Origin of the sequence: Streptomyces albiflavescens (assembly GCF_014645835.1) — a bacterium.
Classification (GTDB): Bacteria; Actinomycetota; Actinomycetes; order Streptomycetales; family Streptomycetaceae; genus Streptomyces; species Streptomyces albiflavescens.
Genome location: NZ_BMMM01000007.1, coordinates 359,922 through 417,592 on the forward strand (window position 1 = coordinate 359,922; position 57,671 = coordinate 417,592).

General features: G+C 70.9%; 52 protein-coding genes (2 of these 52 cut by a window edge). 20 read left to right on the forward strand and 32 right to left on the reverse strand.

Features of this window, described 5'->3' with window-relative positions; translation table 11 throughout:
- Both IEY95_RS21420 and IEY95_RS21425 read left to right on the forward strand, forming a co-directional pair.
- On the forward strand, positions 1-398 hold the 3' portion of the coding sequence (locus IEY95_RS21420; protein WP_189187686.1) for an acyl-CoA dehydrogenase family protein. Its footprint begins 748 nt before the window's first position; the window shows 398 of its 1,146 coding nt (coding positions 749-1,146); the start codon falls outside the window, past its left edge; its stop codon occupies positions 396-398.
- Positions 398-1,708 (forward strand): acyl-CoA dehydrogenase family protein, encoded by a 1,311-nt coding sequence (locus IEY95_RS21425; RefSeq protein WP_189187687.1) that lies wholly within the window; start codon positions 398-400, stop codon positions 1,706-1,708. Before IEY95_RS21420 ends, IEY95_RS21425 begins: the two co-directional genes overlap by 1 nt.
- On the opposite strand, the gene qcrB is transcribed toward IEY95_RS21425, so the two are convergent.
- From qcrB to IEY95_RS21440, 3 genes are all read right to left on the reverse strand, one after another.
- On the reverse strand, positions 1,683-3,359 hold the full coding sequence (gene qcrB, locus IEY95_RS21430) for a cytochrome bc1 complex cytochrome b subunit (RefSeq protein WP_189187688.1): 1,677 nt from the start codon (positions 3,357-3,359) through the stop codon (positions 1,683-1,685). The two genes, IEY95_RS21425 and qcrB, sit on opposite strands and share 26 nt — an antisense overlap.
- A 70-nt stretch (positions 3,360-3,429) precedes the next feature.
- On the reverse strand, positions 3,430-3,990 hold the full coding sequence (locus IEY95_RS21435) for a HutD/Ves family protein (protein WP_189187689.1): 561 nt from the start codon (positions 3,988-3,990) through the stop codon (positions 3,430-3,432).
- Positions 3,987-4,706, reverse strand: coding sequence for a vWA domain-containing protein (locus IEY95_RS21440; protein ID WP_189187690.1), 720 nt, complete (start codon positions 4,704-4,706; stop codon positions 3,987-3,989). Before IEY95_RS21440 ends, IEY95_RS21435 begins: the two co-directional genes overlap by 4 nt.
- 165 nt (positions 4,707-4,871) lie before the next feature.
- Between IEY95_RS21440 and IEY95_RS21445 the strand changes: the two genes are divergently transcribed.
- Positions 4,872-5,792 (forward strand): rhomboid family intramembrane serine protease, encoded by a 921-nt coding sequence (locus tag IEY95_RS21445; RefSeq protein WP_189187691.1) that lies wholly within the window; start codon positions 4,872-4,874, stop codon positions 5,790-5,792.
- 481 nt (positions 5,793-6,273) lie between these two features.
- Positions 6,274-7,182: a chitosanase gene (locus IEY95_RS21450; protein ID WP_189187692.1), complete on the forward strand. Its 909-nt coding sequence runs from the start codon at positions 6,274-6,276 to the stop codon at positions 7,180-7,182.
- A 269-nt stretch (positions 7,183-7,451) separates the two neighbouring features.
- Here the strand turns inward: IEY95_RS21450 and IEY95_RS21455 are convergent, their stop codons facing one another.
- From IEY95_RS21455 to IEY95_RS21465, 3 genes are all read right to left on the reverse strand, one after another.
- Positions 7,452-8,912 (reverse strand): glutamate synthase subunit beta, encoded by a 1,461-nt coding sequence (locus tag IEY95_RS21455; protein WP_189187693.1) that lies wholly within the window; start codon positions 8,910-8,912, stop codon positions 7,452-7,454.
- A complete protein-coding gene (gltB, locus tag IEY95_RS21460) occupies positions 8,905-13,503 on the reverse strand; it encodes a glutamate synthase large subunit (protein WP_189187694.1) in 4,599 nt (1,532 codons plus the stop codon). Before gltB ends, IEY95_RS21455 begins: the two co-directional genes overlap by 8 nt.
- 368 nt (positions 13,504-13,871) lie before the next feature.
- On the reverse strand, positions 13,872-14,603 hold the full coding sequence (locus IEY95_RS21465; RefSeq protein ID WP_189187695.1) for a VIT1/CCC1 transporter family protein: 732 nt from the start codon (positions 14,601-14,603) through the stop codon (positions 13,872-13,874).
- A gap of 285 nt (positions 14,604-14,888) precedes the next feature.
- Here IEY95_RS21465 and IEY95_RS21470 point away from each other — a divergent pair, with 285 nt between their 5' ends.
- The 7 genes from IEY95_RS21470 (at position 14,889) to IEY95_RS21500 (ending at position 23,326) form a co-directional block, all read left to right on the forward strand.
- On the forward strand, positions 14,889-16,094 hold the full coding sequence (locus tag IEY95_RS21470; protein WP_229703201.1) for an ADP-ribosylglycohydrolase family protein: 1,206 nt from the start codon (positions 14,889-14,891) through the stop codon (positions 16,092-16,094).
- A gap of 245 nt (positions 16,095-16,339) precedes the next feature.
- Positions 16,340-17,800 (forward strand): ADP-ribosylglycohydrolase family protein, encoded by a 1,461-nt coding sequence (locus IEY95_RS21475; protein ID WP_229703203.1) that lies wholly within the window; start codon positions 16,340-16,342, stop codon positions 17,798-17,800.
- 7 nt (positions 17,801-17,807) lie between these two features.
- Positions 17,808-18,977 (forward strand): ADP-ribosylglycohydrolase family protein, encoded by a 1,170-nt coding sequence (locus tag IEY95_RS21480; protein ID WP_189187696.1) that lies wholly within the window; start codon positions 17,808-17,810, stop codon positions 18,975-18,977.
- Entirely contained in the window at positions 18,965-20,374 is a 1,410-nt protein-coding gene (locus tag IEY95_RS21485) for an ADP-ribosylglycohydrolase family protein (RefSeq protein WP_189187697.1), read from the forward strand. The genes IEY95_RS21480 and IEY95_RS21485 overlap by 13 nt, the downstream gene beginning before the upstream one ends.
- Positions 20,371-21,291, forward strand: a complete 921-nt coding sequence (rbsK, locus tag IEY95_RS21490; protein WP_189187698.1) for a ribokinase — start codon at positions 20,371-20,373, stop codon at positions 21,289-21,291. Before IEY95_RS21485 ends, rbsK begins: the two co-directional genes overlap by 4 nt.
- Positions 21,288-22,493 carry a CaiB/BaiF CoA transferase family protein gene (locus IEY95_RS21495; protein WP_189187699.1) on the forward strand — a complete coding sequence of 402 codons (1,206 nt, stop codon included), beginning with the start codon at positions 21,288-21,290 and terminating at the stop codon, positions 22,491-22,493. The genes rbsK and IEY95_RS21495 overlap by 4 nt, the downstream gene beginning before the upstream one ends.
- Positions 22,490-23,326, forward strand: a complete 837-nt coding sequence (locus IEY95_RS21500) for an HpcH/HpaI aldolase/citrate lyase family protein (RefSeq protein WP_189187700.1) — start codon at positions 22,490-22,492, stop codon at positions 23,324-23,326. Before IEY95_RS21495 ends, IEY95_RS21500 begins: the two co-directional genes overlap by 4 nt.
- Before the next feature lie 259 nt (positions 23,327-23,585).
- Here the strand turns inward: IEY95_RS21500 and lgt are convergent, their stop codons facing one another.
- The 11 genes from lgt to hisI form a co-directional block, all read right to left on the reverse strand.
- Positions 23,586-24,587, reverse strand: coding sequence for a prolipoprotein diacylglyceryl transferase (lgt, locus tag IEY95_RS21505; protein WP_189187701.1), 1,002 nt, complete (start codon positions 24,585-24,587; stop codon positions 23,586-23,588).
- Between the two features lie 120 nt (positions 24,588-24,707).
- Entirely contained in the window at positions 24,708-25,484 is a 777-nt protein-coding gene (locus IEY95_RS21510; RefSeq protein ID WP_189187702.1) for a DsbA family protein, read from the reverse strand.
- 125 nt (positions 25,485-25,609) lie between these two features.
- Positions 25,610-26,425: a tryptophan synthase subunit alpha gene (gene trpA / locus IEY95_RS21515; protein ID WP_189187703.1), complete on the reverse strand. Its 816-nt coding sequence runs from the start codon at positions 26,423-26,425 to the stop codon at positions 25,610-25,612.
- A complete protein-coding gene (gene trpB, locus IEY95_RS21520) occupies positions 26,422-27,714 on the reverse strand; it encodes a tryptophan synthase subunit beta (protein ID WP_189187704.1) in 1,293 nt (430 codons plus the stop codon). The genes trpA and trpB overlap by 4 nt, the downstream gene beginning before the upstream one ends.
- A gap of 227 nt (positions 27,715-27,941) precedes the next feature.
- Positions 27,942-28,169, reverse strand: coding sequence for a tryptophan biosynthesis modulator TrpM (gene trpM, locus IEY95_RS50405; RefSeq protein WP_373294507.1), 228 nt, complete (start codon positions 28,167-28,169; stop codon positions 27,942-27,944).
- A 97-nt stretch (positions 28,170-28,266) separates the two neighbouring features.
- Positions 28,267-29,076: an indole-3-glycerol phosphate synthase TrpC gene (trpC, locus tag IEY95_RS21525; RefSeq protein ID WP_189187705.1), complete on the reverse strand. Its 810-nt coding sequence runs from the start codon at positions 29,074-29,076 to the stop codon at positions 28,267-28,269.
- Between the two features lie 166 nt (positions 29,077-29,242).
- A complete protein-coding gene (locus IEY95_RS21530; RefSeq protein WP_189187706.1) occupies positions 29,243-29,689 on the reverse strand; it encodes a DUF2752 domain-containing protein in 447 nt (148 codons plus the stop codon).
- A 96-nt stretch (positions 29,690-29,785) separates the two neighbouring features.
- Positions 29,786-30,034, reverse strand: a complete 249-nt coding sequence (locus IEY95_RS21535; RefSeq protein WP_189187707.1) for an HGxxPAAW family protein — start codon at positions 30,032-30,034, stop codon at positions 29,786-29,788.
- 240 nt (positions 30,035-30,274) lie between these two features.
- Positions 30,275-30,928, reverse strand: a complete 654-nt coding sequence (locus IEY95_RS21540; RefSeq protein WP_189187708.1) for a TIGR02234 family membrane protein — start codon at positions 30,926-30,928, stop codon at positions 30,275-30,277.
- Positions 30,929-31,004: 76 nt separating this feature from the next.
- Positions 31,005-32,483, reverse strand: coding sequence for an anthranilate synthase component I (locus tag IEY95_RS21545; RefSeq protein WP_189187709.1), 1,479 nt, complete (start codon positions 32,481-32,483; stop codon positions 31,005-31,007).
- A gap of 11 nt (positions 32,484-32,494) precedes the next feature.
- Positions 32,495-32,917 carry a phosphoribosyl-AMP cyclohydrolase gene (gene hisI, locus IEY95_RS21550; protein ID WP_189187710.1) on the reverse strand — a complete coding sequence of 141 codons (423 nt, stop codon included), beginning with the start codon at positions 32,915-32,917 and terminating at the stop codon, positions 32,495-32,497.
- Between the two features lie 154 nt (positions 32,918-33,071).
- On the opposite strand from hisI, the gene IEY95_RS21555 reads away from it, so the two are divergent.
- Positions 33,072-33,707: a TIGR03085 family metal-binding protein gene (locus IEY95_RS21555; RefSeq protein ID WP_189187711.1), complete on the forward strand. Its 636-nt coding sequence runs from the start codon at positions 33,072-33,074 to the stop codon at positions 33,705-33,707.
- 3 nt (positions 33,708-33,710) lie between these two features.
- On the opposite strand, the gene IEY95_RS21560 is transcribed toward IEY95_RS21555, so the two are convergent.
- The 10 genes from IEY95_RS21560 to hisD all read right to left on the reverse strand — a co-directional run bounded on the left by IEY95_RS21560 (position 33,711) and on the right by hisD (position 41,597).
- Complete coding sequence (locus tag IEY95_RS21560) at positions 33,711-35,012, reverse strand: MFS transporter (protein ID WP_268240492.1); 1,302 nt, start codon at positions 35,010-35,012, stop codon at positions 33,711-33,713.
- Positions 35,013-35,038: 26 nt separating this feature from the next.
- On the reverse strand, positions 35,039-35,626 hold the full coding sequence (locus tag IEY95_RS21565; RefSeq protein WP_189187712.1) for an ArsR/SmtB family transcription factor: 588 nt from the start codon (positions 35,624-35,626) through the stop codon (positions 35,039-35,041).
- Between the two features lie 131 nt (positions 35,627-35,757).
- Positions 35,758-36,513, reverse strand: a complete 756-nt coding sequence (hisF, locus tag IEY95_RS21570; RefSeq protein WP_189187713.1) for an imidazole glycerol phosphate synthase subunit HisF — start codon at positions 36,511-36,513, stop codon at positions 35,758-35,760.
- Complete coding sequence (locus IEY95_RS21575) at positions 36,510-36,905, reverse strand: RidA family protein (protein ID WP_189187714.1); 396 nt, start codon at positions 36,903-36,905, stop codon at positions 36,510-36,512. Before IEY95_RS21575 ends, hisF begins: the two co-directional genes overlap by 4 nt.
- On the reverse strand, positions 36,902-37,630 hold the full coding sequence (gene priA / locus IEY95_RS21580; RefSeq protein ID WP_189187715.1) for a bifunctional 1-(5-phosphoribosyl)-5-((5-phosphoribosylamino)methylideneamino)imidazole-4-carboxamide isomerase/phosphoribosylanthranilate isomerase PriA: 729 nt from the start codon (positions 37,628-37,630) through the stop codon (positions 36,902-36,904). Before priA ends, IEY95_RS21575 begins: the two co-directional genes overlap by 4 nt.
- On the reverse strand, positions 37,630-38,277 hold the full coding sequence (hisH, locus tag IEY95_RS21585) for an imidazole glycerol phosphate synthase subunit HisH (RefSeq protein ID WP_189187716.1): 648 nt from the start codon (positions 38,275-38,277) through the stop codon (positions 37,630-37,632). Before hisH ends, priA begins: the two co-directional genes overlap by 1 nt.
- A complete protein-coding gene (locus IEY95_RS21590) occupies positions 38,268-38,432 on the reverse strand; it encodes a CG2302 family histidine operon protein (protein WP_189187717.1) in 165 nt (54 codons plus the stop codon). The genes hisH and IEY95_RS21590 overlap by 10 nt, the downstream gene beginning before the upstream one ends.
- Before the next feature lie 121 nt (positions 38,433-38,553).
- The gene (hisB, locus tag IEY95_RS21595) at positions 38,554-39,147 is read right to left on the reverse strand and encodes an imidazoleglycerol-phosphate dehydratase HisB (RefSeq protein WP_189187718.1); all 594 of its coding nucleotides are present in this window, start codon (positions 39,145-39,147) and stop codon (positions 38,554-38,556) included.
- A complete protein-coding gene (locus IEY95_RS21600; RefSeq protein ID WP_189187719.1) occupies positions 39,144-40,250 on the reverse strand; it encodes a histidinol-phosphate transaminase in 1,107 nt (368 codons plus the stop codon). Before IEY95_RS21600 ends, hisB begins: the two co-directional genes overlap by 4 nt.
- Before the next feature lie 6 nt (positions 40,251-40,256).
- Entirely contained in the window at positions 40,257-41,597 is a 1,341-nt protein-coding gene (gene hisD, locus IEY95_RS21605) for a histidinol dehydrogenase (RefSeq protein WP_189187720.1), read from the reverse strand.
- A 325-nt stretch (positions 41,598-41,922) separates the two neighbouring features.
- Between hisD and IEY95_RS21610 the strand changes: the two genes are divergently transcribed.
- The 4 genes from IEY95_RS21610 (at position 41,923) to ybaK (ending at position 46,039) form a co-directional block, all read left to right on the forward strand.
- Positions 41,923-43,503, forward strand: coding sequence for an oxidoreductase (locus tag IEY95_RS21610; protein WP_189187721.1), 1,581 nt, complete (start codon positions 41,923-41,925; stop codon positions 43,501-43,503).
- 246 nt (positions 43,504-43,749) lie between these two features.
- A complete protein-coding gene (locus IEY95_RS21615; RefSeq protein ID WP_189187722.1) occupies positions 43,750-44,769 on the forward strand; it encodes a hypothetical protein in 1,020 nt (339 codons plus the stop codon).
- Positions 44,770-44,780: 11 nt separating this feature from the next.
- Positions 44,781-45,521, forward strand: a complete 741-nt coding sequence (locus IEY95_RS21620) for an LON peptidase substrate-binding domain-containing protein (RefSeq protein WP_189187723.1) — start codon at positions 44,781-44,783, stop codon at positions 45,519-45,521.
- Positions 45,522-45,535: 14 nt separating this feature from the next.
- Complete coding sequence (ybaK, locus tag IEY95_RS21625; protein ID WP_189187724.1) at positions 45,536-46,039, forward strand: Cys-tRNA(Pro) deacylase; 504 nt, start codon at positions 45,536-45,538, stop codon at positions 46,037-46,039.
- A gap of 276 nt (positions 46,040-46,315) precedes the next feature.
- Here ybaK and IEY95_RS21630 read toward each other — a convergent pair whose 3' ends face one another.
- The 4 genes from IEY95_RS21630 to IEY95_RS21645 all read right to left on the reverse strand — a co-directional run bounded on the left by IEY95_RS21630 (position 46,316) and on the right by IEY95_RS21645 (position 50,480).
- On the reverse strand, positions 46,316-46,993 hold the full coding sequence (locus tag IEY95_RS21630) for an AAA family ATPase (protein ID WP_189187725.1): 678 nt from the start codon (positions 46,991-46,993) through the stop codon (positions 46,316-46,318).
- A gap of 34 nt (positions 46,994-47,027) precedes the next feature.
- Positions 47,028-47,849: an ABC transporter permease gene (locus IEY95_RS21635; protein WP_189187726.1), complete on the reverse strand. Its 822-nt coding sequence runs from the start codon at positions 47,847-47,849 to the stop codon at positions 47,028-47,030.
- A gap of 292 nt (positions 47,850-48,141) precedes the next feature.
- Positions 48,142-49,164, reverse strand: a complete 1,023-nt coding sequence (locus IEY95_RS21640) for an ABC transporter ATP-binding protein (protein WP_189187727.1) — start codon at positions 49,162-49,164, stop codon at positions 48,142-48,144.
- A 98-nt stretch (positions 49,165-49,262) separates the two neighbouring features.
- Complete coding sequence (locus IEY95_RS21645) at positions 49,263-50,480, reverse strand: NYN domain-containing protein (RefSeq protein ID WP_189187728.1); 1,218 nt, start codon at positions 50,478-50,480, stop codon at positions 49,263-49,265.
- Positions 50,481-50,711: 231 nt separating this feature from the next.
- Here IEY95_RS21645 and IEY95_RS21650 point away from each other — a divergent pair, with 231 nt between their 5' ends.
- Positions 50,712-50,891 (forward strand): hypothetical protein, encoded by a 180-nt coding sequence (locus IEY95_RS21650; RefSeq protein WP_189187729.1) that lies wholly within the window; start codon positions 50,712-50,714, stop codon positions 50,889-50,891.
- 111 nt (positions 50,892-51,002) lie between these two features.
- On the opposite strand, the gene dnaE is transcribed toward IEY95_RS21650, so the two are convergent.
- Positions 51,003-54,542, reverse strand: coding sequence for a DNA polymerase III subunit alpha (gene dnaE / locus IEY95_RS21655; protein WP_189187730.1), 3,540 nt, complete (start codon positions 54,540-54,542; stop codon positions 51,003-51,005).
- Between the two features lie 269 nt (positions 54,543-54,811).
- On the opposite strand from dnaE, the gene IEY95_RS21660 reads away from it, so the two are divergent.
- From IEY95_RS21660 to IEY95_RS21670, 3 genes are all read left to right on the forward strand, one after another.
- Positions 54,812-56,140 carry a DUF2252 domain-containing protein gene (locus tag IEY95_RS21660; RefSeq protein ID WP_189187731.1) on the forward strand — a complete coding sequence of 443 codons (1,329 nt, stop codon included), beginning with the start codon at positions 54,812-54,814 and terminating at the stop codon, positions 56,138-56,140.
- A gap of 91 nt (positions 56,141-56,231) precedes the next feature.
- Entirely contained in the window at positions 56,232-56,912 is a 681-nt protein-coding gene (locus IEY95_RS21665) for a hypothetical protein (protein ID WP_189187732.1), read from the forward strand.
- Between the two features lie 130 nt (positions 56,913-57,042).
- On the forward strand, positions 57,043-57,671 hold the 5' portion of the coding sequence (locus tag IEY95_RS21670; protein ID WP_189187733.1) for a thioredoxin domain-containing protein. It continues 220 nt past the right edge of the window; 629 of the gene's 849 nt are visible here — the first part of the coding sequence; its start codon is at positions 57,043-57,045; its stop codon lies beyond the right edge, outside the window.

The following is a 57,671-nucleotide window of genomic DNA, read 5'->3' on the forward strand; positions in this document are numbered from 1 at the left end:
GCTCACCGGGCCGATTCCTCGCCGCCGCCGACCGTCTGGTGTCCCTCTGGCGCACCCGGGCGGACCCCACGGACACGGCCCTGCGCGACCGGGTCGCCGACGCGGTGATCGGCGCCCGCGCCTACCAGCTCTTCACCTACGCCCATGCCTCCCGTTTCCTCGACGGCGAGAGCATCGGCCCGGAGTCCAGCATGAACAAGGTCTTCTGGTCCGAGTACGACATCGCGCTGCACGAGACCGCGCTCGATCTCCTCGGCCCGGCGGGCGAGTTGACGGACACCGACTGGTCCGAGGGGTACGTCTTCTCCCTCGCGGGTCCCATCTACGCCGGCACCAACGAGATCCAGCGCGACATCGTCGCCGAGCGGCTGCTCGGCCTCCCGAAGGGACGCCGCTGATGCGTTTCCTCCTCGACACCGAGCAGCGCGCCTTCGCCGCCTCCCTGGACGCGATGCTGACCTCCGCGGACACCCCCGCGGCCGTCCGCGCCTGGGCCGCGGGCGACCATGACCCGGGCCGCGCCCTGTGGGCCCGCCTCGCCGACGCGGGCGTCTTCGCGCTGGCGATACCCGAGGCGTACGAGGGTGTGGGCCCCCTTCCCGTGGAACTGGCCGTCGCATTCACCGAGTTGGGCCGACACGCGGTGCCGGGCCCCCTGGTGGAGACGGTGGCGGCTGCCGCGCTCCTGTCCGCGCTCGGCGCATCGGGACCCGCCAAGCGCCTCCTGCCGACGCTCGCGTCGGGCGAGGCGGTGGCCACCCTGGTTCTGCCGGGCGGGGCGCCGTATCTGCTGGACGGGGATACGGCGGAGGTGCACCTGGCGGTGCGGAGCACGGGTGAGACCGCCGATGTGCACCTGGCACAGGCGCCGGTCCGCACATCCGCTCCGCTCACGACACCGCCGGCAGCCGACGACACCGAGAGCAGCGGCTCGCCGGCCGCATCGCGCGGCACGACAGAGCAGGCACCGGTCGGCAGCAGCCAACAGGCCGGCAGCGCCGGCGACGCAACGGGCGCGCCCGCGCCCGCGCCCGGACACGAGGCCTCGCGGATCTCCGGGACGCCCGGGACCTCCACGATGTCCGGGACCTCCGGAGCCCCCGACACCCCCGCGCCTCCCACACTCCCGACGGCCCCCTCACCCCCCAGGCCCTCCCCTCGCCCCTCCCCCGACCCGGCCCCTCGCCCCTCGCTCGACCCGGCCCGGCGGCTCACTCGTCCCCACCCGGGCGGTGAGCTCCTCGCCACGGGGCCCCAGGTGGCTCGCGCTGCCGCCCAGGCCCTCGTGTGGGCCCGGCTCGCCACCGCGGCCCAAGCCCTGGGAGTCGGGCTCGCGCTGCTCGACCGGACGGTCGGCCATGTGAAGCAGCGGAGCCAATTCGGGGTACCCATCGGCTCGTTCCAGGCCGTGAAGCATCGGCTGGCGGACGCGAAGATCGCCCTGGAGTTCGCGCGGCCGCTCCTCTTCGGGGCCGCCCTGTCGATGGCACCGGCCGATGTGGCCGCCGCCAAGGTCACGGCCTGCGAGGCCGCGTACGCCACCGCCCGGAGCGCGCTCCAGCTGCACGGCGCGATCGGCTACACGGCCGAGTACGACCTCTCTCTCTGGCTCACCAAGGCCCGCGCCCTGCGCACCGCGTGGGGCAGCCCGGCCGAGTGCCGGGCAGCGGTGCTGGCCGGTCTCAGTGGTGGTGGTCCTCGCCCGTGAGCTCCTGGTACTCCTCGACCGTCGGCTTCGGGATCTGCGTACCGGGTCCGTACAGGGCCCGGGCCAGCCGGGCGCGCAGCCGACGGGAGGGGCCCACCCGACGGACCACGCCGTTGGCGTCGACGAGCGGACCCACCTCGTACGGCGACGCCTGCTCGTGCTGAGTGAGGGTGAAGCGCTGCGCCTGCGAGAGCGGTTCGTGGACCTCGACGTACTCGCCGTGCGGAAGCCGCTTGATGATGCCGGACTCGCGCCCGTGCAACACCTTGTCGCGGTCGCGGCGTTGCAGCCCCAGACAGATCCGTTTCGTCACGACGAAGGCGAGCGCGGGCCCGACGAAGACGGCGATCCGGACGAACCAGGTGATCGCGTTGATCGAGAGATGGAAGTGGGTGGCCCACAGGTCGTTGCCGCCCCCGACCAGCAGGACGGCGTACAGCGTCAGCCAGGCGACGCCGAGCCCGGTGCGGGTGGGCACGTTGCGCGGCCGGTCCAGGATGTGGTGCTCACGTCTGTCCCCGGTGACCCACGCCTCGATGAACGGGTAGACGGCGATGGCGGTCATGATGAGCGGGAAGAGGGAGAAGGGGATGAAGACGCCCAACTGCAGGGTGTGGCCCCAGGCGTTGATCTCCCATCCCGGCATCACCCGGATCAGGCCCTCGGAGAAGCCCAGATACCAGTCGGGCTGAGCTCCGGTGGTCACCAGGTCGGGACGGTAGGGCCCGAAGGCCCACACGGGGTTGATCGTCGCGATCGCGCCCATGATCGACAACACCCCGAAGACCAGGAAGAAGAACCCGCCCGCCTTGGCCATGTAGACCGGCATGAACGGCATGCCGACGACGGACTTCTGGTCCCGTCCGGCCCCGGGGTACTGCGTGTGCTTGTGGTAGAAGACCAGGATCAGATGGGCGACGACCAGGCCCAGCATGATTCCGGGCAGCAGGAGTACGTGGATCGGGAAGAAGCGCGGAATGATGTCGTGCCCCGGGAACTCCCCTCCGAAGAGGAAGAAGGAGAGATACGTTCCCACGATCGGGATCGACAGGATGGCGCCCTGCGCGAAGCGGACGCCGGTGCCAGAGAGCAGGTCGTCGGGGAGCGAGTAGCCGGTCAGCCCGGTGATCAGGCCGAGCATGAGCAGGGTCCAGCCGAACAGCCAGTTGACCTCGCGCGGCTTGCGGAACGCGCCGGTGAAGAACACCCGCATCATGTGCACGAGCATCCCGGCGAGGAAGACGAGCGCCGCCCAGTGGTGGATCTGCCGGATCAGCAGTCCGCCGCGCACATCGAAGCTGATGTCGAGCGTGGACTCGTACGCCCGCGTCATGATGATGCCGTTCAGCGGCTTGTACGAGCCGTGGTAGACGACCTCGACGCCGCTCGGCTCGAAGAACAGGGTGAGATAGACGCCGGTGAGGATCAGGATGAGGAAGCTGTAGAGGCAGACTTCGCCGAGCATGAACGACCAGTGGTCCGGAAAGACCTTGCGCATATTGGCCTTGGCCAGCCCGTAGATGCCCAGCCGCCCGTCGGCCCAGTCCGCGAGCCGCTCCCCTTTGCCCGCCTCGCCCCGCCGCCCGGTACTGGAGGTCCCGACCTGTGAAGTCCCGTCAGTCCGGCTGGTGTTGACGTCTCGCACACCCATACGCCGCTCCCCTCGGCCCCCAGGGTGGCATGGCGCTCGGCCGAAGCCAACGGGGCGTCACGAGCCGGGCTCAGCCCCGTGGCACGAGATCGACGACAGCGGTGCGCCCCGTCGCACGCAGTTCGGCGTCCTCGCCGGTCAGCAGCGCGGCGTCGTACCGCCCGAGGGTCAGTCCGGCCACCTCGGCGGTCCCGTCGAGCGCGACGACCAGCACGGCCGGCCCCGCCGGGACGGCGAGGGGTACCCGGGAACGCACGACCTTGACGGCCGGGGCGGCCTCGCCACCCCTGCGCCACATGACGTTGAGGTTCACGACCGGGCCCCCGAGCAGGCGGCAGTCGGTCGGCAGGTCACCGGGGAAGCCTTGAGGAACCCATCGCGTATCGACACGACGATGTTCGGCCCCGACGGTCAGGTCCATCCCCTCGCCCTCGACCATGGTGAGGATCCGGTCCACCTCGGCGAACGCCGAGAACGGCCCGTCGGCGCCCACGTCGGCGAGGCTCACCCGCCACACGAAGTCGCTCATGTCCGCGCCCTCGGGCCAGGCCGCGATCTCACGGGTCACCCCGCCGCCGTTCTTCCAGGGCACGGCGACCCGCTCGGCGGCGGGCAGCGGTCGTACCGTCACCGCACGATCCCCCGCGCCCGCGCCGCCGCCAGCCACTGCGGGAACTCCCCCACCAGCCGGTCGTACAGCTCCCCGTCGGACACCTTCCGCGGATCCGAACCGGCGTGGAAGAAGCCGGCGTTGTCGAGGACCCGCTTCTGCGGCACGGCCAACTCGTCCAGTTTGCGCAGGAATTCGAACTGTCTGCTGTCCGGATCCCCGAACCCTATGAACTGCCAGAACAGCGGAAGCTTCGCGGCCTTGCACAAGTACCGTTCTGCGGCGAGCTTGTTGATCGGTCCGCCGTCGGTCTGGAAGACGACGAGGGCGGGGTCCTCGGAGCCGCTGTCCAGGTAGTGGTCGATGACGGCGTCCATGGCGAGGTGATAGCTGGTCTTGCCCATGTGCCCGAGCCCGGCCACGATCCGCTCGACGCGGCCCTGGTGGTTGTCGAGCGCGATGTCGGTGACGGCGTCGATGTCCGTCGAGAAGAAGACGACCGGCACCGATCCGTCGTCGTCGAAGTGGGCCGCCATCCCGAGCACCCGGTCGGCGAGCGCCTGCACACTGCCGTCCTTGTAGTACGGCTTCATCGACCCCGAGTAGTCGACCACCAGATACACGGCGGCCCGCTGCCCGTTCAGCCCGTGCTTGGTGAGGGACACCCCCGCGCTCTTGTACAGACTGACCAACGCGGGCGCGGTCTCCTCCACCTTGGTGAGGCTGATTCCGGCCATACGGGACTCCCAATCGCGCGAGGGGTACGGAGTGCCGAGATTACGTCACCCAGGCACCGCGGGCCCCTGCCGTCGCACCCGTACACCGGCGTTCGCTATTTTGTTCGCCGCCGACCCCACCGGCTGATCGTTCCCCCATTCCCGTTGCACTCCGAGGAGCCGGCCGTGGAGCCCGAGTCCGCCGTCACCACCTGCTATCGCCATCCCAAGGTGGAGTCGCATGTGCGCTGCACCCGGTGCGACCGCTACATCTGCCCGGACTGCATGCGCGAGGCGGCGGTCGGCCACCAGTGCGTGGAGTGCGTGAAGGAGGGCGCGCGCTCGATCCGCCAGGCCCGCACCGCCTTCGGCGGCCGGATCTCCACGGTGCCCCTGGTGACGTACGCCCTGATCGGTCTCAATGTGCTCGCCTATCTGGCCGAGTTGGTGCGTTCGTCGGTGGTGGACCGCTTCGAGATGCTGGGCGCCGGTCTGCTGGGGCCGGACGGCGGCCACTACGTGTGGCAGGTCCCGTACCCGTCGGACTTCCACCCGGAGGGCGTCGTCGACGGTGAGTGGTACCGGCTGCTGACCGGGGCGTTCCTCCATCTGCCGCCCACCGAGGGCACGTTCGGAATCCTGCACATCGTGATGAACATGGTCTCGCTGTGGAACATCGGCCGGGTCGTGGAGGCCCAGCTCGGCCGCGTCCGCTACATCACCCTCTACCTCCTCTCAGCGCTCGGCAGCTCCGTCCTCGTCCTGCTGATCGCGCCGGACACCCCCACGCTCGGCGCGTCCGGCGCGATCTTCGGCCTGGGAGCCGCGTACTACGTGATGGCCCGCCGTCTGGGCGCCGATATGCGGAGCGTCAACCGATTCATGACAGGGCTCCTGCTGTGGCTGGTGATCTCGGCGTGGATCACCTCCTGGCAGGGCCACCTGGGCGGCCTCCTCGCGGGCGGCGCCGTCACCCTCGCCTACGCATACGCACCCCGCGACCACCGCCGCACCCCCATCCAGGCAGCGGCCTGCGCGGGCCTGCTGATCCTGCTGGTGGTGTCGGCGGCAGCCAAGGCGATAGAGCTGAAGAACGGAACGGCGTAGCAGCGACCCCGGCCGGAAGAGACCGCACCCCCCACGCTCCCGCAGCCACGACGCACACCCCCACCCACCCGCACTCGCGACGCACGCCCCCGACGCACCCGCAGCCGCGACGCACGACCCCCACCCACCCGCAGCCACCACGCACAGCCCCCACTCACCCACAGCCGCGACGCACGGCCCCCACTCACCCGCAGCCGCCAGACCACGGAAGGGGCCGTGCCGGTACATCACATGCCCCGTCGCTTACGCGGTTGCCAACAAACAGGACCCTGCAGCCCAAGCGATCTGCCACCGGCGACGGGGCGGATGTACCGGCACGGCCCCGACCCACCCACCGGCGCAATCGCGGACCCACCCACCGGCGGAACGCGGACCCACCCACCGGCGGAACCCACCGGCGGAATCGCGGCCCCACCCACCAGGCGCGGAACGCGCGACGGCGGCCACAACCCGTGCCCACCCCCGCCGTACGCTGTGCGCCATGAAACGCGCTGGTTGCCTCCTGTTCGCCACCGCCCCGCTCCTGGTTACCGCGGCGGTCTACTTCGTCACGCCCGAGCACAAGGACGCGCAGAACACCAGGGGCAGCACGTCCGCCGCGGAGCAGGCACGTCAGGACGCCAAGTCGCACGCCGAGCGCGCGGCCGAGCAGGCGGCCGACGACGAGTTGATCGCGGATCTGCCGCCCGGCCTCGCCGCCCCGGCCAAGAAGGAGCTCGCGCAGCAGATCGTGGCGAGTGCCGAGAACTCCACGCTCCACTGGCGCAGCGCGTACGGCTACATCGAGGACATCGGCGACGGCCAGGGCTACACCGCGGGCATCATCGGCTTCTGCACCGGCACGCACGACCTGCTCACCCTGGTCGAGCGGTACACAAAGGCCCACCCGGCCAACGGCCTCGCCCGCTATCTCCCCGCCCTGCGCAAGGTCGACGGCACGGATTCCCACGAGGGCCTGGACGGCTTCCCGGCCGCCTGGCGCAAGGAGGCCGGTGTCACCGCGTTCCGTGCGGCGCAGGACAGCGAACGCGACCGCGTCTACTTCGACCCCGCCGTCCGCCTCGCCAAACTCGACGGCCTCGGCACCCTCGGCCAGTTCATCTACTACGACGCCATGGTCCTGCACGGCCCCGGCACCAGCCCCGACAGCTTCTACGGCCTGCGCGAACGCGCCATGCGCGAGGCCGACCTGCCCTCCCAGGGCGGCAGCGAGAAGTCGTACCTCGACATCTTCCTCGACATCCGCCGTACGTCCATGAAGTCCAAGAACCCGGACCGCGACACCACCCGCATCGACACGGCCCAACGGCGGTTCCTGTACGACGAGAACCTGGACCTGCACACACCGCTGGCCTGGAAGGTCTACGGGGAGACGTACCACGTGCCCTAGGGGGCTTCTGATGGATCTCCGCGGCGTCGCGACGCCCGGCACGCCGAGAGCACGCACCGAACGCCGCTCCTTCTTCCACGGAGATCCATCAGAAACCCCCGGGCGCGTACACCGAGGACGCCACGGTGAACTTCCAGGAAATGAAGGTGAGTTGACGAAACGCCAACGGCGCCCGCCAACGTCCGGTCGGGGACAAGGCGAGCGCCGTGGTTGTTCCGTACGCCTTTGTACGGGACGTTTTGAGTGACCGTCAGGTCACAGTCCGGGGGTCAGACCATCAGCGAGCGGTCCGTCGGACGGATCGGCGCCGGGAGGTCGCTGGCACCGGTGAGGAAGCGGTCGACGCCGCGGGCGGCCGAGCGACCCTCGGCGATCGCCCAGACGATCAGCGACTGACCGCGGCCGGCGTCACCGGCGACGTACACGCCGGGGACGTTCGTCGCGAACTCGGCGTCGCGGGCGATGTTGCCGCGCGCGTCGAGTTCCAGACCGAACTGGGAGACCACGCCGTTCTCGACGTCGGTGCCGGTGAAGCCCATGGCCAGCGTGACCAGCTGGGCGGGGATCTTGCGCTCCGTGCCCGGCTTCGGGGTCAGCTTGCCGTCGATGAACTCGACCTCGGTGAGGTGCAGCCACTGGACGTTGCCGTCCTCGTCGCCCTCGAAATGGGTGGTCGAGACGGAGTAGACGCGCTCGCCGCCCTCCTCGTGCGCGGAGGTGACCTTGTAGAGCATCGGGAACGTCGGCCAGGGCTGGCCCGGGTTCCGCTCCTCGCCGGGCTGCGGCATGATCTCCAGCTGCGTGACCGAGGCCGCGCCCTGACGGTGGGCGGTGCCCACGCAGTCCGCGCCGGTGTCGCCGCCGCCGATGACCACGACGTGCTTGCCCTCGGCCGTGATCGGGGGCGCCACGTAGTCGCCCTCCTGGACCTTGTTGGCCAGGGGGAGGTACTCCATCGCCTGGTGGATGCCCGTGAGTTCGCGACCGGGGACCGGGAGGTCACGAGCCGTCGTCGCACCAGCGGCGATGACCACGGCGTCGTACCGCTTGCGCAGGTCCGTCGCCTTGAGGTCGCGGCCGATCTCGATGCCGGTACGGAAGCGGGTGCCCTCCGCACGCATCTGCTCGATACGGCGGTTGATGTGCCGCTTCTCCATCTTGAACTCGGGGATGCCGTAGCGGAGCAGGCCGCCGACGCGGTCCGCGCGCTCGTACACCGCGACCGTGTGGCCGGCCCGGGTCAGCTGCTGGGCGGCGGCGAGACCGGCGGGACCGGACCCGATGACCGCGACGGTCTTGCCCGACAGGCGCTCGGGGATCCGCGGGGCGACATCGCCCGTGTCCCACGCCTTGTCGATGATCGAGACCTCGACGTTCTTGATGGTCACGGCGGGCTGGTTGATGCCCAGCACACACGCCGACTCGCACGGAGCGGGGCACAGGCGGCCCGTGAACTCCGGGAAGTTGTTCGTGGCGTGCAGGCGCTCCGACGCGGCGGACCAGTCCTCGCGGTACGCGTAGTCGTTCCACTCGGGGATCAGGTTCCCCAGCGGACAGCCGTTGTGGCAGAACGGGATGCCGCAGTCCATGCAGCGCGAGGCCTGCTTGGAGATGATCGGGAGCAGCGAGCCCGGAACGTAGACCTCGTTCCAGTCCTTGACGCGCTCGTCGACCGGGCGGGTCCTGGCGACCTCGCGGCCGTGGTTCAGAAAGCCCTTGGGATCAGCCATTGGTCGCCGCCTCCATCATCTTCTCGGTGATCTCGGACTCGGGGAGTCCGGCTCGCTCGGCGGCGTCCTTGGCGGCGAGCACTGCCTTGTACGTGCTGGGGATGATCTTGCTGAAGCGGTCCACGGAGACGGACCACTCGGCGAGGAGCTTCTCGGCGACCGTCGAGCCGGTCTCCTCCGCGTGCCGGCGCACCACGTCGTGCAGCCACTGCTTGTCGGTGTCGTCGAGCTCCTCGACGGCGCCCGTGTTGCCGACGTTCACGTTGTCGCGGTTCAGGTCGATGACGTACGCGATGCCGCCGGACATACCGGCCGCGAAGTTGCGACCCGTCTCGCCGAGGACCACCGCGCGACCGCCGGTCATGTACTCGCAGCCGTGGTCGCCCACGCCCTCGGACACGACCGTGGCGCCGGAGTTGCGGACGCAGAAGCGCTCGCCGGTGCGGCCGCGCAGGAAGAGCTCGCCGCCCGTCGCGCCGTACGCGATGGTGTTGCCCGCGATCGTCGAGTACTCGGCGAGGTGGTCGGCGCCCCGGTCGGGACGGACGATCACCCGGCCGCCGGAGAGGCCCTTGCCGACGTAGTCGTTGGCGTCGCCCTCCAGGCGCAGCGTGACACCGCGCGGCAGGAAGGCACCGAAGGACTGGCCCGCCGAGCCCGTGAAGGTGATGTCGATCGTGTCGTCGGGCAGACCCGCGCCACCGAACTTCTTCGTCACCTCGTGGCCGAGCATCGTGCCGACCGTGCGGTTGATGTTGCGGATGGCGACCTGCGCGCGGACCGGCTGGGCGTCGGTCGCGGAGTCCGCGGCCAGCGCGTCGGCGGCGAGCTTGATCAGCTCGTTGTCGAGCGCCTTCTCCAGACCGTGGTCCTGCTCGATGACCTGGTGGCGCACCGCGCCCTCGGGCAGCTCGGGCACGTGGAAGAGCGGGGACAGGTCCAGGCCCTGCGCCTTCCAGTGGTCGATCGCCCGCGCCACGTCGAGGGTCTCGGCGTGGCCGACGGCCTCCTCGATGGAGCGGAAGCCCAGCTCGGCGAGGATCTCGCGGACCTCCTCGGCGATGAACTGGAAGAAGTTCACGACGTACTCGGCCTTGCCGGCGAAGCGGTCGCGCAGCACCGGGTTCTGTGTGGCGATGCCGACCGGGCAGGTGTCCAGGTGGCAGACGCGCATCATGACGCAGCCGGAGACGACGAGCGGCGCGGTCGCGAAACCGAACTCCTCGGCGCCGAGCAGCGCGGCGATGACGACGTCACGGCCGGTCTTCAGCTGGCCGTCGGTCTGCACGACGATCCGGTCGCGCAGGCCGTTGAGCAGCAGCGTCTGCTGGGTCTCGGCGAGGCCGAGCTCCCAGGGGCCGCCCGCGTGCTTCAGGGAAGTGAGCGGGGAGGCACCCGTACCACCGTCGTGACCGGAGATCAGGACGACGTCCGCGTGGGCCTTGGAGACACCCGCGGCGACCGTGCCGACGCCGACCTCGGAGACCAGCTTCACGTGGATGCGGGCCTGCGGGTTGGCGTTCTTGAGGTCATGGATCAGCTGAGCCAGGTCCTCGATGGAGTAGATGTCGTGGTGCGGGGGCGGGGAGATCAGCCCCACGCCCGGGGTGCTGTGCCGGGTCTTGGCGACCCAGGGGTACACCTTGTGGCCGGGCAGCTGGCCGCCCTCGCCGGGCTTGGCGCCCTGCGCCATCTTGATCTGGATGTCATCGGCGTTGACCAGGTACTCGGACGTGACACCGAAGCGGCCGGAGGCGACCTGCTTGATGGACGAACGGCGCGCGGGGTCGTACAGCCGGTCCGCGTCCTCGCCGCCTTCACCGGTGTTGGACTTGCCGCCCAGCTGGTTCATGGCGATGGCGAGGGTCTCGTGCGCCTCCTTGGAGATGGAGCCGTACGACATGGCGCCGGTCGAGAAGCGCTTGACGATCTCGGACGCGGGCTCGACCTCGTCGATGGAGATCGCGGGGCGGTCCGACGTGAAGCCGAACAGGCCGCGCAGCGTCATCAGCCGCTCGGACTGCTCGTTCACACGGTCCGTGTACTTCTTGAAGATGTCGTAGCGGCCGGTGCGCGTCGAGTGCTGGAGGCGGAAGACCGTCTCCGGGTCGAACAGGTGCGGCTCGCCCTCGCGGCGCCACTGGTACTCGCCGCCTATGTCGAGGGCACGGTGCGCGGGCGCAATGCCGGAGGCCGGGTAGGCCTTGGCGTGCCGGGCGGCGACCTCCTTGGCGATGACGTCGAGACCGGCGCCGCCGATCTTCGTGGTCGTGCCGTTGAAGTACTTCTCGACGAAGGCCTGGTCGAGACCGACGGCCTCGAAGACCTGGGCGCCGCGATAGGAGGCGACGGTCGAGATGCCCATCTTGGACATGACCTTGAGGACGCCCTTGCCGAGCGCGTAGATCAGGTTGCGGATGGCCTGCTCGGACTCGATGGCCTGCAGGAAGGTGCCCGCGCGGACCAGGTCCTCGACGGACTCCATCGCCAGGTACGGGTTGACCGCCGCGGCGCCGAAGCCGATGAGCAGGGCCACGTGGTGGACCTCGCGGACGTCGCCCGCCTCGACCAGCAGGCCCACGTGGGTGCGCTGCTTGGTCCGGATGAGGTGGTGGTGGACGGCCGCGGTGAGCAGCAGCGAGGGGATCGGCGCGTGCTCGGCGTCCGAGTGGCGGTCCGACAGGACGATGAGTCGGGCGCCGTTCTCGATGGCGGCGTCGGCCTCGGCGCAGATCTCCTCAAGGCGCGCGGCGAGCGAGTCACCGCCGCCGGAGACCCGGTAGAGACCGGACAGGGTCGCGGCCTTCATACCGGGCATGTCGCCGTCGGCGTTGATGTGGATGAGCTTGGCCAGCTCGTCGTTGTCGATCACCGGGAAGGGCAGGGTGACGCTACGACAGGACGCGGCCGTGGGCTCGAGCAGGTTGCCCTGCGGGCCCAGCGAGGAGCGCAGGGAGGTGACCAGCTCTTCACGGATCGCGTCCAGCGGCGGGTTGGTGACCTGCGCGAACAGCTGGGTGAAGTAGTCGAAGAGCAGCCGCGGGCGCTCGGACAGCGCGGCGATCGGCGAGTCCGTACCCATCGAACCGATCGGCTCGGCGCCGGCCTTGGCCATCGGCGCGAGGATGACGCGCAGCTCCTCCTCGGTGTAGCCGAAGGTCTGCTGGCGGCGGGTGACCGAGGCGTGGGTGTGCACGATGTGCTCGCGCTCGGGGAGGTCGGAGAGCTCGATCTCGCCGGCTTCCAGCCACTCGGCGTACGGCATCTCGGCGGCGAGGCCGGCCTTGATCTCGTCGTCCTCGATGATGCGGTGCTCGACGGTGTCGACGAGGAACATCTTGCCGGGCTGCAGGCGGCCCTTGCGGACGACCTTCGCGGGGTCGATGTCCAGGACGCCGACCTCGGAGCCGAGGACGACGAGGCCCTCGTCGGTGACCCAGTAGCGGCCGGGGCGCAGACCGTTGCGGTCGAGGACCGCGCCGACCTGGGTGCCGTCGGTGAAGGTGACACAGGCCGGGCCGTCCCAGGGCTCCATCATCGTGGAGTGGAACTGGTAGAAGGCGCGCCGGGCCGGGTCCATGGAGTCGTGGTTCTCCCACGCCTCCGGGATCATCATCAGCACGGAGTGCGGGAGCGAGCGGCCGCCCAGGTGCAGCAGTTCGAGCACCTCGTCGAAGGAGGCCGAGTCGGAGGCGTCCGGCGTACACACCGGGAAGATCCGCTCCAGGCCCTTGTCGCCGAAGAGGTCCGAGACGAGCTGGGACTCGCGGGCGCGCATCCAGTTGCGGTTGCCCTTGACCGTGTTGATCTCGCCGTTGTGCGCGACGAAGCGGTAGGGGTGGGCGAGCGGCCAGCTCGGGAAGGTGTTGGTGGAGAACCGGGAGTGCACGAGCGCGATCGCGGAGGCGAAGCGGCGGTCGGACAGGTCCGGGAAGAAGGGCTCCAGCTGGCCGGTGGTCAGCATGCCCTTGTAGACGATGGTGCGCGCGGAGAGCGACGGGAAGTAGACGCCGACCTCGCGCTCGGCGCGCTTGCGCAGCACAAAGGCCTTGCGGTCGAGCTCGATGCCCTCCGAAGCCGACGCGCCGTCGGCCACGAAGACCTGGCGGAAGACGGGCATCGTCGAGCGGGCGGTGGCGCCGAGGAGTTCGGGGGCGACCGGGACCTCGCGCCAGCCGAGGACGGTGAGGCCCTCGTCGGCGGCGATCGTCTCGATCTGTGAGACGGCGGCGTCGGCGCCGTCCTCGGGAAGGAAGGCGATACCTACGGCGTAGGCACCGGCCTGGGGCAGTTCAAATCCGGCCACCTCGCGGAAGAAGGCGTCGGGAACCTGGGAGAGAATGCCGGCGCCGTCGCCGGAGTCGGGCTCGGAGCCGGTGGCACCGCGGTGCTCCAGGTTGCGCAGAACCGTGAGCGCCTGTTCGACCAGCGCGTGGCTCGCCTCGCCGGTGAGGGTGGCCACGAAGCCGACGCCACAGGCGTCGTGCTCGTTGCGGGGGTCGTACATACCCTGCGCAGCAGGGCGAGCATCCATGAAGGACCAGTTCTGGCCGTTCGTGGAGTGCTGGGACGGCTGGCGCGGCGTACGCATCGGCTCTCCCGTCGTCGTCGTGGCATATGACATCTGCCGAGGGACGACGTTGGCCCTCTGCTGGGGGTGCAAAATTTCACGCAGGTTACATGATGGAGCGATTCTCGGGAACCGGATACCGCGTTCCAACATGCGGACACCACGGGGGCGCGGTGGGGGGTATCGCGCACAGCGGTGGAAGTTAGGGGACCTAAGCGGACAGATCAGTGACCGTCGGTCCGTTTCGCGGCAGGCTTCGTCGCCCGCTACGAGTGGTGCGGAGCAGGCGTCATTGCCCGCGGTGCTTACGGCTCATGCCCAGTGGTTAAGGAATCGAAACCGCCGAGTAACGGCTACTTATGCAGTCCCATGCATAGGTGCTCGGTGCATCATCCTACGGCCGTACCGAACAAGCTGCCCAGGACATACGTCACACCCGCCGCGGCACCACCGAGAGCGAGCTGTCGCAGCCCGCTGAACCACCAGGACCGCGCGGTCACCTTGGCCACGACCGCTCCGCACGCGAAGAGCCCGATCAGCGCGAGCAGCAGCGCGGGCCACAGCGCGGTCGCACCCAGCAGAAACGGCAGCACGGGGAGCAGGGCGCCGAGCGCGAAGGAGCCGAAACTCGACACGGCGGCGACGGCCGGGGAGGGCAGGTCGCCCGGGTCTATGCCCAGCTCCTCGCGGGCGTGGATCTCCAGGGCCTGCTCGGGGTCGCGGGAGAGCTGCCGGGCCACTTCCAGCGCGAGCCCGGGCTCGACGCCACGAGCCTGGTAGAGCTCGGCGAGCTCGCGCTCCTCGTCCTTGGGGTGCTTGCGCAACTCCCTTCTCTCCACGTCGAGTTCGGCCTCGACGAGTTCACGCTGCGAGGCGACGGAGGTGTACTCGCCGGCGGCCATGGAGAAGGCGCCCGCGGCAAGACCCGCGAGCCCGGTGATAACGATGGTCTGATGGGAGACGGACCCGCCGGCGACGCCGGTCATGAGGGCGAGGTTGGAGACGAGGCCGTCCATCGCGCCGAACACCGCGGGGCGCAGCCAGCCACCGTTGACGTCACGGTGGGTGTGGTTGTCGCGGTGCGCCTCGTGCAGTGTCGCTTCGGTCTCGATGATGGCCATGCCGGTCCCCCTGGAGCTTCATTGGACTGTTTCCACTTTTCGACAACTACGAAAGTACGCCGAGAATTTCCGTCTCGCCAGCAAGGAAAGGCTGGGCTTACCTGCACCTTTACGCTGTTTCGCTCATCCGAGAACGATCATGCGCAGATGTCGACCGGGTGACGCTGAGGCTCGCGAGGCTCTTGTCAACCGCCAAGGTGGGACAGATCCGCAAAGGGTTCCGCGCGCCGAGCTCCGCGCACTGAGCTCCGCGTCCTGACAGGGGCCCTGAGAGGAGAGGCACGTATGGCTTCCATCGCCTGCATTCCCTCGGTCCCGGCGCCGGGGGACGCCGCCGATCTCCGCGAACGGGCGCGCGGTGCACTGCTCGGACTCGCCGTCGGGGACGCGCTCGGCGCGCCCGCCGAGAACATGAAGCCGTCGGAGATCCGTGCGAAGTGGGGCCGGATCACGGGGTACGTCGACGAGCATCCGGCCGGGACGGACGACACCGAGTACGCGATCTTCTCGGGCCTGCTGCTGGCCCGGCACGGTTCGGCGCTCACCGTGGCCCATGTCGAGTCGGCCTGGCACCAGTGGATCGCGGACCGTGACGAGGGCCCGTTCCGCGGCGCGGGCTTCAGTGAGCGCGGCACGCTGGAGAACCTGCGCCGAGGCCTGGCCGCCCCCATTTCGGCGCAGCACCGGCACGCCTGGAGCGACGGTCTGGCCATGCGCGCGGCGCCCTTCGGCGTCTTCGCGGCCGGCCGGCCCGCCGAAGCCGCCCGGCTCGTGGCGATCGACGGCTCGGTGAGCCACGACGGCGAGGGCATCTACGGCGGCCAGGCGGTCGCGGCGGGCGTCGCGGCGGCCATGGCGGGCGCCCCCACGATCGCGGTGGTCGCCTCCGCGCTCGCGGTGATCCCGGACGACTCCTGGACGGCCCGCTCCCTGCGCCGGGCGGTCGCCGTCGCCCATCGCGGCGAGCGTGCGGTCCGCTCCGCGGTCGTCATCGGCGGCTACCCCTGGACGGACCTCGCCCCCGAGGCCGTCGCCCTCGCCTTCGGCGCCTACGCGGCCGCGGACGGCAGCTTCACCGAGTCCGTGCTCACCGCCGTGAACATGGGCCGCGACGCGGACACGACGGCGGCGGTCGCGGGCGCGCTGGCCGGTGCCACACGTGGCGCCTCGTCGATCCCACCCGCCTGGGCGGCGGCGATCGGTCCGGCCCGGGGCAGCTGCCTGCCCTCCATGGAAGGCCACCACGTCCTGGACGTGGCGCAGCTGCTGACGCCGGGGGACGACGGGAAGTGGGCGGCCGGGGGACTCGTACGAGGTGCGGGTGGCGCTGCCTTCGTACGAGATCCGGGGGGCGAGTGGGCGGCTCCCGGCCCGGGCGGCTGTCTGCTGCCCGCCCCGGACACGTACGCCCTGCCGTACACGCAGGCGAACGCTCTTCCCGTGGCGGACGCCTACGTACTCGCCAACGATGACGACGAGGTACGACCGTGAGGCCCGGCCTGGTCGGAGACGAACCCGGGGAGGGCCCAGGCGAGGGAGCCGGCGCGGGGGCAGTCGCGGGGGCAGGCGCCGCGGTGGAGGCCGCGACAGCAGGACCAGCCTCGACGAAGCCCGGGACAGCGGAACCCGCGACAGCAGGACCAGCCTCGACGAAGCCCGGGACAGCGGAACCCGCGACAGCAGGACCAGCCTCAGCGAAGCCCGGGACAGCGGAACCCGAGGTGGCGGGCCCCGGGATGGCGGAGCCCGGGGCCGTGGAGCTCCTCCTGGAGGCGCTCGCCACGATGACGTCACGCTTGGCGGAATCCGGCTGCGCGGAATCCGGCGTGGCGGAAGCCCTCGCCGAGCCGCTCGGCACGGCGAGGCCCTGCTCGGTGGAACCCCATACGGAGGAGCTCCTCTCGCGTCGGACCAGCACGGCGGCACCCAGCACGGCGGCACCCGCCACGACGAGGCCCGCCACGACGACCCCCCGCTCAGCCGCGCCCCGCGCCAAGGAACCCCCCACGGCGGCGCTCCCCACAGCGGCACCCCGCGCCGAGGGGCTCGCCCCCGCTCTTCGCGCGAAAGCGCCGCGGACGCGCCCCCGCCGTATCGAGGGGCTCCTCCTCGGGCTCGCCGCAGGTGACGCCGCCGGGTGGCCCGCCGCGCGGCACCGGGCCGCGCGGATGCCCGAGTGGACGCGGCGGCTGACGCGGGAGCTGGACACGTTCGCGGAGCAGAACGCGACGACAACGCTGCCCGTGCCGATCGCGCTGAACCAGCCACCGGAGCCGCTGCGGCTCGGCCCGTCGGACGACGCGGAGTGGGCGGCGTTCGCGGCGGAGGCCGTGCTGCGAGCCGGGGAGGGCAGCGCCCTCGGGGACCTGAGCCGGGAGCGGCGGATGCGGGCGTCCATCGACCTGTCGTGGAACGCCATCGCCAGCGAGGTCGCGGCCGCGGCCGAGCGCGCCCCCGAGGTCGAGTCCGCGCTGCTCCCCCTCCGCGCCCGAATCTCCGTACGGGCCGGACTCGGCAACCTCGCCACCGGCCTGCGCCCGCCCGCCACCGGCCACGACAATCCCCATTACTTCGACGACGCGGCCTGCGTACGGGCCTGCGTGCTCGCCGTGGCGCACCCGGGCGACCCCCGACTCGCCGCGGAGCTCGCGGAGTTCGACGCCCGTTACACCCAGGACGGCGACGGTGTGCACGGCGCCCGCGCCATGGCCTCGGCACTGGCGCTCGCCCTGGCCGGGGCCGAGGTCGACGCCTGCGTGGACGCCGCCCTCGGCGAACTGCCCGAGTCGACGGAGATCGGTCGAAACGCCCGGCACGCGATCCAGCTCGCCCGCGACAGCGAGGGCACCTTCGCTCTCGTCCCCCTGCTGGAGCACCAAATCGTCGACCACGTCTACAGCTATGGCATCGCGGCCGCCGAAACCGTCCCCGTCGCCCTCGCCCTCGCCAGTGCCGCGCGCGGCCGGATCGCCGAGGCGGTGCCCGCCGCCGCGTGTCTGTCCCGGGTCGCCGACTCGGCACCCGCGCTCGCGGGTGCGCTCACCGGCGCGCTCGGCGGCGGCGACGCGATCCCCGCCGCCTGGCGCGACGCCTGCCGCACCCTCTCCGGCTGCGCGTTGCCCCGCCTCACCGGCACCGATCTCATCGGACTCGCCGATCTGCTGGAAGCGACGGAACTGGCCATCCCAGAGGGATGATTCGGGCATGATGCCCAAAGGAGAAGGAACCGGAACCCTCGACGAACGGATCATCGGAGCCCTCGTCGGAGCCGCTGTCGGCGACGCGCTCGGCGGCCCCGTCGAGGGGTACTCCCCCGAGCAGATCACCGAACGCCACGGCGGCCGCGTCCACGGCATCGTCGGCCCCTGGAACGGCGACGCCTGGCGCACGGCCCGCCCCATCGCCCCCTACCACAAGGGCGACGGGCACGTCACCGACGACACCTTGATGACCCATGCGCTGGTACGGGTGTACGCCACCGTCCGCGACCACCTCGACGCGTACGCCGTCGCCGAACACCTCGTCCCCGACCTGATGGGCGCCCCTCGCTGGATCCCTGAACTGGAGGCCGAGGCCCTCCCCCTCCAGCGGATCTTCCTCGCGGAGAAGTGGCTGGTGGCCCGCCTCCACTACGGCCATGTGGACCCCCGCGAAGCAGGCACCGGCAACATCGTCAACTGCGGCGCCGCGATGTACATGGCCCCGGTCGGCCTGGTCAACGCGGCGAACCCCCCGGCCGCGTACGCCGAGGCGCTCGACATCGCGGGCGCCCACCAGTCCTCGTACGGGCGTGAGGCGGCGGGGATCTTCGCGGCGGCGGTGGCGGCGGCCTGCACGCCCGGGGCGACCCCGGACTCGGTCGTGTCCGCCTGTCTGGCCCTGGCGAAGGACGGCACGCGTTCGGCCATCCAGGCGGTCTGCGAAGTCGCCGCCCGGCATACGGACTTCGAGTCGGCACTGGGCCCGCTACGAGAGGCGGTGGCCCCTTACGACACGGTGGGCCCCGACTACCGGTCCCCGTCCCTCGGCGCCCGCCGCCCGTCCCGCCTCCACTCCATCGAGGAACTCCCCATCGCCCTGGGCATGTTGGTGGTCTCCGGCGGCGACTACCGCCATGCCGTCCTCGGATCGGTCAACTACGGCCGCGACTGCGACTCCATCGCCACCATGTCCGGCGCTCTCGCCGGTGCCCTCGGCTCTCAGGTCCCCCACGACTGGGCGAAGACGGTCGCGGAGTCGAGCCGCCTCGACCTGGACGCCCCGGCGCGGACCCTCGCCGAGGTCACCCACGAGATCTTCGAACGGGACCTACGCCGTCGCCGCACCCACGAGTCGGCGTACGCGGCGTTGACGGGAACGTCATGCTCCGACTGACCTGGATCCAACCGGAGGACCTCCTCGGCCACGAACTCCACCAGGCGGCGCAGGACGGCCGCGAGCCGGGCGCCATCGCGAGGCGCTGGCGAGCGGCGGGCGGCCACGAGGCCCCGCTCCGCGCAGGCGCGTCCCCGACTCCCGCGTCCCCCTACCTCCGGATACTGGCAAAAGACCTCTTGGACGAACTGGCGGACCTGCCCGGCACCTTGGCGGACCACGAGCCGACGAGCCTGCGCAAGATCAAGGCCCGTTGCCCGCACTGGCCGGCCGCCGTGGCTGAGGGTGGGCACAGCGGCACCTCGCAAGCACCGGGCCGCGCGACCCGCCCCCGGGAAACCCCCACCCAGGCCGGCCTGGAAGCAGCCTGGCTGGGCAGAGCCGTCGGCTGTCTGCTGGGCAAACCGGTGGAGAAGCTCCCCCTGCAAGGGATCCGAGACCTGGCCCGAGCCACCGACAACTGGCCCCTGCACACATGGTTCACCGCACGCGGCGTCCCCGCCGAGCTGCTGCACACCTACCCCTGGAACAGACGCTCCGCCCCCACCTCCCTCGCCGAAAACATCGACGGCATGCCGGAGGACGACGACCTCAACTTCCCGCTCCTCAACATCCTGTTGCTCCAACGCCACGGCAGGACCTTCACCACCACGGACGTGGCGCGCCTCTGGCTGGACGAACTCCCGGCCGGCCGCACCTTCACCGCGGAACGCATCGCCTACCGCAACCTCCTCACCGGCATCGAGCCCCCACGCACGGCCCGTCACCGCAACCCGTTCCGCGAATGGATCGGCGCCCTGATCCGCGCCGACGTGCACGGCTGGACGAACGCCGGCGACCCGGCCGCCGCCGCGGAACAGGCTCACCGCGACGCCACCCTCACCCACACCGCCAACGGCGTCTACGCGGCGATGTTCACGGCAGCCACCATCGCCGAGGCAGCCACCGGAGCGAGCGACGCGCACGCATGCCTCCGCACCGGCCTCACCGTCGTCCCGCCGGCCTCCCGCCTGGCCCGGGCGATCCGTCACGCCGTCCAACTCGCCGGCACGACAGCGGACTTCGACACCGTCGTCGACGAACTGCACACCACCCACTCCGCCTACCACTGGGTCCACGCCGTCCCCAACACCGCCCTGATCGCGGCCGCCCTCACCCACGCGGACGGCGACTTCACCGGCTCCATCTGCCGTGCGGTGTCGGGCGGCCTGGACACGGACTCGAACGGCGCGACGGCCGGCAGCATCGCGGGCCTGCTCGCCGGCGCCCCCGGCGCCCTCCCCGACCGCTGGACAAGCCCCCTCAAGAACCGACTGGCCACCTCGATCGCCGACTTCAACGGCATCGGCTTCGACATGCTCGCCCACCTCACGCACCGGGAGACCCGTCGCCCATGACCCACATCGCCGTACTCGGCAGCACGAACATGGACCTCGTCGCGTACGTCGCCAAGGCCCCGCAGCGCGGAGAGACCGTGACGGGACGCGAGTTCCGTACGGTCCCCGGCGGCAAGGGCGCCAACCAGGCGGTGGCCGCGGCGCACGCGGGCGCCGACGTCTCGTTGATCGGAGCGGTGGGCGCGGACAGCTTCGGCAGCCAGCTCCGGTCCACGCTGGAGCACTCGGGTGTGGACACCGACCATCTGCGCACCACCGAGGGCCCGTCCGGCACGGCACACATCGTCGTGGACGACGAGGGCGGCAACGCGATCGTCGTCATCCCCGGCGCGAACGGCACCGTCACCGCCCTCGCCCCCGGCGACGAGACCCTCGTCGCCACCGCCGACGCGCTGCTGCTCCAGCTCGAAATCCCGCTGGACGCGGTCGTCGCGGGCGCCAAGGCCGCGCGCCGCCACGGCGTCCGTACGATCCTCACTCCCTCCCCCGCCCAGCCCCTGCCGCCGCCGCTCCTCTCCTCCATCGATCTACTGGTGCCCAACGAGCACGAGGCCGCGGCGCTCACCGGTGTCACGGACCCCCGCGAGGCCGCCACCGCGCTGCTCGACCAAGTCCCGGAAGTCGTCGTCACGTTGGGCTCGGCGGGCAGCCTGTACGCGGCCCGTGGCGCCGCGCCCCTCACCGTGCCCGCGCCCCAGGTGACCGCCGTGGACTCGACGGGCGCGGGCGACACCTTCGTCGGCACCCTCGCGGTGGCGCTCGCCGAGGGCCGGGAGATGTCGGAGGCGCTCGTGTGGGCGTCGGCGGCTGCCGCGCTGTCGGTGCAGCGGCCCGGGTCGTCGTCCTCGATGCCGTACCGCTCCGAGATCGACGCCCAGGCGGCGCAGCACACACAGCACCCGCGGCACACCTCATGAGCGGGCACCCCGAACGGAGCGGCCCGCTCACCGGTCTGCGCGTCCTCGACCTGGCGACCCTCTTCGCAGGACCGCTCGCCGCCACCATGCTCGGCGACTTCGGTGCGGAGGTCATCAAGGTCGAGCATCCGGCCAAGCCGGACCCTTCCCGGGGCCACGGCCCGTCGAAGCACGGCGTCGGCCTCTGGTGGAAGCTCCTCGGCCGCAACAAGCGCACGATCACGCTCGACCTGTCGAAGTCCGGCGGCCGCGAGACCCTGCTGCGGCTCGCCGCCACCACCGACGTGATCATCGAGAACTTCCGCCCCGGCACCCTGGAGAAATGGGACCTGGGCTGGGCGGAGCTGTCGGCCGCCAACCCACGGCTCGTACTCGCACGCGTCACCGGCTTCGGCCAGTTCGGCCCGTACGCGCACCGCCCCGGCTTCGGCACACTCGCCGAGGCGATGAGCGGCTTCGCGGCGATCACCGGCGAACCGGACGCCCCGCCGACCCTCCCGCCCTTCGGCCTGGCCGACTCGATCGCGGGCCTGGCGACGGCGTACGCGGTGATGACCGCGCTGACGGCCCGCGACCGCACCGGCGAGGGCCAGGTGATCGACATGGCGATCATCGAACCGATCCTGACCGTCGTCGGCCCGCAGCCGATCTGGTACGACCAGCTGGGCCACGTCCAGCCGCGCACCGGCAACCGCTCCGCGAACAACGCGCCGCGCAACACCTATCGCACGGCGGACGGTTCCTGGGTCGCGGTCTCGACGTCCGCGCAGTCGATCGCCGAGCGGGTGATGCGGCTGGTCGGGCGCCCGGACCTGATCGCCGAGCCGTGGTTCGCCTCGGGCGCGGACCGGGCGCGCCACGCGGACGTCCTCGACGGGGCGGTCGGGGCCTGGATCGCCCGCCGCACTCGCGCCGAGGTCCTGGAGGCCTTCGAGAAGGCGGAGGCGGCGGTGGCCCCCATCCAGGACGTACGGGACGTCATGACCGACCCGCAGTACGCGGCCCTGGACACGCTCACCACGATCGACGACCCCGAACTGGGCCCCCTGCGCATGCAGAACGTCCTCTTCCGCCTCTCCGCCACACCCGGTGCGATCCACTGGGCGGGCCGCCCGCACGGCGCGGACACGGAGACAGTGCTCGCCGAACTGGGCCTGACGGAGCCCGAGATCTCCGCCCTGCGAGCGGAGGGTGCCCTGTGACCGCGGAGTTCCCCCTCACGTGGCTCTACGTTCCTGGAGACCGCCCCGAGGTCGTGGTCAAGGCCCTCGCCTCAGGAGCCGACGTCGTCCTCGTCGACCTGGAGGACGCGGTCGCCCCGGACCGCAAGGAGTACGCCCGTGCGGCCACGGCCGACCTGCTCTCCGAGCCACCGCCCGTGCCGGTCCACGTCCGGGTGAACGCCCTCGACAGTCCCCTGGCCGGCACCGACCTCAAGACCCTGGCCCCGCTCCCCGGCCTGTCCGGTCTCCGCCTGCCCAAAGTGGGCTCGCCGGCCGACGTCGTACGGGTCGCGGAGGACGCCACCCCCGCGGAGGGTGGGGCGATCCCCGTGTACGCCCTCCTGGAAACCGCCCTCGGGGTGGAACACGCCTTCGCCATCGCCTCGTCGCACCGCGCACTGCGCGGCATCGCCATCGGGGAATCCGATCTGCGGGCCGACCTGGGCGTACGGGACGACGCGGGCCTCGACTGGTCGCGCGCCCGCGTGATCGTGGCAGCCCGCGCGGCGGGCCTGCCCCCGCCGGTGCAGTCCGTCTACCCGGACATCCGCGACGTGGAGGGTCTCGCCGCGTCCTGCGCCCACGGCCGCGCCCTGGGCTTCCTCGGCCGCGCGGCCATCCATCCCCGCCAGTTGCCCATCATCGAGCGGGCCTACCTCCCCACCCCCGCCGAGATCGACTCCGCCGAGGCCATCGTCAAGGCTGCCGCCAACGACTCCGGCGCCCAGGCCCTCCCCGACGGCCGCTTCATCGACGCAGCGGTAGTAGTCGGCGCCCACCGCACCCTCGCCCTGGCCCGCCGCCTGAGCTGACACCCCCACCGGTCAGGGACGCGGGAAACTGCGCGACAAACCCCCACCGGTCAGGGGCGCGGGGAACTGCGCGACAAGCCCCCACCGGCCCGCACAGAGTGAACAACCCAGGGGGTCTGGGGGGCGAAGCCCCCCAGATACGGGAACGGGCAGGGGCGGAGGGGGCGAAAAACCCTGGGGCCGGCAGCGGCGGGGGCACACGAAGGGGGCGCCGCGTCCTGGAACGCGGCGCCCCCTTCGACGTACTGAAAGCAGCCCGTCAGCTCTTCTTGGCCGCCTCGGCCTCGGCCTCGGTCTCCGTGACCGACTCGGCAGCCTCGACCGACTCGGTCGACTCGGCGGACTCGACCGCCCCCTCGCCCTCGGCGTCACCCGCCTTGTCGAGGTCGACGGAGTCACCCGCGACCGCACGCTCGTCCTCGCTGTCACCGCCACCGGACGCGTCCACGTCGGGCTCCACCACTTCCTCACGCCCCGGCCGAAGGCGCGAGGAGATGACGATGTAGAGCACCGCGAGGACGAAGACACCCATCGCGGTCCAGTCATTGAGACGCAGGCCCAGGATGTGGTGCGCGTCATCGACGCGCATGTACTCGATCCAGCCTCGGCCGACACAGTACGCGGCGACGTACAGGGCGAACGCCCGCCCATGGCCCAGCTTGAAGCGACGGTCGGCCCACAGGACGAGGAGGCCGACGCCGATGCACCACAGCGACTCGTACAGGAATGTCGGGTGGTAGTACCCCGGCACCCGCCCGTCGGTGGAGGACGTAATGTGCAGCGCCCACGGAACGTCCGTCGCCCTGCCGTACAGCTCCTGGTTGAACCAGTTGCCCCAGCGCCCGATCGCCTGCGCGAAGGCGATACCGGGTGCGACGGCGTCGGCCCACGCGGGCAGCGGGATGCCACGGCGGCGACACCCGATCCACGCGCCCAGCGCACCGAGCGCGATCGCGCCCCAGATGCCGAGTCCGCCCTCCCAGATCTTGAAGGCGTCCACCCAGTCACGGCCCTCGCTGAAGTACAGCTCGTAGTCCGTGATCACGTGGTAGAGCCGACCGCCGACGAGGCCGAAGGGGACGGCCCAGACCGCGATGTCGGCCACCGTGCCGGTCCGCCCTCCCCGGGCGACCCAGCGCTTGTTGCCGAGCCAGACGGCTACGAAGACGCCGATGATGATGCAGAACGCGTAAGCGCGCAGCGGAATGGGGCCGAGGTGCAGCACACCGCGCGACGGGCTGGGAATGAAGGCAATTTCCATGGCAAGGTCGACGCTACCGTGCCGGACACCACCCACGGCAAGCGGCCCGACAACGGGTCCATAACGTGCGGGTGCCCCCGGCCTGCCGACGGCCGGGGGCACCAGGGGCCTGCGAGGGACTCAGCCCTTGTTCTCCGCCTCCACCATCTGCTTCAGCTTGGCAGGGGTCATCGTCTGGTCCGCGTAGATGTTCTTGCCGCCGAACAGCACGGTCGGCGTGCCCGTGAGGCCGCTGTTCTGGAAGGCGGCGTACGACTTCGCGACCCAGTCGTCGTAGGTACCGTCGTTGACGCACTTCTGGAAGGTGGGGGTGTCCAGGCCGTCGACCTTGCCCGCCAGCTCGATGAGCTTGCTGTTGTTGCCGAAGGTGTCTTCGGTCTCCGCGGGCTGGTTCTCGTACAGCACGTCGTGGTACGCGGTGAACTTCCCGGCGTTCTGGGCGCAGGCCGCGGCGTTGGCGGCGCGCAGGGAGCCGCTGCCGCCCATCCTTCCGTCGATCAGCGTGACGAGGTGGTACTCGACCTTCAGCTGACCGGAGTCGACCAGCTCGTGGATCGTCGAGCGGTACTGCGTCTCGAAGGCCTGGCACGCCGGGCAGCGGAAGTCCTCCCACACCGTGAGGGTCGACTTGGCGCCGTCCTTGCCGACGGGGATCGCGAGGGCGTCCTTGCCGGTCGCACCCGAGGGCGACGCGACCGGGCCCGATGTGTCGCTCTTCTTCTCCTTGCCGGAGTTGGCGGCCAGCACCCCGACCACCGCGGCCAGGCCCAGGACGCAGACCACCGACGCCCCCACGATCAACGCCCGCCGGCGCTTCTCCGCGGCCCTCTGCTTCTCTCGCTCGACCGCAAGCCGCTCGCGGGCGGTGCGCTTTCCGTCACGGTTCTTCTCGCTCACATCCGGCAGAACGAACCGGGGAGGCGCAGCGCGCCTCCCCGGTCCCAGGTCCACCCGTTCGGGTGAGCGGATTGTCCGTTACGTACCCGCACGGATCCGGCGTACGTACCTGGACGGATCCCGCGTCACGCCGTTCCGCGCACGCCCTTCGCCAGGTCGGCCGCGAGCGCCCGTACGGCCTCCAGGCCCGCCGCCTCGTCCGGCGCGTCCAGCATCCGCTTCACGAAGGCCGAGCCGACGATCACGCCGTCGGCGAAGCCGGCCACCTCGGCGGCCTGGACGGCGTTGGAGACGCCGAGGCCGACGCAGACGGGCAGCTCGGTGGTCGCCTTGGTGCGCCGCACCAGGTCCTGGGCCTGGGCCCCGACCGACTCCCGGGTGCCCGTGACGCCCATCAGCGAGGCCGCGTACACGAACCCGCTGCCCGCCGTGGTGATCTCGGCGAGCCGGGCATCCTTGCTGCTGGGCGCGACGACGAAGACGGTGGCGAGGCCGTGCTTCTCGGCGTGCTCCCTCCACAGCGCCGACTCCTGGACGGGCAGGTCGGGCAGGATGCAGCCCGCCCCGCCCGCTTCCGCCAGCTCCGCGGTGAAGCGCTCGACGCCGTAGCGGTCGATCGGATTCCAGTACGTCATCACGAGGACGGGCTTGCCGGTGGCCTCGAACGCCTCGCGCACCGTCCGCATGACGTCGGCGATCTTCACTCCACCGCGCAGGGCGATGTCGTCGGCGGTCTGGATGACGGGGCCGTCGAGGACCGGGTCGCTGTGCGGCAGACCGACCTCGACGATGTCCGCGCCGCCCTCGAAGACGGACTTGATGGCGGCGATGCCACCGTCGACGGTCGGGAAGCCGGCCGGGAGGTACGCGATGAGGGCGGACCGCCCTTGCGCCTTGGCCCCGGCGAGGGTGTCGCTCAACAGCTGGATGTTACCGCTCACTTCACGTCCCCCTCGATCTCGGCGTTCTCGCTGTCGGCGTCCGCTGCCACGACGGCGTCGGCGCCGGTGTCGTACAGACCGAAGTATCGGGCGGCCGTGTCCATGTCCTTGTCGCCGCGGCCGGACAGGTTGACGATGATCAGCCCGTCCTTGCCGAGCTCCTTGCCGACCTCGAGGGCTCCGGCGAGCGCGTGGGCGCTCTCGATCGCCGGGATGATCCCCTCGGTGCGCGACAGCAGGCGCAGGGCCTGCATGGCAGCGTCGTCGGTGACCGCGCGGTACTCGGCGCGGCCGCTGTCCTTGAGGTAGGAGTGCTCGGGTCCGATGCCGGGGTAGTCGAGTCCGGCCGAGATCGAGTAGGGCTCGGTGATCTGGCCCTCCTCGTCCTGGAGGACGTACGACCGGGACCCGTGCAGGATGCCGGGCTCCCCGGCCGTCAGCGTGGCCGCGTGCTCGCCCGTCTCGACGCCGTGCCCCGCGGGCTCGCAGCCGACGAGGCGTACGTCGGTGTCCGGGATGAAGGCGTGGAAGAGCCCGATGGCGTTCGATCCGCCGCCGACGCAGGCGATGGCGGCATCGGGGAGCCGTCCGGCGCGCTCCAGGATCTGCCGCCGGGCCTCCACGCCGATGACGCGATGGAAGTCGCGGACCATGGCGGGGAAGGGGTGGGGTCCGGCGACGGTCCCGAACAGGTAGTGGGTGTGATCGACGTTGGCGACCCAGTCCCGGAACGCCTCGTTGATGGCGTCCTTGAGGGTGCGGCTGCCGGACTTCACGGCGATGACCTCGGCGCCGAGCATGCGCATACGGGCGACGTTCAGGGCCTGGCGCTGGGTGTCGATCTCGCCCATGTAGATGGTGCATTCGAGGCCGAAGAGCGCGCAGGCGGTGGCGGTGGCGACGCCGTGCTGTCCGGCGCCGGTCTCCGCGATGACGCGGGTCTTGCCCATCCTCTTGGTGAGAAGTGCCTGACCGAGCACGTTGTTGATCTTGTGGGAACCGGTGTGGTTGAGGTCTTCCCGCTTGAGGAAGATCCGGGCGCCACCGGCGTGCTCGGCGAACCGGGGCACCTCGGTGAGTGAGCTCGGGCGCCCGGTGTAGTTGACGAGCAGGTCGTCGAGCTCGCGGGCGAACTCGGGGTCCGCCTTCGCCTTGTCGTACTCGACGGCGACCTCGTCCACGGCGGCGACCAGCGCCTCCGGGATGAACTTGCCGCCGAACGCGCCGAAATAGCCCTCGGCGCTGGGGACTTGACCCTCCGGGTCGGGAATGAAGAACTCGCTGGGCATGCGGTTACCTCGCAGGGGCGACAGCCCCGGTTACAGGTCGGACAGGGGTCACGTTAGCCACGTACGCACGCGAACGCCTCCGGCACCGGGCCCCTCCTGGGGGCACCCTCGACTGAACCGCCCGGCCCCGCCGGGCGGCAGAGCCGCCCCCAGGTGGACGCAGGCAGTTCTCCCCGCCGCAACGGCGAGAAGTCCCGCTGCGTGGACCGACGGGTGCCCGACTCGGCTCAGCTCACCCGCAGGATGAACTCGGCCGGAGAGAGCGCGAGCGCGCGTACGCGCTCGGGCCATCGCATGCCGTTGACCTGCCCCGGCTCATCCCCGATGACATAGCGGACCCGGCGCCCGTGCACACGCCGTGCTGGCGCCCGGCAGCCCCGCGGACGACAGCCGCGGGCAAGGCGGGCATAGGGATCCCTGGCCGCCGCGGCGACCGGGACCGGCACGGCGCCCAAGCCCGGCGCCGCCCACCCCGTGCACGCCGAGCCACCGTCGGGGCTCAGGCCCGGACGGGGAGCGGCGGAGGCGGGGGGCGGCGTGGGCACCGGCGGGTCAGTCCCGTCCGTGGCGCAGCGCGGGGTGGGCCCCGGCCGCGACCAGGTCGGCGACCGCCGTCTTCGGGTCGCGTCCGGTGACGAGCGACTCGCCCACCAGGACCGCGTCGGCGCCGGCGTTGGCGTACGCGATCAGGTCGTGCGGACCGCGGACACCGGACTCGGCGACCTTGACGATGTGGGCCGGGATCTCGGGGGCGACACGGTCGAAGGTCGAGCGGTCGACCTTCAGCGTCTTCAGGTCGCGCGCGTTGACGCCGATCACCTTCGCGCCGGCGTCCACCGCCCGCTCGACCTCGTCCTCGTCGTGCACCTCGACGAGCGGCGTAAGCCCGATGGACTCGGCGCGCTCGATGAGGGACTCCAGGGCCGACTGGTCGAGGGCGGCCACGATCAGCAGCGCGAGATCGGCGCCGTACGCGCGGGCCTCCCACAGCTGGTACGACGTGACGATGAAGTCCTTGCGGAGGACCGGGATGTCCACGCGGGCGCGGACGGCCTCCAGGTCCGCGAGCGAGCCGCCGAATCGGCGCTGCTCGGTGAGGACGGAAATGACGGCCGCGCCGCCCGCCTCGTAGTCCGCGGCCAGAGCGGCCGGGTCGGCGATCGCGGCGAGCGCGCCCTTGGACGGGCTGGAGCGCTTGACCTCACAGATGACCTTGACGCCGTCACCGCGCAGGGCGGCCACTCCGTCCTTGGCGGCCGGAGCCTTCGCCGCGCGCTCCTTGAGCTCGTCGAGGCTGACGCGCGCCTGCCGCTCCGCGAGGTCGGCACGGACTCCGTCGATGATCTCGTCGAGCACACTCACGCGAGCGGCCCCCTTCCCTGCGGTGGACAGTTGAAGCGGTTGAGCAGCTGACCCGGGTTCACCGCCTCGGACGGAAAAGACGGGTCACTGCGATGGTATCCGGAGGAAGGCGTAGCCCTCACATCCGGTTGACGCCGGTCCCACTACCTGGACGTTTGCCACTTGATCAAGGATGCAACCAGCCGCCGAACGGTAGGTTCCGGACAACGGTGAAGACCAGCACCAACGCGCCCACGCTCCACAGGTGGACCGGCCCGAGATCCAGCCGCACCGGCCGTCCGCGCGCCGAACGGACCATCCAGACGGTCCACACCACGGCGAAGACCAGGTATCCCGCGACGGCCAGCGGGTTGTCGGTGAGCGCCGCCGCGAAGTCCCCGTGCACGAAGGCGTGTGCGCTGCGGAGGCCACCGCAGCCGGGGCAGTACAGGCCCGTGAAGCGCAGCAGCGGGCAGACCGGATAGTGCCCGGGCTGATTGGGGTCGACAGCCCCTACGTACGCGAAGGCGCCCACGACGGACGCGAGTACCCCGGCGGGGACGACGATCCGCCGCAGCACGGCGGGGCCCGCGTCCCGCGTCACCCTCTGGGTTTCGGCGTTCACCCCACGCATTCTGCCCCTCCCCCGCGTGCCGCGCCCGCCTCGCACACAGGAGAGGCGGCCCCGGCAGGTGCGCCGGGGCCGCCTCTCACGAAGCGCTGAGGGCTATCAGCTCTCGGCGCCCACGGTCTCGCCGACCTGGCGCGCGGGCTGCCCGTGCGTGTTCTTCGGCTGGCCCAGGCCCGCCGACCGCATCGCCAGGCCGACGACACCGCCGAGGGCGACGATGACCATGCCGGCCCAGAAGCCCAGCGGGTTGGCCATCACCATGAAGGCGCCCGCCACGCAGAAACCGATGAAGGCGATGATGACACCGGTCCAGGCGGCCGGGGTGTGACCGTGGCTGCTGCCCGCCATGACTTGCTCCTCGTTGCTGTGTGCGTGTGTGAGTCGGACACTCGATGTCCATTGTCCCGTACAAGCGCCCGTGCCGTGAGCGGGGGGTCTCCGCTTACGCGTCGGTTCCGCCACGTCACGACGTAAGTCCTGGGGCGAAGGTCCCTGCGGACGCGGGGACGGCAGGAGTTAAGTCCTGAGCCGGTCCGTTGGGCCGGTCCCGTGACCGGGTCCGTCGGGCCCTCTTGGGCCCGGCTGGATCTAGGTCCCGGCCGGGTCCGGCCCCGTCGGGTCCTCGCCGCGGTCGAGCGCCTTCCAGAGGTCCTCGGGGCGGTCCGGGTCGACCGGCTTGGCCTTGCGCGGCCGAGGCGTCCCGTCGCGCTCGTAGCGGCCCGACATCGCGGGCCACACTCGTCCGTAGCGAAGCGCGAGCAGTCCCGCGAGGAGGATCAGCGCCCCGCCCGCGGCCGCGACGTACGGCCAGGCGGTGTGGCTGAGCGCGTCCGCGGTGGCGGCGGTGTCGCCGGAGGCCGCCGCGGCCTTCTCGTCGAGCGCCGAGCTGTCGCTCGCGCCGAGCACGGCCGCGACGACCGTGCCCGCGCCGGAGAGCGCGAGCAGCGCGGAGACCAGGAAGCGGCCGGAGCGGCGTACGGCGAAGACGGCGACGAGCGCGGCGAGGCCCACTATGGCGAGCGCCGCGGGCACGCCCGTGACGTCGCTGCCCTTGGCGGTCAGCGGGAAGGCGCCGCCGGCCACCGTCGCGGTGCCCTCCGACCAGCTCTGCCGGGTGGACAGCAGGGCCACGGCCGCGCCGAGCGCGCCGCTGAGCAGGGCGACGCCGAGGCTGCGGCGGCCGGACCGGGCGGGCCCGGCGGCCTCGGATCGGGGTTGAGGTACAGCAGTCACGTACTCCACTATCGCCTGAACCCCGGGCGAACCGTCACCCGGGGTTCACGTGACTCTCGTCCCAGTACCGGGGGCAGTTGGCCGTCTACTGCCCGAGCCGGTTGGCCGTGTGCACCGCGCGGAGCACCGCAGCCGCCTTGTTCCGGCACTCGTTGTCCTCCGCGACGGGGTCGGAGTCGGCGACGATTCCGGCGCCCGCCTGCACATACGCGGTGCCGTCCCGCAGCAGGGCCGTACGGATGGCGATGGCGGTGTCGGAGTCGCCCGCGAAGTCCAGATAACCCACGCAGCCGCCGTACAACCCGCGCCTGGACGGTTCCAGTTCGTCGATGATCTGCATCGCGCGCGGCTTGGGGGCGCCGGAGAGGGTGCCTGCCGGGAAGCAGGCCGTCAGCACGTCGAAGGCCGTGCGGCCCGCCGCGACCCGCCCGGTCACGGTCGACACGATGTGCATCACGTGCGAGTACCGCTCGATGGACATGAAGTCGACGACCTCTACGGAGCCGGGCTCGCAGACCCGGCCGAGGTCGTTGCGTCCCAGGTCGACGAGCATCAGGTGCTCGGCGCGCTCCTTGGGGTCGGCGATCAGCTCGTCGGCGAGGGCCTGGTCCTCCTGGACGGTGGCGCCGCGCGGCCGGGTGCCCGCGATGGGGTGCACCATCGCCTGGCCGTCCTCGACCTTGACCAGGGCCTCCGGGGAGGAGCCGACGACGTCGAAGCCTTCGAAGCGGAAGAGGTACATGTACGGGGAGGGATTGGTCGCCCTCAGCACGCGATACACGTCCAACGCGCTGGCCGTGCACGGGGTCTCGAAGCGCTGGGAGGGGACGACCTGGAAGGCCTCGCCCGCCCGGATGCGCTCCTTGACGTCCTCTACGGCGTCCTGGAAATCGGGGCCGCCCCAGAGCGCGGTGTACTCGGGGAGCTCGGAGGGCGGCAGCGCGGCCGGCGGCTGCGAGACCGCGCGCGAGAGGTCGGCCTCCATGGCGTCGAGACGGGCGACGGCGTCCACGTAGGCCTCGTCGACGCCCGTGTCGAGGTCGTTGTGGTTGATCGCGTTGGCGATCAGCTGGACCGAGCCGTCCCAGTGGTCCATGACCGCGAGGTCGCTGGTGAGCAGCATGGTCAGTTCGGGGAGCTTCAGGTCGTCCCGCTCCCCGGGGCCGATCCTCTCCAGGCGGCGCACGATGTCGTAACCCAGATAGCCGACCATGCCGCCGGTGAACGGGGGCAGGCCCTCGCCGTGCGGAGTGTGCAACGCCTCGATGGTGGCGCGCAGGGCGGCGAGCGGATCGCCGTCGACGGGGACGCCGACGGGAGGCGTACCGAGCCAGTGGGCCTGCCCGTCGCGCTCCGTGAGGGTGGCGTGGCTGCGGACGCCCACGAAGGAGTAGCGGGACCAGGAGCGACCGTTCTCCGCGGATTCCAGGAGGAAGGTGCCGGGGCGCTCGGCGGCGAGCTTGCGGTACAGCGCGACCGGCGTGTCGCCGTCCGCGAGGAGCTTGCGGCTGACGGGGATCACACGGCGGTCGGTGGCCAGCTTGCGGAACGTCTCAAGGTCCATGGCGGCTGACCTTACTGATCCAGGGGCTGTACGTCGGACTCGGCGCCCTCGAGTACGGTCAGGATGTCGGCGTCGAAGCATGTGCGCGCGCCGGTGTGGCAGGCGGCGCCCACCTGGTCGACCTTCACCAGGACCGTGTCGGCGTCGCAGTCCAGGGCCACGGACTTCACGTGCTGGAAGTGGCCGGACGTGTCGCCCTTGACCCAGTACTCCCCTCGGCTGCGCGACCAGTAGGTGCAGCGGCCCGTGGTGAGCGTGCGATGCAGCGCCTCGTCGTCCATCCAGCCGAGCATCAGCACCTCGCCGGTGTCGTACTGCTGGGCGATGGCGGGGACGAGCCCGTCGGCACTGCGCTTGAGGCGCGCGGCGATCTCGGGGTCCAGGCCGCTGGGCCTGCCCTGCGGAGGCGTACTGGTCGAAGGCGTGCTGGTCATGGGTGCCATTGTGCCGCGCCGCACGGACGTGGCCCGCGGTTGTCCACAGGCCGGACCTCACCGTTGTCCACAGGCCGGGTCTCGCCGCCCTCCACAGGCCCTCCGTGCCGTCGTCCACTGGGCGGACCAGTGGGGCGGTCGTAGGCTGATTCACATGTCGACCCATGCCAAGCGTGAACGACTCCTTCTGGCCGATCTGTTGGAAGCGGTGGGACCGGATGCCCCGACCCTGTGCGAGGGCTGGAACACCCGGGACCTCGCCGCGCACGTGGTGGTGCGCGAGCGCCGCGCCGACGCCGCCGGCGGGATCCTGATCAAGCAGCTGGCACCGCGTCTGGAGCGCGTGATGGCGGAGTTCGCGGAGAAGCCGTACGAGGAGTTGATCCAGCTGATCCGCACCGGCCCGCCGCGCTTCTCGCCGTTCGCGCTGAAGCAGATCGACGAGGCGTCGAACACCGTCGAGTTCTACGTCCACACCGAGGACGTACGGCGGGCGCAGCCCGACTGGACGCCGCGCGAGCTGGACGGGGTCTTCCAGGACGCACTGTGGTCCCGGTTGGAGCGCACGGCCCGGCTGACCGGCCGCGGTGCCCCCACCGGGCTCGTGCTGCGCCGCCCGGACGGCCAGACGGCGGTCGCACACAAGGGCACGCCGGTCGTGACGGCGACCGGCGAGCCCTCGGAGCTGCTGATGTTCGCGCTCGGGCGGCAGAAGGCGGCCGACGTGGAGCTGGACGGCGACAAGGACGCGATCGCGAAGCTGCACGAGACGAAGCAGCTGGGGATCTGACCGCTACGCGGGGAGTTCGGCCCGGCGCAGGGGTCCGACGCACAGGGCGAGGACCCCGCCGAGCCCGCACACCGCGGCGCTGGTGACGAAGACGGGCCCGGTGCCCCACCAGCCGATCGCGGCGGCGGTCAGCGGCATGCTGAGCGGGGCGAGGCCCAGGCTGACGATCCCGGAGACGGCGCTGACCCGGCCCAGGTAGGCGGGGTCCGCCTGGGTCTGCAGCAGCGCTCCGCACAGGGCGCCGCTGAGCCCGGCGAGCAGCCCGATCACGAGGGCGACGCAGACGGCCGCGGCGACGGTCGGCACGAAGGCGAGCGCGCCGATCGCGACCGCGCCCCCCAGGATGGCCACGGCGGCCAGGCTCCCCGCGCGCGGCAGCCGCCCGCGCAGGGTGAGCAGCAGCGCGGCGGCTCCCGCGCCGGTCCCGAACGCGGCGACGACCCAGCCCATCCCGGACGCGCCCCAGCCGCGCCGGTCGGCCAGCAGGGTGAGTCCCACGTTCAGCGGCCCGACGAAGCCGAGGTCGCCGAGCGCGATGGCGGCGATGAGCGGGGCGAGGACCCGGTGGCCGCGGATGTAGCGCAGGCCGTCCCGCAAGTCGCGCCAGGCGGTGCGGCCGGCCTTGTCCGGTGCTTCGTCGGCGGGCAGCTCCCGCATCCGGCCGGCCTTGTCCGGTGCGTCGTCGGCGGGCAGCTCCCGCATCCGTACGGAGATCAGCAGCGGCACCGACACGGCGATCAGCATGCCCGCGAGCCCGAACGCCGCCGCCGAACCCCCGAGCGCCACGCCGAGGCCGCCGAGCGGTGCGCCCACCACGTTGGCGAAGCGGATCGCGAGGCCCCGCATGCCCTGCACCCGGGCGAGCTGGTCGCGGCCGGTGACGCGGGCCGGGAGGGCACCCACGGCGGGCATGAAGACGGCGTCGACGGTACCGAAGACGATGGCGAGCAGGGCCAGCAACCACAGCCCGGGGCCGGTCGCGAACAGCAGCGCGGCCACCGTGAGGACGGCCGCGCAGCGCACCGCGTCACTGCCGATGACGACCTTCCGCGGACCGAACCGGTCGGCGACCACGCCACCGCCCAGCATCAGCAGGGCACGCGGTACGGCACTCACGGCCATCACAAGTCCGGCCTGCGAGGGCGTGCCCGCCTGGACGGCAGCCCAGGACAACGCGATGTAGAAGACGTTGTCGCCGATCATCGACGAGGTGTAGGCACCGAGCCAGCGCAGGACGTTGCCGTCGCGGTGGGCGGGTCTGTCGATGGTGGGGGCGGAGGCCGGAGGTACGGCGGTCGTGGTCACGGAGCCAGGTCCTCTCAGACGCTGAGTCAGGCGCGGAACGGGAAGCCGTACAGATGCAGCGCGACGTTCTCGCGCCCTTCGGTGTCACCGGCCGCTTCGTCCTCGCGACCCTTCGCGTCGTACTTCCTGACGACGGTGAGCAACTCCTCGTTGAGCGCGGCCAGTTCGGCCGCCGTCAGCCGGAGTGTGGACTCGGAGTCGGAGGCGGCGGTGCTCCACTCGGGGCCCCAGGCGTGGCGCTCGTCCAGGTAGCGCCGGTAGAGGTCGGCGCGCTGGTCGACGAGGAGCCGGGAGAACGCGGTGTGCGCGGCCGCCGTCTCGGGCGCGCCCCGAAAGTCCTCGTCGCGGACGCTCACACCGTCCGACGCGGGCTGCCACCAGCGCTCGCGGCCGTCCTCGCTCTGTGGCTCGGCCTCCTCGATGAGCCCGTGCTCGGCGAGCTTGCGCAGGTGATAGCTGACCAGCGAGGGGGCCTCGTCGACCTGCTCGGCCAACTGCGAGGCGGTGGCCGAGCCCGCGACGAACAGGGCACGGTACAGCTGCATCCGCAGCGGATGGGCGATCGCCTTGAGCGTGCCCATGTCGGTGATCCGGCGGTTCTCCTTGCTTGCCATGTCCCCCACGCTAGATACGAAAGAAAAATTGTGCAATAAAAATTGCGCAACTTCTCTTTCACATCAGCCCAGAGCAAAGCCCCAGTCACCCAGTGACCGGGGCTCAGCGATACCCTTCGAAAAGACGGACGTCAGCGAACGGGATGTCCCGCCCCCCGCAACGTCTCCTTCACCTCACCGATCCGCAGATCCCCGAAGTGGAAGACCGACGCGGCAAGCACCGCGTCGGCGCCCGCGGCGATGGCCGGCGGGAAGTCGGCCAGCCGCCCCGCACCGCCGCTGGCGATCAGCGGCACGGTCACGTGCTTGCGTACGGCCTCGATCATCTCGATGTCGTAGCCGTCCTTCGTGCCGTCCGCGTCCATCGAGTTGAGCAGGATCTCCCCCGCACCCAGCTCCGCCGCCCGGTGCGCCCACTCGACGGCGTCGATACCGGCGCCCTTGCGCCCGCCGTGGGTGGTGACCTCGAAGGAGCCGCTCTCGGTACGCCGGGCATCCACCGACAGCACCAGCACCTGCCGCCCGAATCGCTCCGCGATCTCACGGATGAGATCCGGCCGGGCGATCGCGGCCGTGTTGACCCCGACCTTGTCGGCGCCCGCCCGCAGCAGCTTGTCCACGTCCTCGGCGGTACGGACGCCGCCGCCCACGGTCAGCGGAATGAAGACCTGCTCGGCCGTACGGCGCACCACGTCGTACGTGGTCTCGCGGTTGCCGGAGGACGCCGTGATGTCCAGGAACGTCAGCTCGTCGGCACCCTCGGCGTCGTACACCTTGGCCATTTCGACCGGGTCGCCCGCGTCCCGCAGGTTCTGGAAGTTGACGCCCTTGACGACCCGGCCGTTGTCCACGTCCAGGCAGGGGATGACTCGTACGGCAAGGGTCATGACTGCGCTCCTCGGAACGCCTCGACCTCGACCTCGACCACCAGCCGCGGGTCCACGAGGCCGGAGACGATGATCATGGATGCGGCGGGACGGACGTCGTCGAACAGCTCCTTGTGGGCGCGTCCGACCTCCTCCACGTCCCGGGCATGGGTGATGTACATGCGCGTACGGACGACGTCGGCGCGGCCGAGGCCGAGCTGCTCCAGCGACTGGATCGCGACGTTGAACGAGTTGACCGCCTGCTCGTACGGGTCGCCCCCGACGATCGCTCCGTCTATCACGGAGGTGCAGCCGGAGACCAGCACCAGGCCGTTCGGGAGCTCCACCGCGCGGGAGTAGCCGAAGGCGTCTTCCCAGGGCGCGCCGGTCGTGACGCGTCGTACGTCGCTCACCGGGCTACCGCCTCCAGTGCCTCTTCCAGCGTGAACGCCTTGGCGTACAGGGCCTTTCCGACGATGGAGCCCTCGACACCGAGGGGCACCAGCTCGGCGATGGCGCGCAGGTCGTCCAGCGAGGACACCCCGCCCGAGGCCACCACCGGGCGATCCGTCACCGCGCACACGTTCTTCAGCAGCTCCAGGTTCGGGCCCTGGAGCGTCCCGTCCTTGGCGATGTCGGTCACCACGTACCGCGCGCAGCCCTCCTTGTCGAGGCGCTCCAGCGTCTCGTAGAGGTCGCCGCCGTCGCGGGTCCAGCCGCGGCCGCGCAGCGTCGTGCCGCGTACGTCGAGGCCGACCGCGATCTTGTCGCCGTGCTCGGCGATGACCTTGGCGACCCACTCGGGGGTCTCCAGGGCGGCGGTGCCGAGGTTCACGCGGGTGCAGCCGGTGGCGAGTGCGGCGGCGAGCGTGTCGTCGTCGCGGATGCCGCCGGACAACTCCACCTTGATGTCCATCGCCTTGGCGACCTCGGCGATCAGCGCGCGATTGTCGCCGGTGCCGAACGCGGCGTCCAGGTCGACCAGGTGCAGCCACTCGGCGCCCGCGCTCTGCCAGGCGAGGGCGGCCTCGAGAGGAGAGCCGTAGGACGTCTCGGTCCCGGACTCGCCGTGGACGAGGCGGACGGCCTGGCCGTCGCGGACGTCGACGGCGGGGAGGAGTTCGAGCTTCGAAGCCATCAGAGGGTTCCGATCCAGTTGTTCAGCAGCTGCGCTCCGGCGTCGCCGGACTTCTCGGGGTGGAACTGCGTGGCCCACAGGGGGCCGTTCTCGACGGCTGCCACGAAGGGCTTGCCGTGCGTCGACCAGGTGACCAGGGGCGCTCGCATCGCCGGGTTCGCGACTTCGAGGGACCAGTCGTGGACGGCGTACGAGTGGACGAAGTAGAAGCGCGCGTCGGCCTCGAGCCCCGCGAAGAGCTGCGACCCCGCAGGCGCCTCGACCGTGTTCCAGCCCATGTGGGGCACGATGTCGGCCTGCAGCGGCTCGACCGTGCCGGGCCACTCGTCGAGGCCCTCGGTCTCCACGCCGTGCTCGATTCCGCGCGCGAAGAGGATCTGCATGCCGACGCAGATGCCCATCACCGGGCGGCCACCGGACAGGCGGCGGCCGATGATCCAGTCGCCGCGGGCGTGCTTCAGGCCCTTCATACAGGCGGCGAAGGCGCCGACGCCGGGCACCAGCAGGCCGTCCGCGTTCATGGCCGTGTCGAAGTCGCGCGTGATCTCCACGTCGGCACCCACGCGTGCGAGGGCGCGCTCGGCGGAGCGGACGTTACCGAAGCCGTAGTCGAAGACGACGACCTTCTTGGATGCGCTCAATTCCACACCTCCAGCCTCATGACGCCCGCGACCAGACACATCGCGGCGCCGATGGAGAGCAGCACGATGAGGCTCTTGGGCATCTGCTGCTTGACGAAGGAGTAGATGCCGCCGAGGAGGAAGAGTCCTACGACGATCAGGATGCTCGACAGGCCGGTCACAGTGTCTTTCCGTTCGCTTCTGCGCCCGCGCGGCGCGGCGGGGTGGGCATCTCCCCCAGTGCCTCAAGGGCCTGGGAGGTACCCCCAGTCGTCTGCGGCGCGGCGGCCGCGCGTGCTCCGCTCACAGCGCGCCCTTCGTGGAGGGGAGGATTCCGGCGGCGCGCGGGTCGCGCTCGGAGGCATAGCGCAGCGCGCGGGCCAGCGCCTTGAACTGGCACTCCACGATGTGGTGCGCGTTGCGCCCATAGGGCACGTGCACGTGCAGCGCGATCTGGGCCTGGGCGACGAAGGACTCCAGGATGTGCCGGGTCATCGTGGTGTCGTACTCGCCGATCATCGGCGCCATGTTCTCGGGCTCGGTGTGCACGAGGTACGGGCGGCCCGAGAGGTCGACGGTCACCTGGGCCAGCGACTCGTCCAGCGGGACCGTGCAGTTGCCGAATCGATAAATCCCCACCTTGTCGCCGAGCGCCTGCTTGAAGGCGGCGCCCAGCGCGAGGGCGGTGTCCTCGATGGTGTGGTGCGAGTCGATGTGCAGGTCGCCCTCGGTCTTCACGGTCAGGTCGAACAGACCGTGCCGGCCGAGCTGGTCGAGCATGTGGTCGTAGAAGCCGACGCCTGTCGACACGTCGACCTTGCCGGACCCGTCGAGATCGATCTCGACGAGGACCGACGTCTCCTTCGTCGTTCTCTGGACACGCCCTACGCGGCTCATGCGCTCTGCTCCTTCTTCAGTTCACGTACCGCGTCGAGGAACGCGTCGTTTTCGGCGGGGGTTCCGGTGGAGACCCGCAGCCACCCCGGCACGCCGTTGTCCCGGACCAGGACGCCCCGGTCGAGGATCTTCTGCCAGGTGGTGTGGGAGTCCTCGAATCGCCCGAACTGCACGAAGTTCGCGTCCGACTCGGTCACCTCGTACCCGATCGCACGCAGTTCGGTGACCAGCCGGTCCCGCTCGGCCTTCAGCTGCTCGACGTACTGCAGCAGCGTGTCGGTGTGCTCCAGGGCGGCCAGCGCCGTGGCCTGCGCGACGGCCGACAGGTGGTAGGGCAGCCGTACGAGCTGGACCGCGTCCACGACCGCCGGGTGCGCGGCGAGATAGCCGAGGCGCAGCCCGGCCGCGCCGAACGCCTTCGACATCGTCCGCGACACGACGAGATTCGGCCGATCTTCGATCAGCGGCAGCAGCGAGTCGCCGTGGCTGAACTCGATGTACGCCTCGTCGACCACGACCATCGACGGCTTGGCCGCCTGCGCGGCCTCGTACAGCGCGAGGACCGTCTCGCGCGGCACCGCGTTGCCCGTGGGGTTGTTGGGGGTGGTGATGAAGACGACGTCCGGGCGGTTCTCGGCGATGGCCCGCTCGGCGGCGGCCCGGTCGATCGTGAAGTCCTCGTTCCGGGGGGCCGAGATCCAGGCCGTGCCCGTGCCCCGCGCGATGAGCGCGTGCATGGAGTACGAGGGCTCGAAGCCGATCGCCTTACGGCCCGGCCCGCCGAAGGTCTGCAACAGCTGCTGGATGACCTCGTTGGAGCCGTTGGCCGCCCAGACGTTCTCCATGCCGACCCGGTGGTTGCCGGTCTTCGTCAGGTACTTGGCCAGCTCGGTGCGCAGCTCCACCGCGTCCCGGTCGGGATAGCGGTTGAGGTCGCGGGCGGCCTCGCGGACCCGCTCGGCGATCCGCTCGACGAGCGGCTCGGGCAGCGGGTACGGGTTCTCGTTGGTGTTCAGCCGTACGGGGACGTCGAGTTGGGGCGCGCCGTAGGGGGACTTGCCGCGCAGCTCGTCCCGTACGGGGAGATCGTCGATGCCAGTCACTTGCTTTCAGGAACCTTCCAACCGCTGAGCCCATTGTTCGGCTCCGCCAAAACGAGCCTTGATCGCCGCGCCGTGCGCGGGCAGGTCCTCCGCCTCCGCCAGCGTCACCACGTGATGCGCCACGTCGGCCAGCGCGTCCTTCGTGTAGTCGACGATGTGGATGCCGCGCAGGAAGGACTGGACGGACAGGCCCGAGGAGTGGCAGGCGCAGCCGCCGGTGGGCAGCACGTGGTTGGACCCGGCGGCGTAGTCGCCGAGCGAGACGGGCGCCCAGGGCCCGATGAAGATCGCGCCGGCGTTCTTCACCCGGTCGGCGACCACGGCGGCGTCGGCGGTCTGGATCTCCAGGTGCTCGGCACCGTACGCGTCGACGACCCGCAGGCCCTCCTCGATGCCGTCGACGAGGACGATCGCGGACTGCTTGCCGGCCAGCGCCGGGACGATCCGGTCGTCGATGTGCCTGGTGGCCGCGACCTGCGGCTCCAGCTCCTTCTCGACCGCGTCCGCCAGCTCCACGGAGTCGGTGACCAGGACGGCCGCGGCGAGGGGGTCGTGCTCGGCCTGGCTGATCAGGTCGGCGGCGACGTGCACCGGATCGGCCGTCGCGTCCGCGAGGACGGCGATCTCGGTCGGCCCGGCCTCGGCATCGATGCCGATCTTGCCGGTGAAGTAACGCTTGGCGGCGGCGACCCAGATATTGCCCGGCCCGGTGACCATGTTGGCGGGGGCGCAGGACTCGGTGCCGTACGCGAACATCGCGACGGCGGTCGCGCCGCCGGCCGCGTACACCTCGTCGACGCCCAAGAGCGCGCACGCGGCGAGGATCGTCGGGTGCGGCAGGCCCCCGAAGTCGGCCTGGGCCGGGGAGGCGAGCGCGATGGACCCGACGCCGGCCTCCTGGGCCGGGACGACGTTCATGACCACGGACGACGGATAGACCGACCTACCGCCGGGCGCGTACAGCCCCACCCGGTCGACCGGCACCCACTTCTCCGTCACCGACCCGCCGGGCACCACCTGGGTCGTGTGGGTCGTACGGCGCTGCTCGCGGTGGACGAGACGGGCGCGGCGGATGGACTCCTCCAGGGCGGCGCGCACGGCCGGGTCGAGCGCCTCCAGCGCGTCGGCGAGCGCCTGCGCGGGCACCCGTACGGATTCCAGCCGGACCCCGTCGAACCGCTCCGCGTAGTCGATCAGCGCCGCGTCGCCCCGATGATGCACGGCCTCGCAGATCGGACGCACCTTCTCCAGGGCGGCCTGAACGTCGAAGTCGGCTCGGGGCAGCAGGTCGCGCAAGGCGGAGCCCTCGGGGAGGGCGTCGCCGCGCAGATCGATTCGGGAGATCACGGTCCCAATTCTCTCAGACGGCGATAAGACGCCGGACGGCTGTATCAATGGCTGATACAACGCCTGGAGCCGTGGCCGACACAGCGCCGGGAACCGTGGCTGACCGACGCCGGGAACCGTGGCCGACCCGACGCCGGGAACTGCCGGCTGACCGACGCCGGGAACCGTGGCCGACCGACGCCCTGATCCGGCTGGTCAGTGGCTGATACCGGCCACCTTCGGTTCCGCGGAAGATCCCCTTCACCAGTAGCGTTCGGGCCGTCACTGAGCGGGCATTGGACGGTTGTACGAAACCCGCGAGTAGCTGGGGAGAAAGGGAAGTGCCGTGACCGAGGGTGCCGGCATCCGCAATGGGGACCTGCCGGACGAACTGACCGCCGCCGAAGCCGGGATGTGGCAGGCCTTCCGCAACGGCAGCGTGTACGACCTGCGCAGCAGGGACACGACCGTCGACGATCCGCACGGGGGCCATCCCTGGGGCCCCGAGCGCAGCGTCCGGGCACGGATCGTGGCGTGGCTGCTGCTCGACGGCCCTCCCGCACTCCAGGGCCGGGTCTCCTCCCTGAAGCTGACCGGCGTGCAGATCACCGACGTCCTCGATCTCGCGGGCGGCACCGTGATGCCGTACGTCGAGATGAAGGGGTGCCGGTTCGAGAAGGAGATCCTGCTGCCGGAGGCACGGTTCCAGACCGTGCGCCTGGTCGACTGCTCGGTGCCGCGCCTGGAGGCGGCCCGGGTGCACACCGAGGGCGATCTGCATCTGCCGCGCTGCCGGTTCCACAACGGCGTCCGGCTGACCGACGCGCACATCGGCACGGATCTGCTGCTCAACCAGGCCGTGGTCTACCGGGACCGGCGCGGGCGCTCGCTCACCTGCGACGGCATGACCGTGGGGCAGGACCTCCAGGCCGAGATGCTGGAGTCGCACGGTGAGCTGAGCCTGCGCGGCGCGACCGTCGGTGTCTCGCTGAGCCTGCGCGGCAGCAAGCTGAACAACCCCTACACACGCCTCGCCCTGAACGCCCCCCAGCTCACCGTGAACCGCACGCTCTACATGACCCCCGCGGGTGTCGGCAATCCGCTGCTGACCAGCGGCACGACCCCGGCGCGCGGCACGCTGGTCCAGCGGTTCGAGTGCCAGGGCGGGATCCGCCTCGACGACGGGCGCTTCGGGGACGCGGTCGACTTCGAGCAGGCCCGTTTCACCTTCGACGACGACCAGGAGCTGTCACTGCGCCGCGTCCAGACGCCCGAGCTGCGCTTCCTCGGGGAGAGACCCGAGCGCGGCAAGGTGGTCCTGTCGGGCGCGCGAATCGTCAACCTGGTCGACAGCGCGTCCAGTTGGCCGGGGCCCGGCAGCCTCCACATGGGCGGCTTCGTCTACGAGAGCCTCGTACCGCAGGGCGCGTTCCCGCTGACCCGGCGGCTGGAGTGGGTGACGGCGGCGACCGCCGAGTACAACCCGGAGCCGTACGAGCGCCTCGCCACCGTGCTGCGCAACTCCGGAGAGGACGAGGACGCGCGCGAGGTGCTGCTCGCCAAGCAGCGCCGCCGCCGCGAGACCCTGCCGCTCGCCGCCAAGCTCTGGGGGTACGCGCAGGACTGGACGGTCGCCTACGGGTACCGGCCCGGGCGGGCCGCGCTGTGGATGGCGGTGCTGTGGGCGGCGACGTCGATCGCCTTTTCACACGCCAGCCATCCGCCGATCAACAACGACGGGCATCCCCCGTGGAACGCCTCGCTGTTCGCCCTGGACCTGCTGCTGCCGGTCATCGACCTCGGCCAGGTCGGCTTCTGGCAGCTGCGCGGCGGCTGGCAGTGGTTGGCCGCCGTGGTGATCCTCCTCGGCTGGATCCTGGCGACGACGGTGGCGGCGGGGGCGACACGGCTGCTGCGGCGCGGCTGAGGTGCTGGCTTCCCGCACGGCTCACGGCTGACGCGGAAGCTGCCCTCACAGCTCGCGGCTGAAGGGACGGCTTCCCGCGCGGCTCGCGGCCGAAGCGGCCGCTTCCCGCACAGATATCGAACAGTGGAACAACAGTCAGCTTTTACTCCCCCTTGACCGCCCGGCATACAACCAATCGACGGTTACGAAAGCGTCACCGCACACCTCTGGCACAGCTCCGACCTGCGGATTTCAATGGTCTTCACCATGGCTCTGCTGCGCGCGTTCATCCGTACGGCCCGGATGGTCAGAAACACCTCGCGCCTCGCCGACGGACTGCCCACCGACGACGAGGTACTGCTCGACGCCCCTGACGAGCGGCTCGGTCCCGCGCTCGTCGCGGCGGGCCGAGGCGAGTACGGCCCCGCCGCCAAGCTGCTGGCCACCACGCGAGAAGCCGCCGAGTGGGAGAACCGCGACCGGTACGCGATGCGCCTCGCCACCTTCGCGCGCTCCCGGGACGAGTGGCTCCGGGAGTGGCAGGACGCCTCGGCGCACGATCCGGACGCGCTGCTCGTCAAGGCCGAGGTCGCGGTGCGCCGCGGCTGGGAGTCGCCCGCCCGCGCCGAGCTGCTGCGCCAGGTCGGCCCGCTGATCGTCGCCGCCGCCGAGGGCGACCCACGCGATCCCGTGCCCTGGCGGATCGCGCTCGACCACGCCCGGGGCACGCACGCCGGGCACACCGAGTTCGAGAAGCTGTGGGGCGAGGCCGTACGGCGCTCCCCGCACCACTACGGCTGCCATGTAGCCGCCCTGCAGTACCTGTCAGCCGCCTGGTACGGCTCGCACCGCGAGTGCTTCGACTTCGCCGAGCGAGCGGCGCAGGACGCGCTGCCGGGCTCCCTGGTGCAGGCGCTGCCGATGCGCGCGGCCTTCGCCTATCTGACCGAGGGCGGCGGTGCCGCGGTGCCGCGCGAGCGCCTCGACGCGGCGGCCGACCTCGCGATCGCGGTCTCCGCGACGTACGGCGCCGCCGATGCCTGGCCCGCGGAGGTCCGCAACCTCCTCACCTACGTGCTGATCAGGCTGGAGCGCTGGACGGACGCCCTGGAACAGCTCCGCCTGATCGGTCCGTACGCCACATCGTTCCCCTGGGACCGGGTGTCGGACGACCCGCTGGGCCAGTTCCTGGAGCTGCGCGACGGCGTCCGTCTGGAGGTCGCTTCCGGCATGCCCCTGAATCCACGGAATGGGCACGACGGACGCGCCCGCTCCGGCGACCATTAGGCTTTCGCGTCGTGACCACCGTCCGGCTCCCGCTCTTCCCCCTGAACTCGGTGCTGTTCCCGGGGCTCGTGCTTCCTCTGAACGTTTTCGAGGAGCGCTATCGCGCCATGATGCGCGATCTGCTCAAGACCCCCGAGGACGAACCGCGCCGGTTCGCCGTCGTCGCCATCCGCGACGGCCACGAGGTCGCGCCCACAGCGCCCGGCATGCCGGACCAGACCGCCGTGCCCCAACGCGGGCCCGCGGCCGGCTTCGGCGACGATCCGGCGAAGGCCTTCCACGAGGTGGGCTGCATCGCAGACGCGGCGACCATCCGGGAGCGCGCCGACGGCAGCTTCGAGGTACTGGCGACGGGCACGACCCGCGTACGGCTGCTATCGGTGGACGCGTCCGGCGCCTTCCTCACGGCCGAGCTGGAGGAGCTGCCCGAGGACCCCGGCGAGGAGGCCGGGGCGCTCGCCGAGGGCGTCCTGCGGGCCTTCCGCCAGTATCAGAAGCGCCTCGCGGGCGCCCGTGAACGCTCGCTCTCGACCGGCGCGGACCTGCCGGACGAACCGGCGGTGGTCTCCTACCTCGTCGCGGCCGCCGCGATGCTGGACATCCCGGCGAAGCAGCAGCTGCTCCAGGCCCCGGACACGGCGACGCGGCTGCGCGAGGAGCTGAAACTCCTGCGCGCGGAGACCGCGATCATCCGTAATCTGCCGTCGTTGCCGGCGTCGGACCTGACGCGCGGCCCGACGAGTCTGAACTGAGGCCGGAATCCTCGATGGCGAAGAAGTCGAAGAAACAGCAGCAGTCCGGGGGAACTCCGGCGACGGTGGCCCTGACCGCGGCGGGTGTCCCCTACACGGTCCACGCGTACGAGCACGACCCCGCGCACCCCTCCTACGGCGAGGAGGCCGCCGAAGCGATGGGTGTCTCGCCGGAGCGGGTCTTCAAGACCCTGGTGGCGGACGTGGACGGCTCACTCGTCGTCGCGGTGGTCCCGGTGGCCGGCTCCCTGGACCTGAAGGCCCTGGCCACGGCGGTGGGCGGGAAGCGCGCGGCGATGGCGGACCCGGCGGCGGCCGAACGCACGACGGGCTACGTCCGCGGCGGCATCTCGCCCCTGGGCCAGCGCAAGAAGCTCCCCACCGTGCTGGACTCCTCGGCCTCCGCCCACACCACGATCTGCGTCTCGGCGGGCCGCCGCGGCCTGGAGGTCGAACTCGCCCCCGCCGACCTGGCGGGCCTCACGGAAGCGGTTCTCGCACCCATCGCCCGTGCGTGACCCCTCGACGTCCGTCCCGTCCTCGGTTAAGCACAAGGGACATGTCGAAGAAAACACGGAAACGCAAGTGGCGCACCAAAAAGGGCCGCTCCAACCACGGCAGCCGCCCGGCGTAACCCACCGACCCGACTGATGACGCGGTTCCCCGCGCTCCTGAAGGGGCGCGGGGAACTGCGCAATCTTTCAAGCGGGGGTCTGGGGGCGCAGCCCCCGGATACGGGACAGGTAGGGGCGGAGGGGTGAAGAACCCTCCGCGGCCACTCCGACGCCGGATGCCTACTCAGCCGGAGGCGCAGGAGGCGCACCGTACGGGCTCTGGTACGGATCGGGGTCCCGCGGCCCGAACAGGGCGGTGAGACCGAGGTGGACCACCAGCCCCGCCAGGGACCAGGCGAGCAGCGCCCCCTTCGCCCCGAGCTTCAAGGGCGCGGAGAACGTCACTCCCTTGCCCACGGCCTTGGCATGCGCGACCACGTTCTGCGTGGGCCCGAGCCAGACCCCGACCCGCCAGGCCAGCAGCGACCCGAGCAACCCCCCGACGGCGAGCGCGACGACCAACGGCACACCCCCACGCCGCCGCACCAGGAAAACGACCAGCGCACTCACCGCGCCGAACCCCAGCGCAAGCAAAGTGAACGTTCCGTCGACCCCGATGGCCTGCTCACCCTCGGTGTCCTTCAGATACACCGCGCTGTCGTCCGCGATCAGCGGCACATGCGGCGCCAGCCACCACCACAGCACCCCGAGCAGCACCCCCGCGAGCGCCACGGCCACGGTGATCACAGCGGCTTCCCGCACTTCGGTCTTCATCCCGGGGCCGTCCTGTCCGTACGAGGCTTCATACGCGGCCGGATACGCGGGCGGAGCCCCATGTCCGGGTACGGGCGAAGCCTGCCAGGCATTGTGCGGGGAGTGTTCATGCGGCGGCGGAGGCGGAGTCAACGGAGCGGTCACCCTGACATCGTGCCAGGCCCGGCTGTCAACCGCGTCACCGGACGGCTGCCCGACGGTACGCCCAGGTCGCGAGGGCCAGCGAGGCCACCCCGACACCGGCGCAGACGGCAAGATCACCGAGGACGGCGGCCCAGTCGGGATGCGCGCCGAAGGTCCGCGCGAAGGCCTCCACCCCATACGTCGAGGGCAGTAGATCACGCCCGTACTGCACGACCGTGGGCAGCCGGTCCGCCGGCAGCACGCCCAGCAGCAGCGCCGCCGACATCCCCAACTGCCCGAGCAACGTGGCGAGTTCGGGCCGCGGAGCGAGCAGCCCGAACGCGGCCCCGAGGCCGGCGAGAGCAGCGCCCGCGAGCGGAATCACGGCGGCGAGCACCCACAGGTGCGCCATCGGCAACCCGAAGAGCACGCAGCCGAAGACGGCGGTGGCGACGGTCCCGGGCACGGTGAAGGACGCGTACGCGCCCGCCGCGCCGAGGACGACGGCGGCCGGCGGCACGGGCAGCGTCGCGTAGTGGTCGAGCCCGCCACTGGCGCGCAGCTGCCCGAAGTACTGGGCGAGGAGGTTGAGGGCGACGAAGGCCACGACCAGCACGGACGACCCGGCCACCACGGCCCGCGCCTCGCCCCCGCCGTCCACCACGCCCCGCATCAGGATCATGATTCCGACGGACTGGAAGGTGGCCACGAACAGCAGCGGGATCCGCGCGACGCGAGCCCGGGAGAGCTGCGCGCGGTACACGGCGGCCAGCGACGGCCACAGCCGCGCGCGCGGCCCCAGCTCCGCTGCGTCGCCGGCGTCCTCGGCCACGGGCAGCGCACTGCCCGGCAGAACTCCAGCGGGTACGACACTCACGTCGAGCTGCTCCCCTTCACTCCGGCAGCCGTCCTGTTCCCCACGCCCACGGTCTTCCCCGGGTTCCACACGCTCACGGCCTCCCCCTGCTTCCGCGCGCCTACGGCCTCCCAAGGGGTCCGCGCGCCCACAGCCTCCCGCGAGTCCCGTGCACCCACGGCCCCGCGCAGCTTCCGAACGCCCACAGCCTCCCGCGAGTCTCTTACGCCCACGGTGGCCTCCCCTGCCCCGACGCCCGAGGCGTCCATCCCCTTCCGTACAGCTTCCCGCACGGATTCCGCGCTCCTCGCGCTCACGCCTTCACCAGCCCTTGCGTGTTGCCCCCGAGCGCGAGGTACACGTCCTCCAGGCTCGGTGTGGCCAGGGTGAAGTCGTCGAGGGCGGCGAAGGCGGCGCCTCCGGTGACCGTGGCGACGGCCGCGCGGGCCTCCTCGGGGGCGAGCCGCAGAGTCCAGCGGCGGCCCGACTCGACGGCGCGGGCGCGCAGCGCGGCGACCTCGGGGACGTCGAGCGGAGCGCTCTCGCGCCAGACGAGTTCGACCCGCACCTCACCCGCGACCCGCTCCTTCAGCCCGGCCGGGGTGTCGCAGGCGATGACGCGGCCCTTGTCGAGGACGGCGACCCGGTCGAGGACGGTCTCGGCCTCGATGACGTTGTGCGTGACGAGCAGGACGGTCGTACCGTGTTCCGCGCGGCGCCGGTCGACGGCGGACCACACGGCGCGGCGGGCGAGGGGGTCCATGCCGGTGGTCGGCTCGTCGAGGACGAGCAGCGGCCGCTCCCCCACGAGCGCGGCGGCGAAGCAGGCGAGCCGCCGCTGTCCGCCGGAGAGTTTCTTCAGGGCGCGGGAGGCGAGCGGCATGAGGCCGAGTTCGTCGAGTACGGCGTCCCGCTCGGCCCGCGCCTCGCGCAGGTCGAGGCCGCGCAGCCGCCCGGTCGTCTCGGCGGCGAGCGACACCGTCAGCTCGTCGAGGGCGGTGGACTCCTGGCCGAGGTAGGCGAGGATCCGCGCCGCCCGCTCCGGGTGGCGCACGATGTCGTGCCCGAGGATTTCCACGCTGCCGCTGTCGGGACGCATCAGCCCGGTCAGCTGCCGTACCAAGGTCGACTTACCCGCGCCGTTCGGCCCGAGCAGCCCGAAGATCTCGCCGCGCCGGATGTCCAGATGTACCCCGTCGGTGGCCCGTACCTCGGGCGTCGCCGGGGTGCCCCGCCGTCCGCGCACCGCCGGATAGGTCTTGCTCAGACCGCTCACGGCGCACACGACATCACCCTTGTGTCCGTTTCGGACTGCCTGTGCCGTGCGCGTACTCACGAAGGACGAGAGTACGGGGTCCGATGCCCCGTTATGCGCTCGGGGCCTCGGCGCAGCCGCGGCGAGGGCCCTGACCCACGCTCGGCCAAGGCCCCGGCTCACTCCCCCGCGGGAGCGTGTTCCGCCGCCGTACGCACGTCGATCTCGCGCCAGAAGCCCGCCCGGATCGCGTACCGGTCGTGCTCGTCGATCTGATCGTCCTTGTGCGCGAGCAGCCCGAAGCGGGCCGCGTAGCGCAGCAGCTCGCCGTCCACCCGGTGCGGAATCCGCGGGTACATCGTGGACAGCTTCTGCAGATGGCTCGGCTCGGTGAGGCGCTCCATCCAGCGGCGCGCGAAGACCTGCCCCACCTCGTACGGATCGCCGCCGACGGTGGTGATGTCCTCCTCGCGGTCCGCCCACCGCTGCTCGGCGGAGGTGAGCTGGGCGAGCGTGGGCAGTGCGGCGGCCTCCGCGGACTCCGTGGCGCCTCCGGGGCGCTCGATCCAGCCCTTGTCGGAGGACCAGCGCAGCGTCGCGCTGGTGGGGTGCTGGGCGGGCTGTGTGCCGGGGCCGCGCAGCGCGGCCAGGTCCTTGGGCGTGGGCACGCCCTTGGGCGCGGGCACGCGCTCCTCGGTGCCGTTCTGCGACTCGGCCGCCGTGTGGTGCTCGGCCTCCTGGACGGGCCGCTCGGTCGCCGTGGTGAGCGCCGACTCGGGGAGCGGTGCGGAGAGGATCGCGGCGATCTCGGGGCGCGGCGCGGGCGGCGGCGCGCAGATCCCGCCGAGTTCCTTGGCGCGTACGGCCTTGGTGATCCAGGCCCGGTCGAGGACGCGCCGCTCGTCGGCCTCGGCGACCAGGTCCTCGGACTGGTTGTAGTCGCCGTCCGCGGCCTGCACCGCCCACAGGTGGACGGCTACTCCGTGCTCCTTGGCGGCCATCATGCCCGGCAGCAGATCTCCGTCGCCGGTGACCAGGACGATGTCGGAGCAGGCGCGGTTGCGGGCCAGCTCGGTCAGCTCGGCGTGCATGGCGGCGTCGACGCCCTTCTGCGCCCACCGCCCGTCGCTGCGGGTCAGGGCGCCCAGGCGCACCGTCACCCGGGGCATCACGCGCAGCCTGCGGTGCTCCGGTTGCGGTACGCGGTCGGGGGCGCCGTCGAACCAGTAGATGCGCAGCAGGGGCCGCTCCGTGTCGGACTCGGCGCGCTCGCGCAGACCCTGGATGAGGGCGGCGTGGTCGACGGTGATCCGGGAGCGCGAGGGTTCCCCGGCGAGAAGGCTGGCGGCAGCCCCGAGCAGATACCCGGCGTCCACCAGGACGATGCAGCGGTCCACGCGGTCCACCCTCTTTCCGGTTTCCGGGAGGTTTGCTTCGGGCTTCCTTCGAGTCTGCCCGACCGCGCGGAGGTTAACGGCCGGAACTCGATCTTCGGCGTGGCGTATCGGGAGAACACTCCCCGACAGGCCTTATTACGCACGGTAATTCTCTGAAATGCGTCTGTTGTCAGCCTATGTGAATCTGGTCGCGGCCCTGGCCCCTAGATCCCCCCCAGGAGGCAGATCACCATGGCCAAGAACAAGAACCGCAAGCAGGGCAGCCAGCAGAACCGCGCCTCGCAGGCCGAGCAGGCCCACGAGCAGGCGCAGCGCTCCTCGGCGGAGGCTCAGCAGTCGCCGATCACGCACGCTCAGGGCAGCCCCGCGGATGTTGCCCGTAAGCAGCAGAAGCGCTTCGGCCACAACTGAGGCCCTGCATGCGGGCTGTTGAAGCCCAGGCACACACCGAGGGGCGCATCCGTTGCGGATGCGCCCCTCGCGTACGTCGGTCGGCGACTGTGCCGGCCGCTTCTCCTTGTGTCAGCCCGCCAGGCAGGACGGGCCCAGCAGCACCTTCAGGTCGCCGAAGAGTGCCGGATCCGGCTTCACTCGGTGCCGGTCGAGCCGCAGCACCGTCGTCTTGCGCGGTCCCTGGAGCTTGATACGGACCTCGCTCTCGCCCTTGTGGTGGCTGAGGATCTCGCCGAGGCGGCTGACCATCGGCGGGGTGACCTTGACCGCCGGGATGGTGAGGATCACGGGCGCGTTGGTGCCCGCGTTCGACAGATCCGGGACCTGGAGCTCCATCGCGACCAGGCGCGGCACGTCCTCGCGCTTGTCGAGGCGTCCCTTGACGAACACGACCGCGTCCTCGACGAGTTGGGTCGACACCAGCTGGTAGGTCGCCGGGAAGAACATGCACTCGATGGAGCCCGCGAGGTCCTCCACCGTGGCGATCGCCCAGGCGTTGCCCTGCTTGGTCATCTTGCGCTGCAGGCCCGAGATGATGCCGCCGATCGTCACGACCGCACCGTCCGCGTGCTCACCGCCGGTGAGCTGGGAGATACCGGCGTCCGCCTTGTCGGACAGCACATGCTCCAGGCCGAAGAGCGGGTGGTCGGAGACGTACAGACCGAGCATCTCCCGCTCCTGGGCGAGCAGATAGGCCTTGTCCCACTCGTCGGTCGTGAACTCGACGTCGAGTCCGAAGCCGGGCTCGCTGGTCTCCTCCTCGCCCATGCCGCCGAAGAGGTCGAACTGCCCCTCGGCCTCCTTGCGCTTGACCTGCACCACGTTGTCGATCATCGGCTCGAACTGAGCGGTGAGGCCCTTGCGGGTGTGCCCCATCGTGTCGAACGCGCCCGCCTTGATCAGCGATTCCGTGGTGCGCTTGTTGCAGGCGACCGCCTCGACCTTGTCCAGGTAATCCGGGAAGGAGGCGTACTTCCCCTTGGCCTTGCGGCTCTTGATGATCGACTCGACGACGTTCGTACCGACGTTGCGGACGGCGGAGAGGCCGAAGAGGATCACGTCGTCGCCCTGCGCGGCGAAGTTCTGCTCCGACTCGTTCACGTTGGGCGGGAGCACCTTGATGCCCATGCGCCGGCACTCGTTCAGATAGATCGCGGACTTGTCCTTGTCGTCCTTGACCGAGGTGAGCAGGCCCGCCATGTACTCCGCCGGGAAGTTCGCCTTCAGGTAGGCGGTCCAGTACGAGACCAGACCGTACGCGGCCGAGTGGGCCTTGTTGAAGGCGTAGCCGGCGAAGGGGACCAGCACGTCCCACAGGGCCTGGATGGCCTCGTCGCTGTAGCCGTTCTTCTGGGCGCCGGCCTGGAAGATGGTGAAGTTCTTCGCCAGCTCGTCGGGCTTCTTCTTGCCCATCACGCGGCGGAGGATGTCGGCCTCGCCGAGCGAGTACCCGGCGATGATCTGGGCGGCCTTCTGCACCTGCTCCTGGTAGACGATCAGGCCGTAGGTGACTGCCAGGACCTCTTCGAGGGGCTCTTCGAGCTCCTTGTGGATCGGGGTGATCTCCTGGAGCTTGTTCTTGCGCAGGGCGTAGTTCGTGTGCGAGTCCATGCCCATCGGGCCGGGACGGTAGAGCGCCGAGACGGCGGAGATGTCTTCGAAGTTGTCGGGCTTCATCAGGCGCAGCAGCGAGCGCATGGGGCCGCCGTCGAACTGGAAGACACCGAGGGTCTCGCCACGTTGGAGCAGTTCGAAGGTCTTCGGATCGTCGAGCGGGAGGGCCAGCAGGTCGAGGTCGATGCCCTTGTTGGACTTCACCATCTTGACGGCGTCGTCCATGATCGTCAGGTTGCGCAGGCCGAGGAAGTCCATCTTCAGCAGGCCGAGCGACTCGCACTGCGGGTAGTCCCACTGTGTGATCGTCACGCCGTCCGTGTGCCGCACCCAGACCGGGGCGTGGTCGACGATGGGCTCGCTGGACATGATGACGCCGGCGGCGTGCACGCCCATCTGCCGGACCAGGCCTTCGACACCCTTGGCGGTGTCGATGACCTTCTTCACATCCGGCTCGTTCTCGTACATCGCCCGGATCTCGCCGGCCTCGCTGTAGCGCGGGTGCGAGGAGTCGGTGATGCCGCTGAGGTCGATGCCCTTGCCGAGGACGTCGGCGGGCATCGCCTTGGTGAGGCGGTCGCCCATCGCGTACGGGTAGCCCAGCACGCGCGCGGAGTCCTTGATCGCGTTCTTGGCCTTGATCTTGCCGTAGGTGCCGATCATGGCGACCTTGTCGGCGCCGTACTTCTCCGTCACATACCTGATCACTTCGACGCGCCTGCGCTCGTCGAAGTCGATGTCGACATCGGGCATGGAGACGCGCTCGGGGTTGAGGAACCGCTCGAAGATCAGACCGTGCGGGATCGGGTCGAGGTCGGTGATGCCCATGGCGTACGCGACGATCGAACCGGCCGCCGAACCACGGCCCGGGCCGACCGCGATGCCCTGCTTCTTGGCCCACATGATGAAGTCGGCGACCACGAGGAAGTAGCCGGGGAACCCCATCTGGATGATGACGTCCATCTCGTACTCGACCTGCTTCTGGCGGTCCTCGGGGATGCCGCCCGGGAAGCGGCGCTCCATGCCGAGGCGGACCTCCTCCTTGAACCAGGTGACCTCGGTGAACCCCTCGGGGATGTCGAACTTCGGCATGAGGTTCTTCGCCTCGAACATGCCGGAGGTGTCGATCTGTTCGGCCACCAGGAGGGTGTTGGCACAGCCCTCCTGCCAGGCGTCCGAGGAGTCGACGGCGTACATCTCGTCCGTGGACTTCAGGTAGTAGCCGGTGCCGTCGAAGCGGAAGCGGTCCGGGTCGGAGAGGTTCTTGCCGGTCTGAATGCACAGCAGGGCGTCGTGCGCGGTCGCCTCGTGCGCGTACGTGTAGTGCGAGTCGTTCGTCACCAGGGGCGGGATGCCGAGCTTCTTGCCGATCTCCAGGAGACCGTCGCGGACCCGGCGCTCGATCTCGATGCCGTGGTCCATCAGCTCCAGGAAGTACCGGTCCTTGCCGAAGATGTCCTGGTACTCGGCGGCCGACTTCAGGGCCTCGTCGTACTGGCCGAGGCGCAGCCGCGTCTGCAGCTCACCGGAGGGGCAGCCGGTGGAGGCGATGAGCCCCTCGGACCACTGGGAGATGGTCTCCTTGTCCATGCGCGGCCACTTCTGCAGCCAGCCCTCGGCGTACGCGTCCGAGGAGAGCCGGAAGAGGTTGTGCAGGCCCGTCTTGTTCGACGCCCAGATCGTCTTGTGCGTGTAACCACCCGAACCGGACACGTCGTCGCGCTTCTGGTGCGGCTGGCCCCACTGGATCTTGCGCTTGTTGCGCCGGGACTCCGGAGCGACGTACGCCTCGATGCCGATGATCGGCGTGACGCCCGCCTTCTTCGCCGTGTGGAAGAAGTCGTACGCCCCGTGGAGGTTGCCGTGGTCGCTCATCGCGATGTGCGTCATGCCCATCTCGTTGCAGGCATTGAACATGTCCTTGAGCCGCGCGGCACCGTCCAGCAGCGAGTACTGGGTGTGGACGTGCAGGTGCGTGAACGGCGGCTTTGACACGGCTTCGGCCTCCAAGAAGAACAATCGTCGACAGGCTGCGGACAGTCTGGGGGGACAGCGTCGAAGTCTATGCCGGGCCACTGACACTCCGCGGGGGATCACACGTACCTTCATCCGGGGTACTCGGATCCCACGGCGTACCGTCGTCGACGGAATCCGGGCACTCCGGCGGTTCGTCGTCCGTTGGAGGTGGACGGACCACCATGTCCCCAGGGGCGGCGCGCCCGTCCCCCATGTCACGCACCACCTGCACCAGGAGGCACCCAGCGATGTCGGTCCCGCAGCTCAGCGCCGAGCAACGCGGCGAGCAGATCCTCGCCGTCTTCGACACCGCCTTCGGCGAGCTCCTGGCCGCCGACCCGGCCGCGTTCCGCGTGAAGTTCCGCAAGATGGCGGCCTCCGCCTTCGCGTTCTACCGGGGCACGGCGGGCCTCTTCTACCACGATCTCGAACAGGACAAGCGGGGCGGACCATACCTGGACGAGCGGACCTCCCGGGTCTGGATCCACGGCGACCTGCACGCCGAGAACTTCGGCACGTACATGGACGCCCAGGGCCGTCTGATCTTCAATGTGAACGACTTCGACGAGGCCTACGTCGGCCCCTTCACCTGGGACCTCAAGCGCTTCGCGGCCTCCGTGGCGCTCATCGGCTACGCCAAGGCGCTCAGCGACGAGCAGATCACCGAACTCGTCAAGGTGTACGCGGCCGGCTACCGCGAGCGCATCCACGCCCTGGCCACCGGCGCCAAGAGCGACGAGGTGCCGCCCTTCACGCTGGACACCGCCGAGGGCCCGCTCCTGGACGCGCTGCGCGACGCCCGCTCGCTGACCCGCTTCGGGCTGCTCGACTCGATGACCGAGATCCGTGACTTCGAGCGCCGCTTCGCGCCGGGCGGCGGCTCCATCGAGCTGGACGCGGCCACCCGCTACAAGGTCCTCGCCGCGTTCGACGGCTACCTGGAGACGCTCCCGGAGTCCTCTCTGGCCCGCCCGGACTCGTACCGCGTGAAGGACGTCGTCGGCCGCCGCGGCATCGGCATCGGCTCGGCCGGTCTGCCGTCGTACAACATCCTTCTGGAGGGCAACAGCGACGCCCTGGAGAACGATGTCGTGATCTACATCAAGCAGGCCCAGACCCCGGCCGTCTCCCGGCACATCACGGACTCCGCGATCCGCGAGTACTTCCAGCACGAGGGCCACCGCACGGTGATCTCCCAGCGCGCGCTCCAGGCCCACGCCGACCCGTGGCTGGGCTGGACCGAGCTGGACGGCGCGGGCCAGCTGGTCGCCGAGGTGTCGCCGTACGCGGTCGACCTGGACTGGGGCGACATCGACGACTCCGAGGAGATCTCCGCGGTCGTCGCGGACCTCGGCCGGGCCACGGCCACGATGCACGCGGCGGCGGACGACGAGAGCGGCCACTCGGAGCTGGTCCCGTTCTCCACGGAGCGGGCCATCGACGCGGCGATCGCGGCCGACGAGGACGGCTTCGCGGGCCTCCTGGTGGACTTCGCGCACAGCTACGGCGCACGCGCGCGCGGCGACCACCAGATCTTCGTGGACCTGTTCCGCAACGGCCGGATTCCGGGCCTGTAGGCACGCCGACGACGGACTCACAACGCTCCCGTAACGCATAGGAACCCTTTAGGGAGCCCTTACGGGAGCGCGTGGGAGACTCTCCTCCGCCATGGACATATCCGGGACCCAGCTCAGAGCCGTGCGCGCGGCGCTGTTCACTGCTGTCGTCGTGACGCTCTCCACCGCGTCGCACGTGCTGCTGTCCCGGGTCCCGCTGCCGCTGAGCACCGTGGCCGCGATCGCCGCCGCCGTCTTCGTCATCGCGTACGCGCTGGCCGGCCGCGAGCGCGGCTTCGGGCGGATCGCGGCCCTGCTGATCCCGCTGGAGCTGGCGGCCGACACCGTGTTCACCACGGGTCAGCACGTCTGTTACGGCAGGGCGGGCGGCCCGGTCGCGGGCCCGCTGCGCTCGGTCGGCTTCGACGTGCTGTGCGGCGGCGGCAATGTGGGCACCCCGCTGGCACAGGTGACCGGCACCGACCGCGCGGCGGCCCTGCTCGCGCACGCCGACCCGGCCGCCGCCTGGCTGCTGCTCGGCGCGCACGTCGGCGTCGGGCTCCTCGCGGCCGCCTGGCTGCGCCGAGGCGAGCGGGCCCTGGACCAGCTGCTGCGCGCCGTGGCCGCCGCCACCTTCCGGCCGCTGCTGATCGCGGTCGCCGCGGTGACCGTACGGCTCGCTCCGGTCCGCCGGCTGCCGCGCCCCAACGGCCCGACGGCCACCGTCCGTACGCGCCTGTTCGTGCACTCCCTGGGACGGCGTGGACCGCCGTGCTCGGTCGCTTTCGCGTGAGCAAGTCCGCCTGAGCGGCAGCAGTCCGCCCCGGCGGCAGCACTCGCTGAGCGACAGCACCTGAGCACCAGCAGTCCCCCATACGTATCTCGCGTACGGCATGTGCGCGTCCCCCATGGAGATCACCACAATGAGCAAGCGGAACAGCCAGGCGGCGAAGGCGGCGGCCCGTGAGAAGCTGCGCCTGGAGCGCGAGCGCCAGGCCAAGCGCGACAAGATCAAGCGGCAGGCCATCGTGGCCGGCTCCCTCGTCGCCGTCCTCGCGATCGCCGGCGGCATCGGCTACGCCGTCGTACAGAACAACAAGCCCACCTACTGGGAGTCCGCCAAGGACGACAAGATCGTCACGCCGGCCAACACCACGGGCACGAACGGTACGACCGTCGTCCTCGGCAAGAGCACCGCGAAGAAGACCCTGAAGCTGTACGAAGACCCGCGCTGCCCGGTCTGCGCGCAGTTCGAGCAGACCGTCGGCTCGACCCTCAAGAAGGACTTCGACGCCGGCAAGTTCAAGATCCAGTACATCGGCGGCACGTTCCTCGACGGCGACTCCGACAAGAAGGGCAAGATCCAGATCGGCTCCCGCGGCGAGGGCTCCAAGAACGCGCTGAGCGCCCTGGGTGCCGCGCTGAACGTGAGCCCGGAAGCCTTCCTGGAGTACAAGACCGCGCTCTACTCGGCGAAGTACCACCCCGAGGAGACGGACGACAAGTTCAAGAGCGACGACTACCTGATCAAGGTGGCGGACACGGTCGGCGC

Bases quoted from the DNA above. Each gene is read 5' to 3' on its own strand.
- IEY95_RS21440 (WP_189187690.1), bottom strand. From the start codon at position 4,706: ATGGCCGGAATCAGCCTCACCAAGGTGGAGGAGACCGCGCCCGCGTTG.
- IEY95_RS21615 (WP_189187722.1), top strand. From the start codon at position 43,750: ATGGCTCTGCTGCGCGCGTTCATCCGTACGGCCCGGATGGTCAGAAAC.
- IEY95_RS21535 (WP_189187707.1), bottom strand. From the start codon at position 30,034: ATGGCGGGCAGCAGCCACGGTCACACCCCGGCCGCCTGGACCGGTGTC.
- IEY95_RS21475 (WP_229703203.1), top strand. From the start codon at position 16,340: ATGGCGGAGCCCGGGGCCGTGGAGCTCCTCCTGGAGGCGCTCGCCACG.
- IEY95_RS21495 (WP_189187699.1), top strand. From the start codon at position 21,288: ATGAGCGGGCACCCCGAACGGAGCGGCCCGCTCACCGGTCTGCGCGTC.
- IEY95_RS21650 (WP_189187729.1), top strand. From the start codon at position 50,712: ATGGCCAAGAACAAGAACCGCAAGCAGGGCAGCCAGCAGAACCGCGCC.
- IEY95_RS21450 (WP_189187692.1), top strand. From the start codon at position 6,274: ATGAAACGCGCTGGTTGCCTCCTGTTCGCCACCGCCCCGCTCCTGGTT.
- IEY95_RS21465 (WP_189187695.1), bottom strand. From the start codon at position 14,603: ATGGCCATCATCGAGACCGAAGCGACACTGCACGAGGCGCACCGCGAC.
- IEY95_RS21470 (WP_229703201.1), top strand. From the start codon at position 14,889: ATGGCTTCCATCGCCTGCATTCCCTCGGTCCCGGCGCCGGGGGACGCC.
- rbsK (WP_189187698.1), top strand. From the start codon at position 20,371: ATGACCCACATCGCCGTACTCGGCAGCACGAACATGGACCTCGTCGCG.
- IEY95_RS21660 (WP_189187731.1), top strand. From the start codon at position 54,812: ATGTCGGTCCCGCAGCTCAGCGCCGAGCAACGCGGCGAGCAGATCCTC.
- IEY95_RS21555 (WP_189187711.1), top strand. From the start codon at position 33,072: ATGTCGACCCATGCCAAGCGTGAACGACTCCTTCTGGCCGATCTGTTG.
- IEY95_RS21425 (WP_189187687.1), top strand. From the start codon at position 398: ATGCGTTTCCTCCTCGACACCGAGCAGCGCGCCTTCGCCGCCTCCCTG.
- IEY95_RS21485 (WP_189187697.1), top strand. From the start codon at position 18,965: ATGCTCCGACTGACCTGGATCCAACCGGAGGACCTCCTCGGCCACGAA.
- qcrB (WP_189187688.1), bottom strand. From the start codon at position 3,359: ATGGGTGTGCGAGACGTCAACACCAGCCGGACTGACGGGACTTCACAG.
- IEY95_RS21665 (WP_189187732.1), top strand. From the start codon at position 56,232: ATGGACATATCCGGGACCCAGCTCAGAGCCGTGCGCGCGGCGCTGTTC.
- IEY95_RS21480 (WP_189187696.1), top strand. From the start codon at position 17,808: ATGATGCCCAAAGGAGAAGGAACCGGAACCCTCGACGAACGGATCATC.
- hisI (WP_189187710.1), bottom strand. From the start codon at position 32,917: ATGACCAGCACGCCTTCGACCAGTACGCCTCCGCAGGGCAGGCCCAGC.
- gltB (WP_189187694.1), bottom strand. From the start codon at position 13,503: ATGCGTACGCCGCGCCAGCCGTCCCAGCACTCCACGAACGGCCAGAAC.
- hisB (WP_189187718.1), bottom strand. From the start codon at position 39,147: ATGAGCCGCGTAGGGCGTGTCCAGAGAACGACGAAGGAGACGTCGGTC.
- priA (WP_189187715.1), bottom strand. From the start codon at position 37,630: ATGGCTTCGAAGCTCGAACTCCTCCCCGCCGTCGACGTCCGCGACGGC.
- ybaK (WP_189187724.1), top strand. From the start codon at position 45,536: ATGGCGAAGAAGTCGAAGAAACAGCAGCAGTCCGGGGGAACTCCGGCG.
- trpB (WP_189187704.1), bottom strand. From the start codon at position 27,714: ATGCCCAGCGAGTTCTTCATTCCCGACCCGGAGGGTCAAGTCCCCAGC.
- lgt (WP_189187701.1), bottom strand. From the start codon at position 24,587: ATGGAAATTGCCTTCATTCCCAGCCCGTCGCGCGGTGTGCTGCACCTC.
- IEY95_RS21530 (WP_189187706.1), bottom strand. From the start codon at position 29,689: ATGCGTGGGGTGAACGCCGAAACCCAGAGGGTGACGCGGGACGCGGGC.
- IEY95_RS21545 (WP_189187709.1), bottom strand. From the start codon at position 32,483: ATGGACCTTGAGACGTTCCGCAAGCTGGCCACCGACCGCCGTGTGATC.
- IEY95_RS21565 (WP_189187712.1), bottom strand. From the start codon at position 35,626: ATGGCAAGCAAGGAGAACCGCCGGATCACCGACATGGGCACGCTCAAG.
- IEY95_RS21455 (WP_189187693.1), bottom strand. From the start codon at position 8,912: ATGGCTGATCCCAAGGGCTTTCTGAACCACGGCCGCGAGGTCGCCAGG.
- hisF (WP_189187713.1), bottom strand. From the start codon at position 36,513: ATGACCCTTGCCGTACGAGTCATCCCCTGCCTGGACGTGGACAACGGC.